This is a genomic window from Vibrio sp. KUL80 (genome assembly GCF_059725495.1).
The window spans coordinates 1,095,757-1,153,427 of record NZ_AP045842.1 but is presented as its reverse complement, the minus strand read 5'-3'; the positions used below and the strand labels follow the sequence as shown (position 1 = coordinate 1,153,427).

The window sequence follows — 57,671 nt, the reverse complement described above, 5'->3', positions numbered from 1 at the left end:
ACTACCATGAATTATCAGCAGTTGACCGAGGGCAGAAGATACCAGATTTCTGCTCTTTTGGAACGGGGAATTTCAGTTTCTGAAATAGCTAAAACAGTTCAGTGCCACCGCTCAACGGTTTATCGAGAGCTTAAAAGAGGTCGTAAAAGCAACCATTACTGTCCAAGCACGGCACAGATGCTGTCCATTACGAGACGAAGAGCTGCGCTTAAATACCGAATACCAAAGGAGCGTGTTGACTTTATTCGTCTTCTTCTAGAGGCGGATTGGAGTCCAGAGCAGATTTCGAGTGTATTGACGAAAGCTGGCGCAGCAGTCAGCCATGAGTGGATTTATCGTTTTGTTGCTAGCGACAAGCGCTCAGGCGGTAAATTATATCGTCACTTGAGACAAGGCCATAAGCGGTATCGTCGTGGTAAAAAAGAGAAAGCTCCAGCGATTAAGAATGCCGTTTCAATTGATGACAGACCAAGCATTGTTGACAGCAGAGAGCGGTTTGGTGACTGGGAAATTGACACTGTTCTCGGGAAGCATGGCACAGGCGCAATGGTGACTATTTTAGAGCGCAAAACACGGTTTTACTTGGTAAAGAAAGTACCATCTAAGTCAGCCGATGATGTTACCCAGGCCACAATAGATCTACTGATGCCTTACAAGGAGCATGTGCATACTATCACCGCAGATAACGGGCGAGAGTTCGCTGGTCATGAAGCCATCGCGAAAGCGCTCAAGGCAGATGTGTACTTTGCTCACCCCTACAGCTCTTGGGAGCGAGGTGCTAATGAAAATGCGAACGGCCTTCTAAGGCAATATGTGAAGAAAGGAACCGACCTATCGACGGTGACAGACAGTGATATAGAGTTCGCCCTATCGCGGATAAATTATCGACCAAGAAAGTGTCTAGGCTTCAAACAGCCAGCCATAATATTTAACAAAATGGCTTTGGCTGCTTGATATTGGAGAGTGTCGCACTTCGCCGTTGAATTCGGGCTTAACACCAATAAAATTGGGCACTTATGCAATCAGACACAAACTCCAATTAAACGCTAAGTCTTATATTTAGAGTTATTCACCTATAAATTATGCCGCTGTGGCCTAGTGACAAAGTGACATGCATTCTTCATCATATCCATATTCAAACGCTTGTTTGAATTCCATGACTTAAATCAACAACTGAACAGGTAACTCGATATTAGAGACGCGTTGTTCATCAAAAAGACGTTTAAAAGGAAGGTAACCATGCAAAATCAAGCCGCTCTAGAAGCAGTGAATGCTCAACTACAATCTGTTCTTAACCCATTTGCTAACTTCAGCCAATTGGTTGCAAAGAATGTAGAAACACTTTCAAAAATGCAGATCGAAACTCTAACTGCATACAGCGAGTTGACTAACGAGAACCTACAAAGCCTAGTCGCAATCAAGCAGCCACAAGATCTTATGAACCACGGCAGCAAGCAACTAGAGATCATTACTAAAGTAAGCCAGCGTCTACTAGAAGACGGTCAAAAGCTAAGCCAAATTGGTAATGAGTTTAAAGCTGCAGTAGACGAGATCTCTGCAAGCTCTATCACGCCAAACAAGTAACCTTGGCTCCCCCCTTTTGATATGGGCGTACCACTTCACTGACCATGAGTTTAACGCTTGGTTTGATGAACATGAGTCGCCCTATTTTTTTAGCAATAAAGGATGAGAAGATGGACAAAAAGCCCCCATTCCAAGATGTCATCGATAGTTACTTTCAAGCCACCCAAGGATGGTTTGGCGCGTTTCAAAAGCCTACTCAATCCACCATCTTCAAATCTCAAGTGGAAGACTGGAGTCAGCTTGCTCAATCGGTCGCGAGTAACCCAACCAGTATTTTAGAGCAGAAAATGACTTGGTGGAATCAGCAGATCAACCTATTTAATGACTGCATCTTATCGACCAGTGAGCAAACTCAAAAAGAAACGGACCCACGCTTTAGGGATGAAAGTTGGTCGGAAAATCCTTTCTATAGCTACATCAAAGAGAGCTATAAATTAGTGTGTAAGTCTGTGTTAGATACCATCAGCAACACACAAGATATCGAGCCTGAGGCGAAAGAGCGCCTTGAGTTCTTTGCTCGCCAATTTCTAAACGCCATGTCTCCGAGCAACTTTATTACGACCAATCCAGAAGTCATGAAACTGACGCTCGAGTCCAACGGTGAGAACCTAGTAAAGGGTCTCAACCAACTACAAAAGGACATGAGCAAGAGTGTCGACATGCTCAATATCCGCATGACCGACAGCGAAGCCTTTGTCGTCGGTGAGAACATTGCTGCCACAGAAGGCAAAGTCGTATTTAAGAACCACCTGTTTGAGCTAATCCAGTATCAGGCGACAACAGAAGAAGTGTACAAGCGACCGATGATGCTAGTACCGCCATTCGTAAACAAGTACTACATCATGGACTTGAATCAGCGTAAGTCGTTCGTGAAGTGGCTCGTCGATCAAGGGCACTCGGTATTTATGATCTCTTGGATTAACCCAGATGAGTCTTATCGAGATACCGATTTCGGTGACTATGTGATCGACGGCATTATTCCTGCGCTTGATGCCATTGAGGCGCAAACTGGAGAGCGTGAGGTAAACGGTCTCGGGTATTGCATTGGCGGCACCTTACTAACGGCTGCGATGGCATACCTTGCAGGTAAACGCCGTAAACAACGCATTAAATCGGCAACTCTTTTGACAACGATTCTCGACTTCCAACAACCAGGTGAACTCGGCATCTTTATCAATGATCCAATGATTTCGGCGATTGAAGCTCAAAACAATCACCAAGGTTATATGGACGGGCGTCAGATGGCAGTTTCATTTAGCTTGCTTCGCGAGAACAGCCTGTACTGGAACTACTACATCACCAATTATCTAAAAGGTGAAAAACCTGTCGCGTTTGACTTGCTGCATTGGAACAGCGACAACATTAACGTACCCGCTAGCTGCCACAATCAGATGCTTCGCCAGTTCTATCTCGAGAACAAGCTTAGCCAGCCAAACGGTATTGAGATCGATGGCGTCGGTATCGACCTCTCTAAAGTCAAATCGCCGACTTTCTTCCTATCGGCTATCGAAGATCATATCGCGCTCTGGAAAGGTACCTTCAAAGGCACAGACCTACTTAGCGGTCAAAACACCTTTGTGTTAGCAGAAAGTGGTCACATTGCTGGCCCAATGAATCATGCAGATTCGACAAAATATGGTTATTGGACCAACGACAAGGTCGATACAGATGCAGATACTTGGCTCAACACAGCGGACAAGCACACTGGCTCTTGGTGGGGACACTGGCAAGAGTGGCTAGATGCGCGCAACTTCTCCCAAAAAATTGAAGCTCGCGTACTCGAAGGTGAACTCGATGCCCCAGGAAACTATGTAAAACAACGAATTGAAGACGTACTAGCGAAACAAGAGGAGAACAGCTATGTCGCTTGAAGTAGGACAACATGCGAGTCTAAGCAAGACACTCGATAAAGTGGCGGTAGAGCAGTTTGCCTCACTAGCAGAAGACTATAACCCTGTGCACTTAGATGAAAATTTTGCAGCGATGACACCCTTTGAGGTGCCTATTGTGCATGGCATGCTAGGCGCTAGCCTTGTGTCCGGTCTCTTGGCGTCCAAAATCCCTGGACCTGGTGCCATTTACCTTGGACAGACTTTGCAATTTACGTGTCCAATCCGTGTTGGTGAGACGGTAACAGCTCGTGTGGAAGTAACAGAAGTCAGAGAAGACAAGCCTATCGCTAAGCTGTTGACTCAAGTACTTAATGAGCAAGGTAAAGTAGCTATCAAGGGCGAAGCGACGGTTATGCTGCAAGGCTAACCCTTCGTTTTCAGACCGTACTTTTCATCAAAAAAGGCAGCTTTCGCTGCCTTTTTTCGTGTCACAACAACCATAGCGCGCAACATATATCACCCATTTTCAACACAAAAACAAATAAATCATTCAACATTTGAATTATTTGTAGACACATCACTCTGTCTTGATAAGATACCGAACGCAAACACACTTTCTTACATAATAACCGTACTGCCAGATTGGAATCTTAAATAAACCATTACTCCAAAGGTAAGTTCGGAATCAATACAGGGATATAAAAATGCAAAGTTCTAGCATGCTGGCCCGTTATGCCAATGGCAATCTGGTTCTCCAGATCCTCGCGGGTATCGTTTTTGGTGTTATCCTCGCTGTCGCTTCTCCTTCAACGGCTCAAAGCTTTGGAATGCTTGGTAGCTTGTTTGTTGGAGCACTTAAAGCTGTCGCTCCAATTTTAGTCTTCATTCTTGTTGCAGCTTCTATTGCGAATCAGAAGAAAAACCAAACGACCCATATGCGCCCGATCGTGGTGCTTTACCTAATCGGCACTTTCTCTGCGGCACTGACTGCGGTTTTACTTAGTTTCCTATTCCCAACTGAGCTGACCTTGGTTGCCGGTGCGGAAGGAGCAACGCCACCACAAGGTATTGCTGAAGTTCTACACACACTGCTGTTCAAACTTGTCGACAACCCAGTTAGCGCGCTCATGAACGCTAACTACATCGGTATTTTGGCGTGGGCGATTGGTCTTGGTTTAGCTCTACATCATGCTTCAGACACGACCAAAGCGGTATTTGAAGATCTAAGCCACGGCGTGTCACAAATCGTGCGTTTCATCATTCGTCTAGCGCCATTTGGTATCTTTGGTCTTGTGGCGAACACCTTCGCAACAACTGGTTTTTCTGCGCTTGCTGGGTACGCACAATTGCTGTTCGTTCTGCTGCTTGCTATGGCCATCATTGCGCTGGTTGTAAACCCAATCATTGTCTACGTGAAGACCAAAGAAAACCCTTACCCATTGGTATTCCAATGCCTACGTGAAAGTGGTGTGACAGCATTCTTCACACGCTCTAGTGCGGCTAACATTCCAGTGAACATGACGCTTTGTGAGAAGCTGGATCTGGATGAAGATACTTATTCTGTGTCTATCCCTCTTGGTGCAACCATCAATATGGCGGGCGCCGCGATCACTATTACAGTGCTGACATTAGCGGCTGTGCATACCATGGGCATCGAAATCGACATCTTTACTGCACTGCTACTAAGTATTGTTGCTGCGGTATCAGCTTGTGGTGCGTCGGGCGTTGCTGGCGGTTCGCTACTGCTTATCCCGCTTGCTTGTGGCCTATTTGGTATCTCAAACGATGTGGCGATGCAGGTTGTTGCGGTTGGCTTTATTATCGGCGTGATTCAAGATTCAGCTGAGACAGCGCTTAATAGCTCAACAGATGTGGTGTTTACCGCCGCCGTTTGTAAGGCTGAGCAGAACAAGCTTGGTTAATAAACACTAGCATCCATAAATTCAAAGGGCTGTGTCATCGACACAGCCCTTTTTCTATTTAGACATTTCACCTCGGTGGCTACGGATCAATCTTGATTACATTCATTGTATCGAGCTGGTTGAGTAACTCGGTCTGATGGTTGCCAGGGTCACTTATTACACTAGCGTCCGAGATTCCAAGTTCATTCCAGCCGATACCCTCTAGAGTGATGTCCGTTTGCTCGCCATTGTTGGTGACACTGATCACCGTTGTGGCAGTGTCCGTTGCATCGGCAGGGTCATCCGTCACCGAAACCGTGATATTACCCAATAAGTCTCCGATATTGTCGTGTGCTGGCAACAGATCAGAAATGTCCAAGATATCGCTGCCAACGCTAAAGTCGGTGACTGTCTGCTCTGCCGGATCGGCAGTTGTCCCTGCTGCATCTTCGGTAAACAAGAATAAATCGTGACCATCGCCTCCGGTTAGGATGTCGTTACCACCGCCACCAAACAAGATATCGCTGTCATCGGTACCCACGATCGTTTCCGTGGTCGCAGAATCTGTACCCACTTTGATCTGATCTGGAAGCGTCAACTGCTCAGACTGGTATAGCGCAACCAACAGTTCTGTCGGGGTGAAATCACTGACCTCGCTTGGCGTTACGCCAAGTAAGGTATGAAGTGCAATACCTTCGAGGACGATAGATTGAACCACAACACCGTTGTCTGAAATCTCAAATACAGTATTGCCACCTTGCTCAGACACACTAAGTTGGTCGGTCAACAACTGATCGTCTTTAAACGCCACTGCCGTTAAATCGACGACATCGTGCTTGATGTTTGGATCACTGCTCGTAAAGTCACGTACATCAAAGTCTTTAATGGTGTCTGTGCCTGCTAAGTTTGCCGTTTCCCAACGGAAGGTATCTTGCGAATCAGTATCGCTGCTGATACCGCCACCAACAGGAATAGTATTGCCAAACATCCACTCGTCATCTGATGTCGCAACTAAAATATCATCAAGTGCACTGTCACCTCGCAATCCCTGATTACCTGTCACTGTGATGGTGATAGGTTGCTCCACTTCACCAAATCCGTCATTAGCAAGGATCGTAAATGTGTCGGTATCGGTTTCACCTGCAGCTAACGCATTGCTACTGCCCGCTAGGAGTACATAAGCCCAAACACCAGACGCGATATTGAAGGTGAACGTGCCGTAGGTTCCTGTCACCGAGTACACATCACCCACTAAGCTTCCACCACGAACGGAGCGCGTCGCCGTATTGTCTACATCGGCAACAGTCACAGTTCCAGTGACGGCATCGGTTACGCCCTCTTGCACACCTTCCGCTACGTCGCCCGTGATAGTCGGTGCATCATTAGTACCCTCTATCGTGATAGTGACGGTTGAAGTGGTGCCATCAATAGACTGCACATTAAAGGTCTCGGCAACTTCTTCACCCTCTGCGAGAGAGTTAAGCGCATCGTTCGCGACAAAGCTCCAGTTACCCTCGGCAGTAATAGAGAAGGTGCCATAGGTGCCATCTGTATCTGTTTGAGCAATGAAGGTGTCATCATCATTATCGACATCAACAGACTTGAGCGTCCCTCCCGTAGTTAACGCGGCGTTCGTCTCTTGCAGACTTACATCCGCAGAATCCACCGTTGCTGCATCATTTGTACCAGTGATGCCTATCGTCACTTGCGACTTAGTACCATCGACAGAAAAGACATCGAATGACTCCTCAACACGCTGTCCATCAGCCAGATTGTCATAAGCGCTATTCGCTTCAAATGTCCATACGCCTGACGCACTCAATGTAAAGGTACCTAGAGTGCCCGTTGTGCTTGCCTGAGCGACAAACACATTATCTAGATTGTCTGGATCGCTCGCGGTTAAGGTGCCACCAGTGGTGAGTACGCTATTGCTTTCTGTCAGCTCTACAGCTGCAGCACTGATGGTTGCAGCGTCATTGGTACCGTTAATTTGTACCGTAACCGTTGATGGTGTGCCATCTACGGACGTAACATCGAAGGTTTCACTGACGCTTTCTCCAACATTTAGATAATCGAACGATTGGTTGGCGATAAAGGTCCAAACACCATCGGCAGCTATCGAGAAACTTCCGTATGTGCCCGTCTCGCTTGAAGGGGTAAACGCATTATTTGGGCTATCAATATCAGTCGACGTTAAGCTATCCGTTATCGTCAGCGCAGCATCGGTTTCATCGGTGATCACGGAGCCAACGCTCACTTGCGCAGCGTCGTTGGTGCCCTCAATTTTTACCGTTACGGACGTTGGAGTGCCGTCAATGGTCGTCACTTGGAACGTCTCAGAGACACTTTGACCTACATTGAGGTAGTCATAAGACTCACTAGCGGTGAAAGTCCACTTACCATCAGATTCGATACTGAACGTACCGTAAGTGCCTTGAACATCGTTTTGAACCGTAAAGGTATCATCAAGGTTATCCACGTCTGTGGAGTCAAGGTTGCCAGTAATTTCTAGTGCAGCATCGGTCTCATCACGAGTTTGAGAATCCGAGCTTACGATCGCCGCATCGTTTCTACCTTGGACAGTTACATCGATAGTTTGGGTTATCGCATCCCCTTGAGATACGCCGCCGACCAGGCTCTCAATGTAGAGATCAAAACTCTCGTTTACTGGACCATCGTTAAGTGAATCTGCTTTGTTTTGGTCAATGACATATTCCCATTTAACCGTATCAGCGGTATCCCCAGCAATCAGCTTCAATGTTCCGTATGTACCAACGACTTCAGTAACCATTCCTGAATCACTTAAGCTAAAGCTGTGTGTATCGCTTTGGTCAACATCGGAAATCTTCACCTCGCCCGTAGCCGTTCCTGACTCCGCACCTGTTGGGTCCTCATAAACCGTTCCTGTTGCAACGGTCTCGCCAGCGACGACTTGCGGTGCATCATTAGTACCCGTTACTTGGAACTCGACCGTAATGGTATCTGAAGCGCCATGTTCATCAGTGACCTTAACCTCATAAGTTAGCGGTGCCGGCAACGTCTCCCCTTCAGAGAGGTACTCGAAATCACCGGTGAGTTCGAACGTCCATGCACCTGTTGTCGGGTCGACAGTTAGCTCACCTCTTGGGTCTCCCGATACGACTTCCCACTCATGATCATCCGCGATATTGACCGTATCAACATCGCCATCATCGAATGTTCCCGACAGCTGCGTATTGGTGTTCTCGGTCGCCATTTGCTGACCAATATCAACAATTTGAGGGGCATCATTGGTACCAACGATAGTGATAGAGATTAGGTGCTCATTAGATTCATTAGTCGCGACAACACCAGAGTCATCGGTAGCCACCACACTCACTTGGATAGTCTTAGTTTGACCTTTCGCCAGCGCATTTATCTCAGCATTGTTTGGATCTACTTCAAACGTCCAATTACCATTATTATCAATAGTGAAGTTGCCGAGATCAGAGTCTTGCTTGACCGAGAATGAATGGCTATCACCCACATCAATATCGGCGACCGTCACTTTTCCACTTGCGGTACTGCCCAAACTGTCACTCACTGAACCGGTCACAGCACCAGAGAGCGTTGGTCTGTCGTTAGAGCCAGTTACCGTTACTTCAACCGTCTGGGTTACTTCCCCACCAAAATTGTCAGTCGCTCGAATCGTAAACTCTTCAGTGACAGAGACACCTTCCCCTAATGCCTGAACATGAGCAGCATCATTATAAAGCTCGTAGCTCCAAGTATTTGTATCTGGGTCGACAACAAATTGACCATAGGTACCATTCAAATTAGCAGCCGTTAGAGTCACAGTATCGTTGGTATCAAGATCATCGAGAACAATATCTTTAGTGACAGATACTACGCCCGAACCACCTAAATCATCTTCGGTGACTGCGCCATCAACTGTCGACATCGTTGGTGGTTGGTTCTCGCCTTGAATGTTGATCGTAAGGGTTTGCGTGTCCGTTAAACCGCTAGGATCGGTCACCGTCACTTCCCAGCTTTGCGCAATAGATTCGTTGGCAGCAAGAGCAATGATGTCACTGTTATTAGGGTCTACCACATAAGACCATGAACCATCGCTGTTAAAGGTGAGGGTGCCATAATCCGTATTGACGTTGCCGTTTGGCGTTGCCGACCAAGTATGTAATCCTTGGTCTTGAGTATCGACATCCGAGACCGTTAACTGACCAGAAATCGTCTGGTCTGGGTCGTCTGCAACGATGGTTTCTTCAACGTTTGCTTGCAGAGTCGGTGCGTCATTCTGACCATTGACGTTGACCACAATTTCTAGGGTTTGAGGGAGACCGTTCTCATCAACAATAGTTTTACCATACTGGTCAACCGCATAAACCTCGAACACATCCTGACGTGTTTCACCCTCTTGGAGCGACTGAACAGCTTGGCTATCGTTGTCGAGCGTAAAGACCCAAGAACCGTCTTGATTAACTACGATGCTTCCGTATGTACCGCTGCCGTCAATCAATGTCCAAGTAATTTGGTCTCCTAGCTCTATACTAGGATCAAGTTCCAGTGGACCTCCCGCATCCGCGGACGTAATGACAATGGCTGAGTCGCCAGTACCAGTCTCATTCGAGTCATCGTTGTCTTCATTTGCCGTAACGGTTTCAACGATGATCTTTTCGTCTACAACAACATCTTCTGCAGAGCCAACAATTTTAACCTTAACTTCGCGTCTGTCCGAGGCGGTACTAAGATCCTCGTTAGGATCGGTATCAGTCACAGTAACAAAGAAGGTATCAAAGACTTCCTCGCCTGCTGGCAGTTCTACAGTAGGGTCCAGTACATAGGTCCATTCACCCGTTTCGGAATCAACGGTTAACGTACCGTAGTTGCCTTGTCCGTTCTCAACAGCCCACTCGTGGGTGTCAACCAGATCTGCGTCATCAACACCTAAAACACCTGAGATCGAGTCTGTTACGTCCTCAAGTGCTTCACCCAAGAGAATCGTATCGTTTTGCGGGCTAGTCGTATCTGAGCCGTAAGTGATTTCCGGCTTATCCGCTGTACCATTGATAGTGACATCAACATTAATGTAAAACGGTCCAAGAATAATACGCCAGTTCTCAGTTGCGGTTTCTCCCGCATCCAATCCTTGCACAAGCGGTGAGTCATTATCTAACTCATACTGCCAATTACCATCTGGTGTTCTGACGAGTTCTCCGTAGAGACCACCATTAATCGGCACGAAGCGGGCTGCTGCTGGGACATCAAAAATATATGAATCTCCATCTACAAGCTGGCCATCCTCTGTCACCTCTAACTGAGAAATATCCACGGGAATGATTCCGCCGCCACCAGAACCGTCTCCTGGGTCCTGTTGACCAATTACATCAATCACAACCTCTTGACGATTGGATACGCCTCCGTCGTTATCTGTGGCAACAACGTAAAATGTTTCCTGAACAGTTTCGCCAGAAATCAAGGCTTGTGTCGCAGGCAAGGAGTTATCGATGACATAGGTCCATTTACCATTGTTGTCGACCGTTAACGTACCGTATGTACCCACTCCAGACGTCTCGATAGACCAGCCACTGATTGAGCTGTCGTTGTCAACATCGGTTGCGACCAGTTGACCGTCTGTGCGCGTTAAGTCGACACCAAACACGTCCGCGGTACCATCTTCCACTACCGTGCCCGTTGACTCACCCGTTATGACGGGAGCATCATTACGCCCTTCAATCGAGATGGTGATATCCTGGGTAATGGTTGCCCCATTTTGATCCTGAGCGATGACAGTAAAGACCTCTTGCTTCACCTCATCCTCATTCAATGATTGCATCACATCGTTTTTCGGGGTGAATTGCCAATTACCATCTTTGTCGATTGATAGATCGCCATAAAGCCCGGTATAGACATTCTCGGTTTGACCATCTGTGATAACAAACTCAGCAAAGTCGTCATTATCGACATCTGTCAGTATCGCGCGTCCCGTGATAGGAGTGAGGTCATCAGATGAGTCATCAGTACCGTTGTCCTCAACGTAATTGCCAGAAATATCACCACTTACGGTTGGGGCATCGTTTTGACCTTCAATTCGAATCGTTACGAGCTCGGTGGACGTTGCGCCATGGCTATCCGTCACTGTCACCTCAAAGGTGTCCGTCAATCGCTCCCCTGGCTTTAATGCTTTAATGTCATCGAGCTTGTCAGTTTGATCATAGGTAAACGTCCATCGACCATCGGATGACAGTATTAATGATCCATAGTCACCACGACCACCATTGGAATCTGAGATCTCCCACTGATGGGTGTCATCAGCATCAACGTCACCCGGATTCAATTGACCTGTAGCCGTGTAATTACCCGCTTCAATCGTATCTTCTGAGATAGTGCGTGTCTGGGCACCGCGAATATTTGGTGCATCATTTTCACCAATAATCTCGATGTTGATATCTTGAATCGATTCATGGCCAAATTTATCAAGCACTCGAATACGAACGGTGTCATCTAGCGTGTCGCCTTTATCCAAGGAATCAACCGCATTCAGGTTATTGTTGAGTACGTACTGCCAGGTACCTGTTGACTCATCGATGCTAAAGGTACCGTATTGTCCTTCATCTAGAACGCTCCAAGAGACAACTTCACTCAGATCGGGGTCACCTGCACCAATCACATTATTATCAAGGTCGTTTTGGGTTGGCACCCCTGCGATAATAGTACCTGAGAGCACATCACCATCTTCGATGACATTGTATTCTGGCTTAACAGCAATTTCGGGATCAGTGTTAGTACCTGCAACCGTAACCGTGACAGTGATCGTGTCCGTTAATCCACCTTCATCGGTAACGACAATATCGAAGGTATCGGTGCGAGACTCTCCTGGCGGGATCTGGCGCGTTGCATCCCAGTCACTTTGCAACTGATACGTCCATTTACCGTTGTCATCAACCGACATATAACCGTATGTGCCCGTTGCTTGTCCGGTACCAGAATCCTCATTCTCAACCGCCCAGGTATGAGAGTCGGTTGTATCGACATCACTTACCGACAAATCACCCGTGGCTGTTGAACGACCCGTAGACGCTTCAATCACGCTGCCCGTCGTCTCACCTTTAACCTCTGGTGCATCATTAGTGCCTTTGATTGTCACGGTAATCGTTTGAGTAGCGGTGTTATCGCTAGACCCCGAATCATCTTTCACTGTGACCGTGAAAGTGTCTGTGAGCGTCTCGGCGTCGATGCCTTTAAGCCCTTGTACAGTTGGATTGCTGTTGTTGAGGGTATACACCCACTCACCAGTTTGTGGATCTATGGATATGCTGCCGTACTGACCTTTGGTTGAATTGATGAACCAGGTATGGTCATCACCAATATCGACATCTCCGTCTGTCAAAGTACCGGTAGCAGTAATTGGATTGGCCATGTCATTATCAGGATGGACATCTTCTGTCACTTCGCCACTCAATGTGCCGCCAATCACTGGGCGATCATTGTCACCATTGACGGTAATCGTGATCGTTTTTGTGCTCACGGCATTGTATTTATCAGTCACGCTTACTGAGAAGGTTTCTGTCACGACACTATCGTGCGCTAATCCATCCACCGATGCCTTTTGACCATCGCTCACACCAAGCGTATACAACCACTCACCCGTCGCCGGGTCTAATGCCAATGTACCGTAAGTGCCCACCCCAGCATTTGAATCATTGATTACCCATGACTCTGTCTCATTTTCATCGGGATCTTGGGTACTAAGATCAGCGCCAACAGTTTGTCCATAACCATCAACCTCATATAAGACACCCGTTCTAGTGCCTCCGATATCCGGCGCATCATTGGTGCCGATGACATCAATGCGAACCTCAAACACTTTAGTTGCAGTGCCATCTGTGACTTCGACTTCAAAGATCTTTTCGCCACCAGTTTGTCCTGCTTCGTACCTTACTCCCTGCTCTAGGTGGTCAGACAGAGATTGGTCTAGGGTGTACGTCCATTTACCGTTTTGGTCAATCGATAGTGAACCAAGGTTACCTTGAGGATCGACGACTCTGTATTGGAAAGTATCATTAATATCAATGTCGTCGACATCAATGACACCGCTTTCTGTCACATCTAGATCTTCGACTAGAGTTGCACTGTCATCACCGCTGAGCACCAATGCATCGTTGGTGCCAGTCACATCTATGGTGACATTTTGAGTACGCGTTCCGCCATTCCCGTCGTCAACCTGAACCGTAAACGTCTCTGTGACTAGTTGATCTTGACTTAGAGAATCCGCTTTAGCGTTATCTAACGTATATTCCCAAGTGCCTGTTGTCGCATTAATCGTAAACGAACCATATTGCCCTTCAGAGGAACCTACAACAGACCAAGTATGCACATCAGTGACGTCTACATCTCTAGGATTAAGATCCCCTGTTGCAGTCACAGTGCTGTCATCACCCTCTGCATTTTCAGTCACATCTCCCGTTCTATCACCTCGGATTCGAGGTCTATCATTAGTACCTGTAATCGTGATAGTGATGGTTTCAAACGAAGTGCCGTCGATAGAGTAAACTCTAAATGACTCTTGCATCGTTTCATCAAGACCCAGCTGCTGAATTGCGCGTTCGCGCGTATTCACTTCGTAGTCCCAATCACCTTGAGCATTAATAGTAAGGGTTCCAAGCGGCGAGCCTTGAGGTTCAACCGTTGTGTTAAATACGCTTTCTCCCGTATCGACGTCATCAACGCGAAGTGAGCCTTCACTTTTTATGTATCGTACGCCATCTTCTCGAATCACATTTCTGTCTTCGATAACATCACCGGTATTAGTACCGGATATAGTCGGCTGGTCATTGGTACCGTTAATCGTGACCGTTAATGTCTGGCTTATGTAGGCGTCTCGGTCATCAATAATAAATGCATCAATATCAACGGTTGTAGATTCACCTTCACGTAATGCTTGGGTCGCTGGTTTGGTATTATCTAGAGCAAACGTCCAACTGCCATCGGCATTGATGTTGAATGTGCCGTAATCGTTTTCAACGCTGGTACTCGTGTTGTCAGAATCAAACGCAAAGTTGAGATCGGCGTTATCCGCTAAATCGTAATCCGCGGCATTGATTTGACCTTCAGCTAATTGATCACCGGCTTCATTTAAGCCCGATTCTGTCACCGAATCAGTGAAGATACCGCCTGTTGTCAGGTACGGTTTATCGTTGGTGCCTTCCACCGTGATAGTCACGGTTTGTGTCGCGGTGACGTTTTGATCGTCAGTCACCACCACATCGAAGGTCACGGTTGCGCTCTCACCCTCTTCCAGAGCTTGCGTTGCTGCTGCGCCGTTATCCAGCTCAAATGTCCACAGACCGTTTTGGTCGATGGATACCGTGCCGTAAGGGTTCGAGTCATTTTCAATGCTGTAATCGAGCACGTCGCCTTCAGCTAGGTCAACATCGCTCGCGAAGATTTGACCGTCGATAGTAGGCGTACCTGCAACGGTATCACCAGCGTCCTCGTGCCCCGCTTCAACTACGGTACCGGTAATTTCACTGGTATCAGCAATCACCGGGGCATCATTGGTGCCGTTGATGGTCACGGTCAGGTTTTGACTGATGTACGCGTCGCGGTCATCGATGATGTAGGCGTTGATATCGACGGTAACGGATTCACCCGCTTCCAGCGCTTGTGTGGCGGGTTTGGTGTTATCCAGCGTGAACGTCCAGCTGCCATCGGCATTGATGTTGAACGTACCGTAGTCGTTCTCAACGCTGGTCGTCGTGTTACTTGAGTCAAACGCGAAGCTCAGTGGCTGACCATCCGCTAGGTCGTAGTCTGCCGCATTAATTTGACCTTCCGCTAATTGGTCGCCGGTTTCATTGAAACCAGCCTCGGTCACTGAGTCAGCGAAGATGCCGCCTGTCGTCAGGTACGGTTTATCATTGGTGCCTTCCACCGTGATAGTCACGGTTTGTGTCGCGGTGACGTTTTGATCGTCAGTCACCACCACATCGAAGGTCACGGTTGCGCTCTCACCTTCTTCCAGAGCTTGCGTGGCTGCTGCGCCGTTATCCAGCTCAAATGTCCACAGACCGTTTTGGTCGATGGATACCGTGCCGTATGGGTTCGAGTCGTTTTCGATGCTGTAATCGAGGACGTCACCTTCGGCTAGGTCGACGTCGCTTGCGAAGATTTGACCATCGATAGTCGGCGTACCTGCAACGGTATCGCCCGCGTCTTCATGACCTGCTTCAGTGACCGTGCCCACTATCTCACTGGTATCGGCAATCACAGGCGCATCGTTGGTGCCGTTGATGGTCACGGTCAGGTTTTGACTGATGTACGCGTCGCGGTCATCGATGATGTAGGCGTTGATATCGACGGTAACGGATTCACCCGCTTCCAGCGCTTGTGTGGCGGGTTTGGTGTTATCCAGCGTGAACGTCCAGCTGCCATCGGCATTGATGTTGAACGTACCGTAGTCGTTCTCAACGCTGGTCGTCGTGTTACTTGAGTCAAACGCGAAGCTCAGTGGCTGACCATCCGCTAGGTCGTAGTCTGCCGCATTAATTTGACCTTCCGCTAATTGGTCGCCGGTTTCATTGAAACCAGCCTCGGTCACTGAGTCAGCGAAGATGCCGCCTGTCGTCAGGTACGGTTTATCATTGGTGCCTTCTACCGTGATGGTCACGGCTTGCGTGGCTGTCACGTTTTGATCGTCGGTCACCACCACATCGAAGGTCACCGTTGCGCTCTCGCCCTCTTCTAGCGCTTGTGTGGCTGCAGCGCCGTTATCCAGCTCAAACGTCCACAACCCGTTTTGGTTAATGGATACCGTGCCGTATGGGTTCGAGTCGTTTTCGATGCTGTAATCCAGCACGTCGCCTTCAGCTAGGTCAACATCGCTCGCAAAAATCTGACCATCGATAGTAGGCGTACCCGCAACGGTATCGCCAGCGTCTTCATGGCCCGCTTCAACCACAGTGCCTGTGATTTCACTGGTGTTTGCAATCACTGGGGCATCGTTGGTGCCGTTAATAGTAACGGTCAGGTTTTGACTGATATACGCATCGCGGTCATCGATGATGTAGGCATTGATGTCCACGGTGACGGACTCACCCGCTTCGAGCGCTTGCGTGGCGGGTTTGGTGTTATCGAGCGTAAAGGTCCATCTACCATCGGCGTTGATGTTGAACGTACCGTAAGCGTTCTCAACACTGGTCGTCGTGTTGCTTGAGTCAAATGCGAAGCTCAGTTGCTGACCATCCGCTAGGTCGTAATCCGCGGCGTTGATTTGACCTTCAGCCAACTGGTCGCCCGCTTCATTGAAGCCAGATTCGGTCACGGAGTCAGTAAAAATACCGCCTGTTGTCAGGTACGGTTTATCGTTGGTGCCTTCCACTGTGATGGTCACTGTTTGTGTCGCGGTGACGTTTTGATCGTCAGTCACGACCACATCGAAGGTCACCGTCGCGCTCTCGCCCTCTTCCAATGCTTGCGTGGCTGCTGCGCCGTTATCCAGCTCAAATGTCCACAGACCGTTTTGGTCGATGGATACCGTGCCGTATGGGTTCGAGTCGTTTTCGATGCTGTAATCGAGGACGTCACCTTCGGCTAGGTCGACGTCGCTTGCGAAGATTTGACCATCGATAGTCGGCGTACCTGCAACGGTATCGCCCGCGTCTTCATGACCTGCTTCAGTGACCGTGCCCACTATCTCACTGGTATCGGCAATCACAGGCGCATCGTTGGTGCCGTTGATGGTCACGGTCAGGTTTTGACTGATGTACGCGTCGCGGTCATCGATGATGTAGGCGTTGATATCGACGGTAACGGATTCACCCGCTTCCAGCGCTTGTGTGGCGGGTTTGGTGTTATCCAGCGTGAACGTCCAGCTGCCATCGGCATTGATGTTGAACGTACCGTAGTCGTTCTCAACGCTGGTCGTCGTGTTACTTGAGTCAAACGCGAAGCTCAGTGGCTGACCATCCGCTAGGTCGTAGTCTGCCGCATTAATTTGACCTTCCGCTAATTGGTCGCCGGTTTCATTGAAACCAGCCTCGGTCACTGAGTCAGCGAAGATGCCGCCTGTCGTCAGGTACGGTTTATCATTGGTGCCTTCTACCGTGATGGTCACGGCTTGCGTGGCTGTCACGTTTTGATCGTCGGTCACCACCACATCGAAGGTCACTGTCGCGCTCTCGCCCTCTTCCAGTGCTTGCGTCGCCGCAGCGCCGTTATCCAGCTCAAACGTCCAAAGACCGTTTTGGTTAATGGATACCGTGCCGTATGGGTTCGAGTCGTTTTCAATGCTGTAATCCAGCACGTCGCCTTCAGCTAGGTCAACATCGCTCGCGAAGATTTGACCGTCGATAGTAGGCGTACCTGCAACGGTATCACCAGCGTCTTCATGGCCCGCTTCAACCACAGTGCCTGTGATTTCACTGGTGTTTGCAATCACTGGGGCATCGTTGGTGCCGTTGATGGTCACGGTCAGGTTTTGACTGATGTACGCGTCGCGGTCATCGATGATGTAGGCGTTGATATCGACGGTAACGGATTCACCCGCTTCCAGCGCTTGTGTGGCGGGTTTGGTGTTATCCAGCGTGAACGTCCAGCTGCCATCGGCATTGATGTTGAACGTACCGTAGTCGTTCTCAACGCTGGTCGTCGTGTTACTTGAGTCAAACGCGAAGCTCAGTGGCTGACCATCCGCTAGGTCGTAGTCTGCCGCATTAATTTGACCTTCCGCTAATTGGTCGCCGGTTTCATTGAAACCAGCCTCGGTCACTGAGTCAGCGAAGATGCCGCCTGTCGTCAGGTACGGTTTATCATTGGTGCCTTCCACCGTGATGGTCACGGTTTGCGTGGCTGTCACGTTTTGATCGTCAGTCACGACCACATCGAAGGTCACTGTCGCGCTCTCGCCCTCTTCCAGTGCTTGCGTCGCCGCAGCGCCGTTATCCAGCTCAAACGTCCAAAGACCGTTTTGGTTAATGGATACCGTGCCGTATGGGTTCGAGTCGTTTTCAATGCTGTAATCGAGGACGTCACCTTCGGCTAGGTCGACGTCGCTTGCGAAGATTTGACCATCGATAGTCGGCGTACCTGCAACGGTATCGCCCGCGTCTTCATGACCTGCTTCAGTGACCGTGCCCACTATCTCACTGGTATCGGCAATCACAGGCGCATCGTTGGTGCCGTTGATGGTCACGGTCAGGTTTTGACTGATGTACGCGTCGCGGTCATCGATGATGTAGGCGTTGATATCGACGGTAACGGATTCACCCGCTTCCAGCGCTTGTGTGGCGGGTTTGGTGTTATCCAGCGTGAACGTCCAGCTGCCATCGGCATTGATGTTGAACGTACCGTAGTCGTTCTCAACGCTGGTCGTCGTGTTACTTGAGTCAAACGCGAAGCTCAGTGGCTGACCATCCGCTAGGTCGTAGTCTGCCGCATTAATTTGACCTTCCGCTAATTGGTCGCCGGTTTCATTGAAACCAGCCTCGGTCACTGAGTCAGCGAAGATGCCGCCTGTCGTCAGGTACGGTTTATCATTGGTGCCTTCCACCGTGATAGTCACGGTTTGTGTCGCGGTGACGTTTTGATCGTCAGTCACCACCACATCGAAGGTCACGGTTGCGCTCTCACCTTCTTCCAGAGCTTGCGTGGCTGCTGCGCCGTTATCCAGCTCAAATGTCCACAGACCGTTTTGGTCGATGGATACCGTGCCGTATGGGTTCGAGTCGTTTTCGATGCTGTAATCGAGGACGTCACCTTCGGCTAGGTCGACGTCGCTTGCGAAGATTTGACCATCGATAGTCGGCGTACCTGCAGCGGTATCGCCCGCGTCTTCATGACCTGCTTCAGTGACCGTGCCCACTATCTCACTGGTATCGGCAATCACAGGCGCATCGTTGGTGCCGTTGATGGTCACGGTCAGGTTTTGACTGATGTACGCGTCGCGGTCATCGATGATGTAGGCGTTGATATCGACGGTAACGGATTCACCCGCTTCCAGCGCTTGTGTGGCGGGTTTGGTGTTATCCAGCGTGAACGTCCAGCTGCCATCGGCATTGATGTTGAACGTACCGTAGTCGTTCTCAACGCTGGTCGTCGTGTTACTTGAGTCAAACGCGAAGCTCAGTGGCTGACCATCCGCTAGGTCGTAGTCTGCCGCATTAATTTGACCTTCCGCTAATTGGTCGCCGGTTTCATTGAAACCAGCCTCGGTCACTGAGTCAGCGAAGATGCCGCCTGTCGTCAGGTACGGTTTATCATTGGTGCCTTCTACCGTGATGGTCACGGCTTGCGTGGCTGTCACGTTTTGATCGTCGGTCACCACCACATCGAAGGTCACTGTCGCGCTCTCGCCCTCTTCCAGTGCTTGCGTCGCCGCAGCGCCGTTATCCAGCTCAAACGTCCAAAGACCGTTTTGGTTAATGGATACCGTGCCGTATGGGTTCGAGTCGTTTTCAATGCTGTAATCCAGCACGTCGCCTTCAGCTAGGTCAACATCGCTCGCGAAGATTTGACCGTCGATAGTAGGCGTACCTGCAACGGTATCACCAGCGTCTTCATGGCCCGCTTCAACCACAGTGCCTGTGATTTCACTGGTGTTTGCAATCACTGGGGCATCGTTGGTGCCGTTGATGGTCACGGTCAGGTTTTGACTGATGTACGCGTCGCGGTCATCGATGATGTAGGCGTTGATATCGACGGTAACGGATTCACCCGCTTCCAGCGCTTGTGTGGCGGGTTTGGTGTTATCCAGCGTGAACGTCCAGCTGCCATCGGCATTGATGTTGAACGTACCGTAGTCGTTCTCAACGCTGGTCGTCGTGTTACTTGAGTCAAACGCGAAGCTCAGTGGCTGACCATCCGCTAGGTCGTAGTCTGCCGCATTAATTTGACCTTCCGCTAATTGGTCGCCGGTTTCATTGAAACCAGCCTCGGTCACTGAGTCAGCGAAGATGCCGCCTGTCGTCAGGTACGGTTTATCATTGGTGCCTTCTACCGTGATGGTCACGGCTTGCGTGGCTGTCACGTTTTGATCGTCGGTCACCACCACATCGAAGGTCACTGTCGCGCTCTCGCCCTCTTCCAGTGCTTGCGTCGCCGCAGCGCCGTTATCCAGCTCAAACGTCCAAAGACCGTTTTGGTTAATGGATACCGTGCCGTATGGGTTCGAGTCGTTTTCAATGCTGTAATCCAGCACGTCGCCTTCAGCTAGGTCAACATCGCTCGCGAAGATTTGACCGTCGATAGTAGGCGTACCTGCAACGGTATCACCAGCGTCTTCATGGCCCGCTTCAACCACAGTGCCTGTGATTTCACTGGTGTTTGCAATCACTGGGGCATCGTTGGTGCCGTTGATGGTCACGGTCAGGTTTTGACTGATGTACGCGTCGCGGTCATCGATGATGTAGGCATTGATGTCCACGGTGACGGACTCACCCGCTTCGAGCGCTTGCGTGGCGGGTTTGGTGTTATCGAGCGTAAAGGTCCATCTACCATCGGCGTTGATGTTGAACGTACCGTAAGCGTTCTCAACACTGGTCGTCGTGTTACTTGAGTCAAACGCGAAGCTCAGTGGCTGACCATCCGCTAGGTCGTAGTCTGCCGCATTAATTTGACCTTCCGCTAATTGGTCGCCGGTTTCATTGAAACCCGATTCCGTGACCGAGTCACTAAAGATACCGCCCATGGTGAGGTACGGTTTATCATTGGTGCCTTCCACCGTGATGGTCACGGTTTGCGTGGCTGTCACGTTTTGATCGTCAGTCACGACCACATCGAAGGTCACGGTTGCGCTCTCACCTTCTTCCAGAGCTTGCGTGGCTGCTGCGCCGTTATCCAGCTCAAATGTCCACAGACCGTTTTGGTCGATGGATACCGTGCCGTATGGGTTCGAGTCGTTTTCGATGCTGTAATCGAGGACGTCACCTTCGGCTAGGTCGACGTCGCTTGCGAAGATTTGACCATCGATAGTCGGCGTACCTGCAACGGTATCGCCCGCGTCTTCATGACCTGCTTCAGTGACCGTGCCCACTATCTCACTGGTATCGGCAATCACAGGCGCATCGTTGGTGCCGTTGATGGTCACGGTCAGGTTTTGACTGATGTACGCGTCGCGGTCATCGATGATGTAGGCGTTGATATCAACGGTAACGGATTCACCCGCTTCCAGCGCTTGTGTGGCGGGTTTGGTGTTATCCAGCGTGAACGTCCAGCTGCCATCGGCATTGATGTTGAACGTACCGTAGTCGTTCTCAACGCTGGTCGTCGTGTTACTTGAGTCAAACGCGAAGCTCAGTGGCTGACCATCCGCTAGGTCGTAGTCTGCCGCATTAATTTGACCTTCCGCTAATTGGTCGCCGGTTTCATTGAAACCAGCCTCGGTCACTGAGTCAGCGAAGATGCCGCCTGTCGTCAGGTACGGTTTATCATTGGTGCCTTCTACCGTGATGGTCACGGCTTGCGTGGCTGTCACGTTTTGATCGTCGGTCACCACCACATCGAAGGTCACTGTCGCGCTCTCGCCCTCTTCCAGTGCTTGCGTCGCCGCAGCGCCGTTATCCAGCTCAAACGTCCAAAGACCGTTTTGGTTAATGGATACCGTGCCGTATGGGTTCGAGTCGTTTTCAATGCTGTAATCCAGCACGTCGCCTTCAGCTAGGTCAACATCGCTCGCGAAGATTTGACCGTCGATAGTAGGCGTACCTGCAACGGTATCACCAGCGTCTTCATGGCCCGCTTCAACCACAGTGCCTGTGATTTCACTGGTGTTTGCAATCACTGGGGCATCGTTGGTGCCGTTGATGGTCACGGTCAGGTTTTGACTGATGTACGCGTCGCGGTCATCGATGATGTAGGCGTTGATATCGACGGTAACGGATTCACCCGCTTCCAGCGCTTGTGTGGCGGGTTTGGTGTTATCGAGCGTGAAGCTCCAGCTACCATCAGCATTGATGTTGAACGTACCGTAAGCGTTCTCAACGCTGGTCGTGGTGTTGCCAGAATCAAACGCGAAGCTCAGTTGCTGACCATCGGCTAAATCGTAATCCGCGGCATTGATTTGACCTTCGGCTAATTGCTCTCCCGCTTCATTAAAACCGGCTTCCGTTACTGAGTCAGTGAAGATGCCGCCGGTTGTCAGGTACGGTTTATCGTTGGTGCCCTGCACCGTGATGGTCACGGTTTGTGTCGCGGTGACGTTTTGATCGTCAGTCACCACCACATCGAAGGTGACCGTTGCACTCTCGCCCTCTTCCAGCGCTTGCGTTGCGGCAGCGCCGTTATCCAGCTCAAATGTCCACAGACCGTTTTGGTCAATGGATACGCTGCCGTATGGGTTCGCGTCGTTTTCAATGCTGTAATCCAGCACGTCGCCTTCAGCTAGGTCAACATCGCTCGCGAAGATTTGACCGTCGATAGTAGGCGTACCTGCAACGGTATCACCAGCGTCTTCATGGCCCGCTTCAACCACAGTGCCTGTGATTTCACTGGTGTTTGCAATCACTGGGGCATCGTTGGTGCCGTTGATGGTCACGGTCAGGTTTTGACTGATGTACGCGTCGCGGTCATCGATGATGTAGGCATTGATGTCCACGGTGACGGACTCACCCGCTTCGAGCGCTTGCGTGGCGGGTTTGGTGTTATCGAGCGTAAAGGTCCATCTACCATCGGCGTTGATGTTGAACGTACCGTAAGCGTTCTCAACACTGGTCGTCGTGTTACTTGAGTCAAACGCGAAGCTCAGTGGCTGACCATCCGCTAGGTCGTAGTCTGCCGCATTAATTTGACCTTCCGCTAATTGGTCGCCGGTTTCATTGAAACCCGATTCCGTGACCGAGTCACTAAAGATACCGCCCATGGTGAGGTACGGTTTATCATTGGTGCCTTCCACCGTGATGGTCACGGTTTGCGTGGCTGTCACGTTTTGATCGTCAGTCACGACCACATCGAAGGTCACGGTTGCGCTCTCACCTTCTTCCAGAGCTTGCGTGGCTGCTGCGCCGTTATCCAGCTCAAATGTCCACAGACCGTTTTGGTCGATGGATACCGTGCCGTATGGGTTCGAGTCGTTTTCGATGCTGTAATCGAGGACGTCACCTTCGGCTAGGTCGACGTCGCTTGCGAAGATTTGACCATCGATAGTCGGCGTACCTGCAACGGTATCGCCCGCGTCTTCATGACCTGCTTCAGTGACCGTGCCCACTATCTCACTGGTATCGGCAATCACAGGCGCATCGTTGGTGCCGTTGATGGTCACGGTCAGGTTTTGACTGATGTACGCGTCGCGGTCATCGATGATGTAGGCGTTGATATCAACGGTAACGGATTCACCCGCTTCCAGCGCTTGTGTGGCGGGTTTGGTGTTATCCAGCGTGAACGTCCAGCTGCCATCGGCATTGATGTTGAACGTACCGTAGTCGTTCTCAACGCTGGTCGTCGTGTTACTTGAGTCAAACGCGAAGCTCAGTGGCTGACCATCCGCTAGGTCGTAGTCTGCCGCATTAATTTGACCTTCCGCTAATTGGTCGCCGGTTTCATTGAAACCAGCCTCGGTCACTGAGTCAGCGAAGATGCCGCCTGTCGTCAGGTACGGTTTATCATTGGTGCCTTCTACCGTGATGGTCACGGCTTGCGTGGCTGTCACGTTTTGATCGTCGGTCACCACCACATCGAAGGTCACTGTCGCGCTCTCGCCCTCTTCCAGTGCTTGCGTCGCCGCAGCGCCGTTATCCAGCTCAAACGTCCAAAGACCGTTTTGGTTAATGGATACCGTGCCGTATGGGTTCGAGTCGTTTTCAATGCTGTAATCCAGCACGTCGCCTTCAGCTAGGTCAACATCGCTCGCGAAGATTTGACCGTCGATAGTAGGCGTACCTGCAACGGTATCACCAGCGTCTTCATGGCCCGCTTCAACCACAGTGCCTGTGATTTCACTGGTGTTTGCAATCACTGGGGCATCGTTGGTGCCGTTGATGGTCACGGTCAGGTTTTGACTGATGTACGCGTCGCGGTCATCGATGATGTAGGCGTTGATATCGACGGTAACGGATTCACCCGCTTCCAGCGCTTGTGTGGCGGGTTTGGTGTTATCGAGCGTGAAGCTCCAGCTACCATCAGCATTGATGTTGAACGTACCGTAAGCGTTCTCAACGCTGGTCGTGGTGTTGCCAGAATCAAACGCGAAGCTCAGTTGCTGACCATCGGCTAAATCGTAATCCGCGGCATTGATTTGACCTTCGGCTAATTGCTCTCCCGCTTCATTAAAACCGGCTTCCGTTACTGAGTCAGTGAAGATGCCGCCGGTTGTCAGGTACGGTTTATCGTTGGTGCCCTGCACCGTGATGGTCACGGTTTGTGTCGCGGTGACGTTTTGATCGTCAGTCACCACCACATCGAAGGTGACCGTTGCACTCTCGCCCTCTTCCAGCGCTTGCGTTGCGGCAGCGCCGTTATCCAGCTCAAATGTCCACAGACCGTTTTGGTCAATGGATACGCTGCCGTATGGGTTCGCGTCGTTTTCGATACTGTAATCAAGCACGTCACCCTCAACAAGGTCGACATCACTTGCGAAGATTTGGCCGTCGATAGTCGGCGTACCTGCAACGGTATCGCCCGCGTCTTCATGACCCGCTTCAATCACTGTGCCGGTAATTTCACTGGTGTTCGCAATCACAGGCGCATCGTTGGTGCCGTTGATGGTCACAGTCAGGTTTTGACTGATGTACGCATCGCGGTCATCGATGATGTAGGCGTTGATGTCGACGGTGACGGATTCACCCGCTTCCAGCGCTTGCGTGGCTGGCTTGGTGTTATCGAGCGTGAAGGTCCAACTGCCATCAGCGTTTATGTTAAACGTCCCGTACGCGTTCTCAACGCTGGTCGTGGTGTTGCCAGAATCAAACGCGAAGCTCAGTTGCTGACCATCGGCTAAATCGTAATCCGCGGCATTGATTTGACCTTCGGCTAATTGCTCTCCCGCTTCATTAAAACCAGCTTCCGTTACTGAGTCAGTGAAGATACCGCCTGTTGTCAGGTACGGTTTATCGTTGGTGCCTTCCACCGTGATGGTCACGGTTTGGGTGGCCGTCACGTTTTGATCGTCGGTCACCACCACATCGAAGGTGACCGTCGCGCTCTCGCCCTCTTCCAGTGCTTGCGTCGCCGCCGAAGTGTTATCCAGCTCAAACGTCCACAGACCGTTTTGATCGATAGATACACTACCGTAAGGGTTCGCATCGTTTTCGATGCTGTAATCGAGCACGTCCCCATCGGCGAGGTCGACATCGCTCGCAAAAATCTGACCATCGATAATTGGCGTACCTGCAACGGTATCGCCCGCGTCTTCATGACCCGCTTCAACCACAGTACCGGTAATTTCACTGTTATTGGCGATCACAGGGGCATCGTTGGTGCCGTTGATGGTGACGGTCAGGTTTTGACTGATGTATGCATCGCGGTCATCGATGATGTAGGCGTTGATGTCGACGGTGACTGACTCGCCCGCTTCCAGCGCTTGTGTGGCGGGTTTGGTGTTATCGAGCGTAAAGGTCCAGCTGCCATCGGCATTGATGTTGAACGTACCGTAAGCGTTCTCAACGCTGGTCATGGTATTACCGGAATCAAACGCGAAGCTCAGGTCAGCGTTATCCGCTAAATCGTAATCTGCCGCATTGATTTGACCTTCAGCTAATTGCTCGCCGGTTTCATTGAAACCAGCCTCGGTCACTGAGTCAGCGAAGATGCCGCCTGTTGTCAGGTACGGTTTATCGTTGGTGCCTTCCACCGTGATGGTCACGGTTTGGGTGGCCGTCACGTTTTGATCGTCGGTCACCACCACATCGAAGGTGACCTCTACACTATCGCCCTCTTCCAGTGCTTGCGTCGCCGCCGAAGTGTTATCCAGCTCAAACGTCCACAGACCGTTTTGATCGATAGATACACTACCGTAAGGGTTCGAGTCGTTTACAACGCTGTAATCGAGGACGTCACCTGCAGCTAGGTCGACATCGCTCGCGAAAATCTGACCATCGATAGTAGGCGTGCCTGCAACGGTATCGCCCGCGTCCTCATGGCCCGCTTCAACCACGGTGCCGGTGATTTCACTGGTATTAGCAATCACTGGCGCATCGTTGGTGCCGTTGATGGTCACGGTCAGGTTTTGACTGATGTAGGCGTCACGGTCATCGATGATGTAGGCGTTGATATCGACGGTGACAGACTCGCCAGCTTCCAACGCTTGCGTCGCTGGTTTGGTGTTATCAAGCGTAAAGGTCCAGCTACCATCAGCGTTGATGTTAAATGTACCGTAAGCGTTCTCAACGCTGGTCGTGGTGTTGCTTGAGTCAAACGCAAAGTTTAGGTCGGCGTTATCCGCTAAATCGTAATCCGCCGCATTGATTTGACCTTCGGCTAATTGGTCTCCGGCTTGATTGAAACCAGATTCTGTTACGGAGTCGGTAAAGATGCCGCCTGTTGTCAGGTACGGTTTATCGTTGGTGCCTTCCACTGTGATGGTGACGGTTTGCATCGCCGTCACGTTTTGATCGTCGGTCACCACCACATCGAAGGTGACCGTCGCGCTCTCGCCCTCTTCCAATGCTTGCGTTGCCTCAGCGCCGTTATCCAGCTCAAATGTCCACAGACCGTTTTGATTGATGGATACACTACCGTAAGGGTTCGAGTCGTTTACAACGCTGTAATCGAGGACGTCACCTTCAGCTAGGTCGACATCGCTCGCGAAGATCTGACCATCGATGGTAGGCGTGCCTGCAACGGTATCGCCCGCGTCCTCATGGCCCGCTTCAACCACGGTGCCGGTGATTTCACTGGTATTAGCAATCACTGGCGCATCATTGGTGCCGTTGATGGTCACAGTCAGGTTTTGACTGATGTACGCGTCGCGGTCATCGATGATGTAGGCATTGATGTCGACGGTGACAGATTCACCCGCTTCCAGCGCTTGCGTGGCGGGTTTGGTGTTATCGAGTGTAAAGGTCCAGCTGCCATCGGCGTTGATGTTGAACGTACCGTAAGCGTTCTCAACGCTGGTCGAAGTGTTGCTAGAATCAAATGCAAAACTCAGCGCGCCGTTATCCGCTAAATCGTAATCCGCGGCGTTGATTTGACCCTCAGCCAACTGGTCACCCGCTTCATTGAAACCTGCTTCTGTTACTGAATCAGTGAAGATGCCGCCTGTTGTCAGGTACGGTTTATCGTTGGTGCCTTGCACTGTGATGGTGACGGTTTGTGTCGCGGTGACGTTTTGATCGTCAGTCACCACCACATCGAAGGTCACCTCAACGCTGTCACCCTCTTCCAGTGCTTGCGTCGCCGCCGAAGTGTTATCCAGCTCAAACGTCCACAGACCGTTTTGATCGATAGACACACTACCGTAAGGGTTCGAGTCGTTTACAACGCTGTAATCGAGGACGTCACCTGCAGCTAAGTCGACATCGCTCGCGAAAATCTGACCATCGATAGTAGGCGTGCCTGCAACGGTATCGCCCGCGTCTTCATGGCCCGCTTCCACCACGGTGCCGGTGATTTCACTAGTATTAGCAATGACTGGCGCATCGTTGGTGCCGTTAATGGTCACAGTCAGGTTTTGACTGATGTATGCGTCGCGGTCATCGATGATGTAGGCGTTGATATCGACGGTAACGGATTCACCCGCTTCCAGCGCTTGCGTGGCGGGTTTGGTGTTATCGAGCGTGAAGGTCCAACTGCCATCGGCATTGATGTTGAACGTACCGTAAGCGTTCTCAACGCTGGTCGAAGTGTTGCTGGAATCAAATGCAAAACTCAGCGCGCCGTTATCCGCTAAATCGTAATCCGCGGCGTTGATTTGACCCTCAGCCAACTGGTCACCCGCTTCATTGAAACCTGCTTCTGTTACTGAATCAGTGAAGATGCCGCCTGTTGTCAGGTACGGTTTATCGTTGGTGCCTTCCACCGTGATAGTCACGGTTTGCGTCGCCGTCACGTTTTGATCGTCGGTCACCACCACATCGAAGGTGACCGTCGCGCTCTCGCCCTCTTCCAATGCTTGCGTCGCCGCAGCGCCGTTATCCAGCTCAAATGTCCACAACCCGTTTTGGTCAATGGATACGCTGCCGTATGGGTTCGCGTCGTTTTCGATACTGTAATCAAGCACGTCACCCTCAGCAAGGTCGACATCACTTGCGAAGATTTGGCCGTCGATAGTCGGCGTACCTGCAACGGTATCGCCCGCGTCTTCATGACCCGCTTCAATCACTGTGCCGGTAATTTCACTGGTGTTCGCAATCACAGGCGCATCGTTGGTGCCGTTGATGGTCACAGTCAGGTTTTGACTGATGTACGCATCGCGGTCATCGATGATGTAGGCGTTGATATCGACGGTGACAGATTCACCGGCTTCGAGCGCTTGTGTGGCTGGTTTGGTGTTATCTAATGTGAAGGTCCAACTGCCATCGGCGTTGATGTTGAACGTACCGTAGTCGTTCTCGACGCTGGTCGTAGTGTTGCCGGAATCAAACGCGAAGCTCAGGTCAGCGTTATCCGCTAAATCGTAATCTGCCGCATTGATTTGACCTTCAGCTAATTGGGCTCCCGCTTCATTGAAACCAGATTCGGTCACGGAGTCAGTGAAAATACCGCCTGTTGTCAGGTACGGTTTATCGTTGGTGCCTTCCACCGTGATGGTCACGGTTTGCGTCGCGGTGACGTTTTGATCGTCGGTCACAACCACATCGAAGGTAACTGTCGCGCTCTCGCCCTCTTCCAATGCTTGTGTTGCCGCAGCGCCGTTATCCAGCTCAAATGTCCACAGACCGTTTTGGTCGATAGATACGCTGCCATAAGGGTTCGCATCGTTTTCAATGCTGTAATCCAGCACGTCGCCCTCGGCCAGGTCAACATCGCTCGCGAAAATCTGACCATCAATAGTCGGCGTGCCCGCAACCGTATCGCCCGCGTCTTCATGGCCCGCTTCAACCACTGTGCCGGAAATTTCACTGGTATTAGCAATCACAGGGGCATCGTTGGTACCGTTGATGGTCACGGTCAGGTTTTGACTGATGTACGCGTCGCGGTCATCGATGATGTAGGCATTGATGTCGACGGTGACGGATTCACCGGCTTCGAGCGCTTGCGTCGCTGGTTTGGTGTTATCCAGCGTGAACGTCCAGCTGCCATCGGCATTGATGTTGAACGTACCGTAGTCGTTCTCAACGCTGGTCGCCGTGTTACTTGAGTCAAACGCAAAGCTCAGCGCTGCGTTATCCGCTAAATCGTAATCCGCGGCATTAATTTGACCTTCGGCTAACTGATCCCCAGACTCGCTATGTCCTATTTCCCTGACAGAATCTACAACCGTACTTCCCTCGGTTAAGTAAGGTTTGTCATTGGTTCCTTGGATAGTAATGGTCACTTCTTTCGTTGAAGATAAGTTCTTATCATCCTTGACCACAACGTCAAACGTGACCGTCGCAGTTTCGCCTTCTTCTAGCTTTTGAGTCGCATCAGCGTCATTATCAAGCTCGAACGTCCAGAGTCCATTTTGATCAATGGAAACAGAGCCGTAAGGGTTCGAATCATTCGCTACACTGAAGTCCAACACTTCACCGTCAGCAAGATCGACATCACTCGTCACTAACTGTCCACTAATCGCAGAAGTACCATCTACTACAGCTCCAGCATCTAAATGTCCAGCTTCAACAACCGTGCCAGCTAATTCACTACTATCGGCAATAACAGGAGCGTCGTTGGTACCGTTTATCGTGATTACAATATCAAACGACGTGCCATCGGCAGATAGCACGGTGAAGGTTTCAGTCGCCGTATCTCCAGTCGACAAGTACTCTACTGCCGAATTCGCAATGTCATAGGTCCAAGAGCCATCTTCAAGTAACGTGAGTGTGCCTACTGCGCCATTTTCGCCACCAGCTAGCGTGCTGGCCGAGGTAAACGTTGTGGGATCAGTCTGGAACACTTCCTCATCAGCACCATCAACATCATCAATGGTAAGCTTCCCGCTATCTGACAAGGTGGTAAGCGTATCGTCTTCTGTGACTGTACCTTCGTCATCAGAACCCGTAACTAAAACAGGAACATCGTTCGTCCCTACGATATCCACCGTTATGGTGTGCTCGGTGCCATCTACTGTTTTGACCGTAAAGGTTTGCTTGACGGTTTCTCCAGCACCTAAAGCTTGAACTTGAGCATCCTCGTTGGGAATCGTGAAGACCCAATTGCCCACTTCGTCAATCGTCAGTTCTCCATTGGTAAAGTTTCCATCACCAACAACAACCTCGGATTGAAACTTAGACTCACCATCATCTACATCACTGACGGTAAGCGTATCCCCCACAGTTAACTGATTAGTATCAGCGTCAATATCATCGATATTATCTTCTGTTAACTGACCAAAAGATGTACCCACAATAGATGGCGCATCGTTAGTACCCACAATGGTAATGGTGAGTGTTTCGGTGTTTTCAGCACCAAACTCATCCCGAACAATAACCTGATAAGTTATATCTACTGTGTCACCGGCGTTGAGAGCTTGCGTTGTGGCTGAGTTATTATCCAGCTCAAATGTCCACTCACCATTTGGCTTTAGAACAAATTGACCATAGTCACTGGCACCGTCCTCAACATAGAATGTTAGCGTTGCATCCGCATCCACGTCCTCACCGACGAGTGTTCCTGACGCTGAAGGAGTACCGTCAACATTTTCTCCCGACTCCACGACGGCGCCTGCTAAATCACTAGACGAGGCGATCGTTGGCTGATCATTGGTACCGAAGATTTCAATGGTAATTGGCTGGATGACGAAAGCACCTGTTTCGTCTGCAACTTTCACATTAAAAACAGCTTCGACGGTTTGTCCCTCTTTAAGCGATTGAGATTCCGTCGAAGTGTTGTCCAACGTAAAGCGCCAAACACCAGTAGACTCCTCAACGGCAAACGTTCCATAAGGGCTGGTATCTGATGTCGTAAAGCTTAACGTTCCGTCGCTATCTGAAGCCCTAATGATTCCCGTGTCGGTATCTTTACCAGGAACCACCGTGCCGTCATCTCGATTACCTGCCTCACTCACAGCACCAGTCGTACCGCGCGGGTCTTTAATCTCAGGCGTGTCGTTAGTACCAATTATCGTAATCGACACAACCTCTTCGCTTTTGGCTCCAAACTCGTCCGTCACTGATACCGTGTAGTTAATAGTCTTGGATTCACCATCGGCAAGCGCTTGAGTCACGGGAGCGTCGTTGTCTAAGTCAAACTGCCACTTGCCGTTCTCATCGATAGAGAAAGAGCCGTACTCAGTTTGCGCAGACTCTACTTGGAAGGTCAGACTGGCGTCATCGTCGACATCGGTAACAGACAAAGTACCTAAAGCGATGTTGTCACTGCCAATACCGTCACCTTGCTCTGTAACGGTTCCGGCCGCATCACCACCAGCGTCAAACGTGGGTAGATCGTTAGTACCATTTATCGTCAACGTTAACGTCTCTGTTACCACCGCACCTTTATCATCAGTAACCGTGACCTCGAACGACGTTTCAACTGACTCTCCCTCTTTCAGGCTTTGCGTTGCTGAAGAGCGGTTATCGAGAGTGAAGACCCATTCACCTGTTTGTGGGTCGACACTCAATTGTCCGTATTCATTGGTATCCGACTGAACGCCGTAAGTAAGAACTGAGTCCGTATCATTGTCTTGAGCGACAATTGTGCCTGTCGCAGTATTTACGCCCTCTACAACTTGACCATCATCTAGATTCCCCGCCTCAACTAGGGTTCCATCGCCTACATCGTCGATAACTGGAATATCATTAACAGGGTTGATGGTAAGGAGAACACCACCTTCTTGAACCGAGTTTTCCTGTCCCTGTCCATCATCAGCAGAATAGGTGAACTGACCTGCATCATCGCCGAGAGTGTATTCTTCAGGGCCATCGAACTGCAGGCTTTCAAACTCTTGTTGCGTAAGAGTTTGACCAAGGGTAACGGGCGTACCGTCTGCAAGAGTAATTTGTCCTAGGACTGGGAGTTCTGTAATGGTGACAATAACCGAGTTACCGTCGGCATCACTGGGAAAGGTTAGTCCTAGTTCACCGTCGGTTGACTCCTCATCAAAAGTACGGGCATCAAAGATCGTAACTGGTGCAGAGTTAATGAAGATATCAACGAGCGTATTTGTCTGGGTTGGTGAGAGCGCCTGTCTATCGAGACCGATAGTTTCAAAAAGCGTTGCCGCTAAAATTTGTACCTGAGTTGCTTCTACCGTCGCTGCATCGGTGATACTTGAGCTCAACTCACCGCCAGCAGCGGTAGCCTGGTCTTCATTTTGAGTCGGGTCTTCACCTGCCTCAATCTGAGCAATGATGTCAGCTGCGTCTTGGTCATCACCGAACGCTAGGGACAAGCTTGAATCGTCGCCGCTTTGTTCGCCGAAGTTTTGTGCAAACAAAGCTTCTCTAAGCTCTACATCTGGAACTAAGTTATCGGGTGATAGCTCCACATCTCCGGGACGGGCTTCAATACCTTCTGGCAATAAAACTATTTTTCCATTCTTATCAAGAACTAACGTACCCGATAATTCTACCAGCCCCAATAATGCAGCAACATTCATGGCGAACTCCTCAACAACCGTCGCTTTTGGACTCAAGCAATACGTAACTAATCACTACAGCAACTTATTGTTTAATCGAAATTTTCGTTTAATTTTAGTGTAGGACTGTTAAATCACATTTCTAATTTATATACATCATTTCTTAACAAAAAAACTCAGATATATAAACACTTAGCCACCAGAGATTGCGCTAATTCTCAAAAAAGAAATACGTACTTCTCTGGCGGTACTCATGGGCTGAAAGAGTCTGTGACGGGAGCGTTTATATCAACGCAGGATAGGTAATGGTTTGTCTAATTGCGTCAAAGTGTGTCAAGGAGGTCAGGGTTCACACCAAAGCCGGTTTTATGTTCTTCTATGACGACTTCGCTGCGAGTCTGAATAACTCCCGGAAGCGTGCCGAGTTTGGTTGACATAAAGGATTGATAAGACTTCATGTCTTTGGTGCGAACCTTGATCATGGTGTCAAAGTCACCTGACAAGGAATAGCACTCTTCTATTTCCGGCATAAGCTCAACAGCTTTAGCGAACTTTTCAAAAATGGAGAAACTCGTCTGATCCAGACGGATATGAATAAAGACCTGAACATCCAAGTTCAACTTTTCTGGGTTGAGCTCAGCATGGTAACCAAGGATGAATCCCTCTTTCTCAAGCCGTTTAACGCGATCAGAACATGGAGACGTCGTAAGGTTGACGAGTTTGGCCAACTCGACAATGGGCATACGACCTTTACGGCTGAGTATTCGAAGGATTTCCAAATCGATTTTATCTAAAGCAAGCGAAGCCATTGATTTAACTCAAGTGAATTGGAGATTTCACGATTGTAAATCAAAGGTTATGCCTGTAAATAGACGTGAGATCACAAAGTTGTGACAAATTCCACTAATCGATAACAGTTTACAGTGTGAATCTAAGCCAGATTCGTTTGACCAGTGATAACTGGTTTTACAGACTCTTGATTCTGAGTATTGCAAACTCGGCAATACAGTTGGCGTTCTAACTTGTAGTAACCACTACCGTTAACCAGTTGAGACATAAGCATTTGGAAGCTTTGAAGCGCGGATGAACTGTCGTTATGACTGCGGCGCATGACTGCTTTATGGGCGGTATCTTTCTTGCACGCTGCGCAGTAGTTAGTCGGCATGTGAGGTGTCTCCATTTGCATCTGATCGTTTCGTGACCATATTGTGTTGAAAGTGGGTCGAATTACAAAACGATCATGCCAAAAAATGTGGTTGGTATTCCAAAATAACGTCATTATTTTGCGAAAATTTGATCAAGATTTCGAAATTAACTTACAAATAACTCGGTAAAGACGATGAATACGGAACTCGTCCGCAAAAATCACAAAAATGGCGTCAAAATGCGAGAAGCGGGTTCAAAATTCACATCCTTGTAACGCAAAAAAGCCTGCAATTAATGCAGGCTTTTCGTCATATCCACTGTAATTTCAGTTATTTCGCAGGTTTTACCTTAAAGAAAATAGCGAACAATACAGGAACAACGATGAGTGTTAGTACTGTTGCAAAGCCAAGACCTGCCATGATCGTGATCGCCATTGATCCAAAGAACGCATCAAACACCAATGGAATCATACCCAAGATGGTAGTCAGGGCTGCCATACTCACTGGGCGCACACGACTCACCGCGCTATCGACAATGGCTAGATACGGGTCTTTACCACTTTCTAACTCAAGGTTGATCTGATCCATCAATACAATCCCGTTTTTCAGAATCATACCGCTCAAGCTCAATAGTCCGAGCAACGCCGTGAAACTAAATGGCATGTTTGATAATAAGAGACCAAATGCAACACCGATAATAGACAGTGGTACAGTTAACCAGATCACCAACGGCTTTTTGAACGAGTTGAACAGCAACATAGTGATGATAAACATCAATAGGTAGCCCATAGGCAACGATTTAAACATCGCTTCTTGTGCATCTTTAGACGACTCATACTCGCCGCCCCATTCGATCGTGTAGCCAGCAGGTAAAGGCAGTGATTCTACCTGTGGCTTAACACGAGCGAACAAACTCGCTGCTGTCTCATCTCCAAGTACATCATGGTCAGCCAACACCGTTAACGTACGTTTTCTGTCACGACGCTGAATGATTGGCTCTTGCCACTCAAGCGTCACATCATCAATCACCTGCTCTACCGGGACATACGTCTGCAGCATTGGACTCCAGATAGAGATGTTCTGCAGTGATGCGTAATCGACACGCTCAGCTTCCGTTAGGCGAGTAACGATAGGTAGCATTTGTGTGCCATCGCGGAACACGCCAATCGTGTTACCACCAAAGGCTAATTGTAGTGTGCTCGACAGATCTTCTTTAGAAATGCCTAAGCGACGTGCCTTCGACTCATTGAACTGAGGAACCAGCTGTTTCGTACGTTCACGCCAGTCGTGGCGAACGTTTCGTGAACCCGGATCTGCGAGCAAAATGTCTTCTACTTGAACCGCGATATCACGCAGTACTTGCGGATCAGGTCCCACAATACGCGCTTCTATCTTAGACGCAGGTGACGGACCAAACTCCATTAGCCTCAGCTGGAATGTTGGCGCAGCAAATTCATGGGCAAGTTCCGAATCCAGCTTGTGCAGCAGCTCAAACATGTTGTCTCGGCTCGTAGTACGAACCTGCAACTGCGCGTAGCCCTCGTAGCTTTTCTCTGGCTGATAAGTCAACATGAAGCGTTGCAAGCCCTGACCTACTGAGGTCGATACAAACTCCACATCGCCTTGCGACTGAATGTACTCTTCAACTTTCTCAGTTTGTTTCAAGGTCTGACGGATATCCGTACCCTCAGGCATCCACATATCCACGAAGAACATTGGCGTATTCGATGGTGGGAAGAACGACTGCTTCACCAAACCAAATGCCATCACAGCCGAGACCAGCAGCGCAATCATACCCGCGACCGTCAACCAGCGAAGCTTAAGAGCCAACTCCAGCGACCAGCGGAACACCGTAAACAGCACGCCTTTATATGGGTCTGCATTGTCTGCTTGTTCATTCTTGTTCGACTCTTTAAGCAGCATGTCTGCAAGGAACGGAGTCAGTGTCAGCGCCGTAATCCAACTTAGGAACAGCGAGTAACAAAGTACCCAGAATAGTGAGCCCATAAACTCACCCGTCGCATCTTGCGAAAGACCGATAGGTGCAAATGCCGTAATCGCGATCACTGTTGCGCCGAGTAATGGCCACTGAGTCTGTTTAGCAATACTCATCGCTGCCTGCTTCTTGGTTTGACCTTGTTTTAGTCCAACCAAAATACCTTCAACAATGACGATGGCATTGTCCACCAGCATACCCAGAGCAATGATTAGCGCGCCCAAGGAAATACGATGAAGCTCGATGTTGTTGATACTCATCATGATGAAGGTACCAAACACGGTAAGTAGCAATACTGCACCAATAATGATGCCACTGCGCATACCCATGGTGAACAGCAGCACCACGATAACGATGCCCACCGCTTGAGCCAGACTCACAACAAAGTCTTGAACCGACTTATCAACTTCTGCAGACTGGTTATAAAAGTAATCAAGATGAATACCTGCTGGCTTGATGCTTTCTAGAGCTTGAAGCTCGGCATCAAGGGCTTTACCTACCTCAACCACGTTCACGCCAGAGCCAAACGAAATCGCCAGGTTAATGGCAGGCTTACCATTAAAGGTAATTACATTCGATGGCTTCTCTTGAATGCCCTTAGAGATGTCAGCCACGTCTTTTAGACGAATCAAGTTACCTGTGTCACGACCATGAATGATCAGGTTTTCCAATGACTCAACAGAGTCCAAGCTGCCATTAGGACGAATTGCTAAACTCTCGCCGTTGATCATGATTTCACCCGCAGATTGGACGCTGTTTTGTTGGTTCAACAGTCCCATCACGGTGTTCATGTCTAGGTTAAGGGCAGAAAGGCGCTCCAATGATAGCTCGACAAATAGCATCTCTTGTTGATTACCAGAAATATCGACTTTACCAACGCCATCGACCAACTCTAGCTCTCGGCTAAGGTAATCCGCGTAGCGCTTGAGCTCGACATAGTCATAGCCATCGCCCGTTACCATGATCATCACCCCAAACACATCACCAAAATCATCGATGATCTGAATTGAGTTAACGCCAGCAGGCAAATTTGGACGCAAATCATTGATCTTACGACGCATTTCATCCCAAATTTGCGGAAGCTCGTCCGGGCCATAATCCATCTCCATACTCACCATGATCTGAGAAAGACCGGCAGAGGAGGTGGATTTGATGTTGTCGATATAAGGAAGCTTGCGGATCTCTTTTTCTAGCGGATACGTGAGTTCTTCTTCAACCTCAGTTGACGTCGCCCCCGAATAGGTAGAGATAACCATGGCATCTTTGATGGTAAACGCAGGGTCTTCTAAACGCCCTAAGTCGTTAAACGATTGAATACCACCGATTGCTAAGATAACTAGAAACAGCCAGCTTATGACGCGGTTTTTAATTGAATACTCGGTAAGACTCATTATTTATTGTTCTCCATGAGCGCTACTGCTTCACCGTCTCTCAGTTTTCTTAAACTAGAGCTAATCAAAATGTCACCTTGGCTCACGCCAGAGTCGACAATCACACCGAAGCTGTTGACTTGATCAACGCGCACTGGCGTTTTTGTAGCTACGCCTTCTAGATGTTTCCACACAAAAAATTCGCTCGGCTGGTCGCCTGCCTCTAGCACTGTCATTGGCAATTGGTAACCTTGAATTGTGCTTAGTCCGGCAGCCACCATATCAACGTGCACAGACACGCTCGTACCCGGCAAGATTTTGGCATCTGGCTGAGGCATCTGAAGCCAAAGCTCGTAGGCACGGCTCACTGCATCGGGCTCGCTAGAGTGCTCTAGATACTCCATGGTGTAGCTTTTATCCTGACCAGAGAAGAAAGCTCTTGGCTCATAAGCATCTCGCTGTGCTTGTGGCGTAATAGAGGCCAGAATATGGTCGGAGAGGCTGATCTTCACATAGACCTTGTCATCTTGATAAATCGAGACCACAGTTTCACCTGGACCAACATTCTCAAAACGCTCTTTGTCCACTTCCGCGACGACGCCAGCAAATGGCGCTTTCAAACTGGTATACTGAATCTGATGCTGAATATTCTGATATTGCGCTTTGGTAAGCTGTCGGTTAGAGGTCAGCTCATCTAGCTCAGAGCTCGAGATCATTTCGCGAGAGTAAAGCTCTGCGCCACGACGTAACTGCTTAGTCGCCAACTCATACTGAGCTAGTGCATCACGATATTGCTGCTGGAGCTTTTTGTCGTCGAGCTTAGCGACCACTTGACCCTTCTTCACTGATTGTCCCGGCTTCACAAGGAGATGAGCAATCTCACCCTGAATTCGAAATGACAGGTTTGTTTGCTCTGCAGTCACCACCTGACCACGAAACTCGCGATACTGCTGCTCAACAGGCTTAGACACTTCAATAGTCTCAACCATCAAAGGTGCTCGTTCACGTACGGTGATATCCGAATAGCAGCCCTGAAGCGTGAGAGCTGCCAGTCCGATTGCAATAATTGACTTTTTCACTAGATACCGCCCTCACGAGTCCATAGTTTTACGCGTTGTCCTTCCACTAGATTGGCAGCGCCTGCAACCACAATTTGGTCGCCTTGCTGAAGTCCCGCGGTTACCGCACCAACCTCGTTGGTAGAGAGTTGGACTTGATGAATTTGCTCCGTTTCTGGATCAAAGCGCCATACTTTTCCGCTGCTGTCTTGTTGGCTAATCCAAGCGCTTGCAGGTAGTGAGAACGCTCGCTCTTTGGCTTCACTTTGAATATGCACTTGTCCTGACATGCCAGACAGCACATTGATGTTTGCAGGCTTAGCAATGGTTACCGCAGCGGCATAGCTGTTGGTATCAAGATCAGGCTGCATCGCAATTTCGCGAAAACGCGCTTCGATTCGCTGGTTGCGATGGCTATCTAAAGTCACAAAGAAATGCTGGTCTTTTAACTGCTCAAGGGTCATCGCCTTCACCTCTGTCACTGGAATCGTGAAGGTAACATCCAAATCTTGGCTGCTAATAAGGTTCAAAATAGGCTGCTTCGCACCAACAACTTCAAAAGGCTTTTGATACGTCAGCGATACCACACCATCAAATGGCGCGATAATTTGGGTATAACCTAGGTCAGCTTTGGCTTGGGCAAGGGATGCCTCAGCGGCTTTAAACTGAGTTTCGTTGCGGTCAAACTCATCGGCACTGATCAGCTTCTTGGCAAAAAGCTGCTTAGCGCGTTTAAGTTGAGATTCCGCCAAATCAAACTCAGCCTGTCTTGCATCCAGCGCGACTTGGTAATCGGTAGGATCAAGCGTTGCCAAAATCTCACCTTTATTAATCGCCTCACCCATCTTTACGTCTATGGATGAAATTTGCCCTGCTACTTGAAAAGAGAGTTGCGCACGGTCTGTTGCATCAACCTGCGCTAGGTAGCTGTTTACAGGAGCAAAATTGAGTTCTGGGACCTCCACCACTTTAACAGGCTTAATCACAGGCTCATTGATTTCTGATTGTGCTTGGTTGCACCCAGACAGACCAATGGCTGCCAAAACGGGGAGCACCAGCATGCTGGTTTTTTTGAATAGACGATGGGTTTTCATAATATTCATCCCAAATTATATTTTACGGGTGTGCAGTAAATTACTTTACAGTTGTGCAGTATATGTATAATTTGAAGGAGATCAATAATTATTGCACATGCGTGCAGTATAATTTTTTCGATGACATTCATCGCTTTTGGTTATAAGAGCCTAAAACGCGTTGATTCTGTGAACTTTCTGCTTTTTGCATCAGCTTTGACGCACATCTTGTCGATAGATATGCAATTGCAGTACCCTATATAGGATTGATTAATTAAAAAGGTATCGAGTGGAGAAGAAGAAAGGTCGTCGCAGCGCCATGGCGGCAGAAGAGACGAAAAACCTGATCATGACGGTCGCCGCAGAAATGTTCTGCGAACTTGGGTATGAGCGAGTTTCTATTCGTAATATCAGTGAACGCGCTGGCGTGTCGCACAGCTTGATCCGTCACCACTTTGGTAGCAAAGAACAAATCTGGTACGGCATCAGTGACCACATGCATGCTTACATGCAGAAGTACATTTTGAATCTACTCGAGCAACTCCCAGAAAATACACCCGCTAACATCAAGCTATACCGATTTGCCTGTGAAATGCTAGCCAACCTAATGGTGGTGCGTCAGCCAATTCAGCTCATCGCAGACGCTATGCGTCAAGAAAATGAATTTTTCGACTATTTCATTGATAGTAAAGGTGAAATTGAGTGCATTGTGATGGCATTAGTCGACCAATATAACCAAGACCGCAGCGATGGCGAACATTTTGAAATGCGCGAGCTTAAATGGCAGATGATGCTATACGCCTATGGTTCTGCCTGCATGATGCCAATGCTTAAAGAGACCTGGTCCGAAGAAGCAACGGAAGAGGATGAATGCCTGCTCAAACATTGGCAACTATTCGAACAGTTGACAGCACATATGCTTCAAGTAGAAGCAAAAGACCGCTTAACACCAACTAAGATAACAGACCTTATTTATCACGTTGAATGCGATTGGGGCGAATGCCCGATGTAAGCAAGTTTCATAAAAAAAGCCCCATTTATGGGGCTTTTACGTTAGAGGCGCGGGGGGCACCTTTAGGAGCTCGTTGACAGCATAGAGTGTAGAGTTTACTAATTACGCCGCAGCCAATTGAACTTTTTCTACACGCATTTTCTTCAAGCTAATGCAAACCAAAGCAGTCACAACAGTACCAGCAGCCATACAAACTAGAGCAAGCAGTGGTTTGTTCATCGCACCTAGTAAAGCAACAACTGGACCGCCATGGGCTACGCTATTCGTGATGCCGAATGAGAACGCCATCACTGCTGCAACCATCGAGCCGATTACGTTAGCAGGGATGACCGACATTGGATCTTGCGCTGCGAACGGTATCGCACCTTCCGAAATACCGACTAGGCCCATCGCACCTGCAGCTTTACCCGCCTCAAGTTCTGACTCTTCGAATAGGTTGAACTTACGACCAAGTACTGTTGCTAGTCCCATACCTAACGGTGCTACTGGGATAGCACACGCCATCGCACCCATGAACTGTGTCTGACCACTGGCAATCATGCCAACTGAGAATAGAAACGCTACCTTGTTAAATGGACCACCCATATCAAAGCCAGCCATACCGCCGAGTACGATACCCAGCAAAATAACACTGCCAGTACTCATGCTAATTAGCATCGCATTCAGACTGTCCATTAGGCTCGCAATCGGTGCGCCAATAACAAAGATAAACAGCGCAGAGATAAACAGTGAACCCGTAATTGGCGCAATCATAATAGGCACCAAAGGCTGGATAAACTTGTGGTAATTACGCGTCGTTACCCATTTGACGAAGTAACCGACCAACAAACCCGCGACGATAGCACCGATAAAGCCAGTGCCTGCTTCAGCACCATAAAATGAGCCGTTGTTTGCAATCCAACCGCCAATCAAACCAGGAGCCAAACCAGGGCGGTCAGCAATCGCATAGGCAATATAACCAGCAAGGATAGGAATCATCAGCGTAAAGGCGACAACACCAACATCGAGCACCTTATTCCACATGCTGCCATCAGGAATGGCCATACCCGCTTCTGTAGGTTGACCACCAATCGCCAATGCTAAAGCAATCAGCAAACCACCGGTCACAACGAACGGAATCATATGCGATACACCGTTCATCAGATAACGATAAAGATCAGAACGCTTTGACGAGTTATCAACAGACTTAGCAGCTGTCGCATCGGCAACAAAAACCGGAGCGTTTAGCGATTTTTCTATCAGACCTTTTGCATCGCTAATCGGCGCTTTAACACCAGCCTCAATGAGTTTTTTACCAGCGAATCGATTCATATCAACTTGTTTATCTGAAGCGACAACTATCGCATCCGCTCTAGCAATTTCTTCGGCAGTCGGGGCATTTTTAACACCGATAGAGCCATTGGTTTCGACCTTAATTTGGTAACCAAGCTCTGCTGCCCCTTTTTCAAGCGCTTCAGCAGCAAGATAGGTGTGCGCAACCCCTGTTGGGCATCCGGTAACACCAATCAAAAAGCCTTTGTTAGCTTCAGGCAGATCGTTGTTAGATTCTGATTTTGCGAGTAATAATTCGAGAGCTTGCTGCTCAGATTGAGCGTTAAGGAAGTTTTCAATAAACCCTTCTTCAATCAATTTCGAAGAAAGCTCAGCAAGTACTTCGATATGATGCTCTGAGCCGCCGTCAGGGGAGGCGATCATAAAAAACAGTTTCGATAGTTGACCATCTTCCGCACCATAATCGATACCAGTCTTACTGACACCGATAGCTACCGCTGGCTCACTAACCGCTTTACTCTTCGCATGGGGCAGAGCGACGCCATCCTCAAAACCGGTATTGCCGATTTCTTCTCGTGCATAGATGTCTGCTAAGAACTGGGGTTTGTCACTGATTCTACCTTGCTCTGCTAGAAGCTCTGCCATCTCGGAGAAAACTTCATCCTTGCTGGTCGCTTTTAGATCTAGGCAGATCAGTTTTTCATTGATGAGATCCGTAATCATAATGATTGTCCTATTTAACCTTGTGTCGGGAGGTTGGACTACAAGATTCTCTTTCCCAGTTTTTATTACCGTGCATGTCACCGGCGCTAGAGTCGAGAAGTGATGTAGTCACTCGATAGGATAATTATCCGTAGATTTGGCAATATTTTTTAGTGCACCAAGAAGGCTTTTACTGGATTATTGTAACCATACTATTTTAGTGTGAACTAGCTCAATATAAACAACTAGTCCATCGGCTTAAAATAAATGACAATATATTAATATTTTACAATAACTTATATTGATTCGTGTTTGAGACAAGAATCGAGAGACATTTTCTTGTCATACCTTTCTAGAGCTTTGTAACCTACTCTAGAGTGAGAATAAGCATGACGTGAATCACGATTTTTTCTGTTTTTGCTCTCGTTTACTGGAGAAACTGTCGCCATGTTCCACCACCTAATTGAAACCCTGATCTCTGAAAGAGAGCATTTCAACCGCATCTGGTTTGCGGCCGATCAGTTAACGCCCCCCGCATTTAGCTATCAGGTCAACTTCCCACGCTTAGAGTTGGTTATTAGTGGTGAATATGAAAATGAACTCGAAGACCCTGAACAAGGCATTTCAACCATTAAGGTGCTTTCTGGTGATGCGCTCTATATCCCACCCAACTGTTGGAACAAACCCAACTGGCAAGGGGATTGTTCAGTGCTGAGTTTGCTGTTTGGCAAACGTCAAATGGGTTTTAGTTTAGTAAGTAAGCGTGAGGGAGAAAAAGGGTTCTATGATATCCAAAAACACAGTATCCAGACCCGTACCGGGCATGCTATCGACCATATTTTAGAGGCATTGAACGCGATTGCTCGCGAGCCCCAAAAGTCACCAATGGATGAACATCTACTGATGGCGCTGCTTTCCTATAGCCAATCTATGGTGTCCGAACCCTCGGACAACCTGAAAAGTGGTGACCTCTATCAAGGTATCTGCATCTACATTCAAGAGAACTTTCATCGGACTATCACGAGAAGCAGTATTGCCCGCCGTTTTCACATCAGCCCCAACCACCTTTCACGGCTGTTTAGGCAGCATGGACATATGACTTTGGCTGATTACATTACTTGGGTACGAATGGAGCGCGCGAAGTTCATGCTCAAAAAATACGATTTTAAGCTTCAAGAAGTCGCCACCCGATGTGGCTATCAAGACGTAAACTATTTCTTCAGGGTATTTAAATCTCGCTCAGGGCAGACCCCAAGTGAGTATCGCCAATCACTGTGAAGATTGGGCGCGTTGCCCCTTTACAAGTTGATGGGTGAGAATGGCTCTTATCGCTTCTGGCTCACGACTTGTGGTCAAGAGATGGCAGAACTCCTCATCCAGAAGAGACTTGGTTAAATGGGTAAAACTAACCAATAAGGGTCGGGTAGGAGGAGATGGCAAAATTAGTGAAATGACCAGCGATACTGGCCCAAGTTTCGATGATTGCCAGTCCATAGGCTCTGCCGACTTAATCACGACCAACGTCGCCCTCTCAATCAATGGAGTGATGATATGTGGCAGTGCAATCTTTTTTCCTGTGGCAGTTGATGAGTGCAATTCGCGGTTAAGAAAATCTTGTTCCAGCTTAGCACTATGTTCTTGACTTGCTAGGCTGGCAATCGTTGCAAGTACTTGCGCTTTGTCGGAGTCCTCGACGCGAGCAAAGTGATAATCAAGCTCGAAGGGTAACTGAAAGGTGCTAAGCGCTTTGAGAAGCGACAGGTTTGCTCGCTTGTTAGAGCGGTGCGCCGTGTTGACCAACATAAAGTGTTCAGCGACAAAGTCCATCAACACCATGCAGGCAAGCTCGGCGTCAGAGCCTTCTATGTGAAGTTGGCACAGATCATCTTGTTTTCCTGCGAGCGCAAAGACTTTAAGCGCGTGTTCAATGTTGGCACTGTCCCAGCACGTCAAGTTGTGCAATATCACCACAGAACGAAACATACCGCTCAAGGTTTTCAATCGATTAACCTTCCAACCCGAAAAACCATCCTCAGGCAGAACGAATGTAATTCGACGCTCTATCATGCTCTAACGACTAACCAATTCAACGCAGCGCTGAAGTACAGATTCGACATCAGTAAGGACCTCTTCGATCGTTACACAATGTATTTTGCTACCCGTGAAGCGCGCTCGATGCTCCACTTCAATGTCAGAGGCAATCAATACCAAGTCTGCATTAGCAATATCTTGGGTACTCAGTTGGCTCTCTATTCCCATTGCGCCCTGAGTTTCCACTTTAACGCCTATGCCCTGTTTTTGAGCAGCCTTACGAATGGCGTCTGCTGCCATATAGGTATGAGCGATGCCTGTCGGGCATGCGGTTACCGCAACAACCTTCATTGTTTTGTCTCTGTTTGATAAACCACAATTCATTGAGATTTAGATTACTAAGTTGTTGATTGAAGGTACACAATCAAGATCAAAAACTGTGTGATCAACGATGACCGTTCTGTATCTAGAGAGTCAAACACCAAGGTTACTAAAAGTATACTAATTGCAATTGGTTTTTAGGTTACCGTAAGATACCACTCAAGCGCTCGGAGTGATTCCTAGCCAACGTGAAACTAAGAGGTCATTAAACCATGAGCAACGTACTTATTATCAACGCACACCAACCTTATCCATTTTCAGAAGGCAAATTGAACGCGACACTCGTCGACAAAGCCGTGACACTTTTGCAGAGCAAGGGTCACCAGACTCGCGTGGTCACTATGCAAGAAACCATTGATGTCCCTGCTGAACTTGAAAACTTCAAATGGGCAGATCGAGTGATTATTCAATCACCAGTGAACTGGATGACCGTGCCTTGGAGTTTTAAAAAGTATATGGATGAAGTGTTCACCGCAGGTATGGGTGGTGACCTTTGCTTATTTGATGGTCGCACCGAAGCAGAACCGAAAAAGAACTACGGTACAGGCGGTGTTCTGAAAGACTCTAAGTACATGCTATCGCTTACCTTCAATGCTCCAGAAGAGTCATTCAATGACGATTCTGAGTATCTATTCCAAGGTAAAAGCGTCGACGATTTGATGTTCCACATGCACGCTAACTTCCGTTTCTTTGGCATGCAAGCGCTACCAACGTTTGCGGCGTATGATGTGATGAAAAATGCAGATATCGACAATGATTTCGCTCGATTTGAAGCGCACCTGAATCAGCACTTCTAACGATATCAAGCTTAAAGCACATTATTACTATGGCGGTTCAAACGGCCGCCACAGTTGATGAATCATCTGAATCTAACGTTGTGTAAGCGTCGCAGACGGATTCTCACCAAACAGCTTTTTATAGTTACTGGCGAAGAGTCCTAAGTGATAGAAGCCATGATTGAACGCGATCTCATAAACGGAGTGCTCGCCGTCACTAGTAAGCAAAGCCCTGCGAGCTTGGTTCAACCTCACTCGCAGGAGAAACTGGTGGGGTGACATGCCACAGCAAGAGTGAAACGTGTTTTGTAACGTTCTGCGACTCACATGTACGGCACTGCAAAGCTCGCTGATGGTTATTGGATGAGACCAATCACTACTCTCTAATGTTTGCTTTACCCGCTTCATGACTTTGGCACGTTGAAACAAAGGCTCCATTGAATCTTTGCTACCGTGAGACGAGCAAAGGACATCGGCTACAAAGTCCAAAAGTAGTGATTCATGAGTATGGTAAGACCAACCTACCGGTTGATTCGATAGCAATATCGAGAGGTAAGCTTTAAGTTGATGAGCATGAGATGTCGATACTACTTGGCTGAGCGTTACCAAACTCTCTGTCTCGACATCCAAGTGGTCGAGAATAGAACCCAAGGCTTGCTCGTCCAGCACCACGCCGTAAATCGAGAAATCTTCCGGCGTCACTAGCTCAAAGTCCAGTCCACCCGCGCGAAGCAACATATCGTCAGCGTCTTGCTGGTGATGATTCAGATACAGAGACTTATCAGTCGCACTTAACCCCAGCCACAGCCCGCCTTTAGTGACTTGGCAATCCTGCCTTAAACCTCGATTGCTCTCTTCACGAAACACATGAACCTTAGAAAAGCGTCGCTCGACAATACGACCATGATACGCACCATCCGTGATCTGATCATAGGCTTGGGCCCAATTGAACAATTCGTCTGCTTGTTGGTTTGCATCATTTGAGGGACGAATGCACAACTCTGGCGCAAACTTGCAAATGTCATCCATCACGACTACTCCTTCCAAAGGGATTCTTGGTGCCCAACCATGGCGCAAAATCTATTTAACCCATTGTTTAATAAAAAATTTAATGATTGCCATTTTTTGATATACATCTGGAACGCTATTCGCAAACTCACCCATTAGCTGCGAGACACGCTTATTGATAAAGGCAGCAAGAATCGAACCAATAAAGGAGTCGTCATGACAGCGAAGCACCATCGACAACCCTATCGTCGACAGCAAGGAAACCATGTATTTACGTTTAGTTCGCTTGCAGAACTGATGGCGAAAGCCACCCCTGAACGATCTGGAGATGCCTTAGCTGGAGTATGTGCAGAGTCTGCAGCAGAGCGCGTAGTGGCGCAGATGACGCTTGCAGATTTACCGCTCAAAACGTTTCTCAATGACGTCGTGATCCCTTACGAGAGTGATGAGATTACCCGACTGATCATCGATAGCCATGACAAACAAGCCTTCTCACTCATCGAGCACCTCACGGTAGGTGATTTTAGAAACTGGTTACTTAGTGATCAGGCTGACTCGGAAACACTGGCGCAAATAAGATCAGGGCTTACGCCAGAAATGGTAGCGGCGGTGAGCAAAATCATGCGCAATCAAGATCTCATCCTAGTCGCTAAGAAGTGTCAGGTTGTGACTGCTTTTCGAAATACGATTGGACTGCCGAGACGCCTTTCCACTCGTCTGCAGCCCAACCATCCAACTGATTCGCTCAATGGCATTGCCGCAAGTATTTTCGATGGCCTGATGTACGGGAATGGAGACGCCGTCATTGGCATCAATCCGGCAACGGATAACGTTCCTCAAGCGATAAAGCTGATGCAGCTTATGGATGAGGTCATCCAGCAATATCAGATACCAACTCAGTCCTGCGTTTTAACTCATGTCACTAATACCATTGAAGCCATTGAGCTAGGAGCGCCCGTCGATTTGGTGTTTCAGTCGATTGGTGGGACGCAAGGCACCAATGACACGTTTGGCATCAATCTTTCTATTTTGGAAGAAGCACAGCAGGCAGCGCTGTCGCTCAATCGCGGTACGGTGGGTAACAACGTCATGTACTTCGAAACGGGTCAGGGCACCGCACTGTCTGCTAACGCTTTTCACGGCGTTGATCAGCAAACTTGTGAAGCAAGAGCCTATGCGGTAGCACGCCAGTTTGACCCATTGTTGGTCAACACCGTTGTGGGCTTTATCGGCCCAGAATATCTGTTTGATGGTAAACAAATTATTAGGGCGGGACTGGAAGATCATTTCTGCGGGAAATTGCTGGGCTTACCGATGGGCTGTGACATTTGCTACACCAACCATGCCTACGCCGATCAAAATGACATGGACAATCTACTCACTTTACTCGGTGTCGCTGAGTGCTCCTTCATTATGGGGATCCCAGGCTCTGACGACATCATGCTTAACTATCAAACCACCTCATTTCACGATGCACTCTACGCTCGAAAGGTGCTTGGCTTACGACCTGCCCCCGAGTTCGAGAAGTGGCTGGTAGATACCCAGATTTTTAACGATGTCGATAAAGTGCGTCTAAACGACCAACTTGCCACCCCATTCTCTAATGCCATCAAACAGGTTAGCTAAGGAAAGTGACATGACAAAGGTAGTCAACATTAACAAAGCGTCAAACTCTGTGGTGACCAGCCCTTGGCAGAAACTGCGTAGCTTGACCTCAGCACGAATCGCACTGGGCAGAACTGGCAACAGCATCCCGACCGACGCACTGTTGTCGTTTCAGCTTGATCACGCCCAAGCGATGGATGCAGTACACTGCGCGCTAGATACTCAAGCCTTAAAATTCGAGCTTGAGCAGTTACCAATACTTCAGTCCATCGCGTCAGGAGAAATTCAAGCTGTCGAAAGCAAAATAACCGATCGCTTAATGTACCTTCAAAGACCCGATTTAGGGCGTCAGCTCAGTGACGCATCTTGGGCAAAACTGAAAAAACAGGCGTCCACATCTCAATCCCAACCCGACCTCGCTATCGTCATCGCCGACGGATTGTCATCAACGGCAATACAGAATCACGCCGCTCCCTTTTTAGAGCGACTTCTTCGAAAACTAGACGAAAGCAAATCATGGCACTTAGCTCCCATTATCATTGTCAAGCAAGGGAGAGTCGCTATTGCCGATGATGTCGCTGAATGCTTTAACGCTCGTATGGCGCTTATTTTGATAGGTGAAAGACCCGGATTATCTTCACCAGATAGCATGGGATTGTACCTGACGTGGGGCGCAAAACGAGGCGCCAAAGACTCTGAGAGAAACTGTATCTCAAATATTAGGCCTGAAGGCTTGAGTTACGACGACGCCTGTCAGCGAACGCTATACCTGCTCGAAGAAGCGAGGCGACTACATCTATCTGGTGTCGATCTCAAAGACCGCTCTGAGATTGACGACAACAGCAGTTCAACACTCAACCAAACCAACTCTAACAATTTTCTTATCAACCGTTTGTAGAGGGATCTACTATGACCAAACATCAAGAATACTTGTCGAAAAGACAGTTAAAAAGAGGCACCGCAGGGTGGATTTTACTTGCAGGCCTCGGAGTCTCTTATGTCATTTCTGGCGACTTCGCTGGCTGGAATTTTGGCATCGCACAAGCCGGCTGGGCAGGGTTTCTGATTGCTGCCATCGCCATGGCCGTCATGTACTTGACTTTAGTGCTCTCACTCGCCGAGATGTCCGCTGCCATTCCTGCCGCTGGCGGGGGGTACAGTTTTGCTAGGCAAGCTATGGGGCCAACTGGCGGTTTTGTCACTGGGCTGGCGGTACTCATCGAGTATGCGCTAGCTCCGGCGGCCATCGTCATCTTCATTGGCTCTGCGGTGAATGAGTTAATAGGCATCGATGGGCCCGTCGTTTATGCGCTATTTTATGCGGCATTTATTGGTATTCACCTATTTGGTGTCGGTGAGGCGCTCAAGGTTATGATGGTGATTAGCGGTCTAGCCGTTCTCGCTATCATACTGACCGCAGTTGCACTCATTGGTCACTTTGATGCCAGTAACCTGTTTGACATCGCACCTGCCACTGCAGCAGCGACAGAACTCCTACCTTTTGGTTGGTATGGTGTTTGGGCTGCACTGCCCTTTGCGATGTGGCTGTTCTTAGCCGTTGAAGGGGTGCCTCTCGCCGCAGAAGAAGCTAAAAATCCAGCGAAAGACGTACCAAAAGGTATTATTGGCGCGATGGTATTCTTACTCGTCACTGCCGCACTCGTTGTCTTTCTACTTGCAGGCGCTGCGGGTTCAGAGCTGATTGGCGCAAGTGCTGTACCTCTGGTCGATGCGTTAAAAGTGACGAACAACCCTACGATTGCGACCTTAGTGAACATGCTTGGACTTGCTGGCCTTATCGCCTCATTCTTCTCGATTGTTTACGGCTATAGCCGCTTGGTTTTTGCACTATCCAGAGCTGGGTATCTGCCGAAAAGCTTATCTTTAACGAGCAAGAACAAAGTGCCATCTCGCGCTCTGATTGTTCCAGGCATCTTTGGATTTGCTGTGTCTCTTACTGGCGAGGGAGACTTGATTTTGGCCATGGCTGTTGTTGGCGCAACAGTGTCCTATGCCTTGATGTCGCTTAGCCACATCTTACTGAGAGTGAAGCAACCAGACCTTGAGCGTCCGTATCGTACGCCGGGCGGGGTTGTTACCTCTGGGATCTCACTCATCTTATCGCTAGTCGCACTTACCGGTGTGTATGCGTTTGACCCATCGGCGTTCTATATGACATTTGGACTGTTTGTCATTGGTGGGGTTTACTATGGCCTTTATAGCCGCAACAACTTAGTTGCATCTAGTGCAGAAGAAGAGTTTGCAATGTTGTCCGTCGCAGAGCAGGAACTCAATGCTGATGTAGGTTAATGTCAACAAGGGTCAGACATTGCGTTCGCAATGCCTGACCCTCTCTATTCATTTGAACGGCTATTTATCAAGCAACTCTTGTAACACCTGCTTATAAACATCAACCGGCTGAGCACCCGTCAATGCACTCTCTCGGTTGAACACCACCGTTGGGACAGAGCTAATACCCGCTCGCTTCCACATATCTTCTGCTTGTTGAACTTGCAGACGTGCTTCTGGGTTGTCGAGAAGTTGTAGTGCCTCTTGGCTGTTTAGTCCAACTGCTTGTAGCTCAGTAGCTAATACTTCGCGGTTACTAATATCTTTCCCCTCACCAAAGAACGCACTGAAAAGTCTCAGTTTTAGCTCAGTTTGTTTACCTTGTGATTTAGCGTACTCAAGCAAGATGTGCGACTCGAACGTATTAAGCATTTTCATATCGTCGTCGTACTGGAATCGGAAGCCCAGCTCTGCGCCTAAGTTCGTCAGGTTTTCACGCGCACGAATACTATCTTCTTTTGTCGTGCCATATTTCTCTGCCAAGTGCTCACGAAGATTTTGACCTTCCAACGGCATATGAGGATTGAGCTCAAACGGCTGCCACTCAAGATCGATACGATCCTCGGCACCCAGTTCGCGTATCGCCTGCTCTAGTCGCTTGTAACCTATGATGCACCATGGACACACAACATCCGATACGACATCCAGTTTGATTTTTTGGCTCATAATGACTTTCTCTTTGTTGATACTTTCTTATATTGAAATTCTTTCTTTTATTGAATTTCTAGTGACTAGGTATATTATGGTGACCTATATTTCTGTTTCAACCAGTTACCATTTGGTGACCTAGGAGCTTTATCGTGGAAAGCCAAATCAAGATTGATAGTCGCGGGCGTAAGTCGGTAGAAAACGTCTGCTCAGAGCCCTGTGCGATCGAGAAAGGCATGCGCCTGATAGGTGGTAAGTGGAAGGGCTCCATTATCTATCATCTCAAAGATGGTCCGGTGCGTTTTAATGATCTAACGCGCCTGCTAGGCGGCGCTAGTAAAAAAATGGTCGACCAGAGACTGAAAGAGCTTGAGCTGGAAGGCATGGTGGAGCGCAAGGTTATCAGTGATAGGCCGATTGCCGTCAGTTATGAGCTTACCGAATTTGGTCAAAGTGCGCTGAAGATACTCGACGATCTGCGTATTTGGTCAGAGACGTATGATATCCAACTTCGTGCCTAAGCCTGATAGATCAAGAAGAGGGAGCCTAGCGGCTCCCTCTTCATATCAAACAACGCATACTATAGCTGTGGCTCGACAATGACGAACTGACTGGTGCCTGCAATAGGGGCATACCAGTCTCCACCATCGACATAAAAGGTCGCGCCGTCAACGGTAACCGTCGTTGCATTCTCTGGCACTAATTGGACGACTTTACCCTGCATTCCCGTTACCGTTGACTGACTCTCACTATTCACACCAGCTTGAATCTGAGGTTGCGCAGAAACGGGTGGCTGTTCTACATAAATGTAGGTGTCATTACTACGCTTGTAATAAGCGTTGTCTATTACCGCATAGCTAATTCCAGCAATCAAAACAAACGTTGCGCCTTTAGGAAGTTTTCTATAGTGAAAACTGCGGTGCACTGGCGCTTTTTGAACTGGCTTAAACGCGGACTTCACCACCACTGGCTTCACTTTCGACGGTGGGACAGGGATCTGCTTGGCAGCGGCTGGAGCAACCAACGCGGCAAGTAAAGTGCCAATAATCGTTCGTTTGATGTTAAGTTTACGAATCATGCATCTCTCCAATTTGTCCTTTGCAACAACTAAAATTTCAGTTGGCAAGTCACGTGTAGGGATTGGAAAGATACGCGGTAATTTTGCAGGAAAGTTGAAGAAATTGTGGAGATGAAGAAAGTGGTGCAATCAAATGTCGCACCACGTTTGAAATGAGCTTAGTAATCTAGCGTTCCACGAATTGGATAGTTGTTATTTGGATCGCGAATCCAAGCAAGACCGCGGGATAGCGCGCCTAATTCCGGTCTTACAAACGGGTTGTTTGAGATATCGACAACATGAAGATTGCCATGCTCATTCACCACAAACAGCCCTGGTTCAGCGAAATTATGGTCTGTCTCCTTCTCAGAACGCGGCAAAGAGATATACACGCCAAGCTGCTTCATCTGTGCTTCCGTCAAACCGTAAGCCAATGGAAAGCTGACATCTAACTGCTCTAAATGCTTTTCTAACTGCGCTTTAGAATCACCAGATACCGCTAGTATATCCACACCTGCATCAGCAAATGCTTGCTTGTAAGACTCAAGTTCGTTCAGGTATTTGGTGCAAAGTGGGCAGTGCTTACCACGATACACAAACACCGCCTGCCATGTTAAACCGTTTTTGGGCTCACCAAGTGTGACTGATGAACCATCCAATAACGTTACTTGTAGTGATGGAAACGCATCGCCCGCTTTTAGTTTTACCGATGTAGACATACTCACTCCTTCATTCACGTTCTCATAGGTTGCCATTGATTGTGGGTCGAGATCCCCATACTTTCAAGTAGTTAACTTTTGGTAACCTGGTCAGATCCTATATTTGCAATATTTGTAAAAATCATTTGTTACAATTACTATTTTTCGCAATCCAACTTTCTTCAATAATGCGCCCAACAAAACGAAGGCAGTCACTAATAAGAGCGGCTGCGCATTACTGGAGACATCACATGCCTATTGCACTTTTTGCACTTACACTCAGTGCCTTTGCCATTGGTACCACTGAGTTCGTCATCGTTGGATTAATACCAACTATGGCTACCGATCTTGGCGTTTCACTTCCTTCTGCCGGGCTACTGGTTAGCTTATACGCGCTTGGGGTAGCGGTTGGCGCACCTGTACTGACCGCGCTAACAGGAAACTGGAAACGCAAATACGTTCTACTCTCTGTTATGAGTTTGTTTGTCGCGGGAAATCTTTTGGCTTGGCAAGCACCTGGCTATAACACTCTTGTCCTTGCGCGCATCCTGACAGGTCTTGCTCACGGGGTATTCTTCTCCATTGGCTCGACCATTGCGACAGGCTTGGTTTCTAAAGAGAAAGCCGCGAGCGCTATCGCCATTATGTTTACTGGTCTGACTGTTGCTCTAGTGACAGGTGTTCCGCTTGGCACTTACATCGGACAAACTTTCGGCTGGCAAACCACGTTCTTGGTTGTTGCGGTACTTGGATTAATCGCCCTAATTGGCAGCGCTTTCCTTGTTCCAAATAACCTAAAACAGCCACCAGCGGCAAAACTATCAGCACAAATGAAAGTACTCGCGCAGCCTCGCCTGCTTCTGGTGTACGCGATTACTGCACTGGGCTATGGTGGTACGTTTACCGCGTTTACTTACCTTGCACCGATCCTAGAGCAAGTGTCAGGTTTTGATTCAAGTGCCGTCGGCTTGATCATGTTGGTCTATGGGGTTTCTGTTGCTATCGGTAATATCTGGGGTGGGAAAATGGCAGACTCTATGGGTCCAATTAAAGCCCTAACCATTATCTTCGCGGGTCTTGCTGGCATTCTACTGGTGTTCAACTTCACGGCAGTAAATCCGATTGCAGCCGTCATCACTATCTTGGTATGGGGTGCATTTGCCTTCGGTAACGTCCCAGGTTTGCAAGTTTATGTAGTGAAGCTAGCAGAGAAGTATGCGCCTGATGGGGTTGACGTTGCCTCAGGCTTAAACATCGCGGCCTTTAACGTTGGTATCGCATTAGGTTCATGGGGTGGCGGTCATATCGTCGCTGAAGCGGGGCTCATGCATACCCCTTGGGTTGGAGCGGTAATCGTCATAGTTGCACTGTTACTAACACGCCTCAGTGGTGCTCTTGATAAAAAACAAAGCGCAATCCCAAGCGTGGCATAGTTCAAACCAAAAGGGCTCATTCTATGTGGGCCCTTGTCATTTATGTATTTTTCAAAATAGACTCTTACAACCTATCATCATTTGGCTGTATTCATAGTAAACGAATACAGCCAGCCAACAATCAGTCCCCACAAAGTCGCATTAATTCCCAAAATCGTCACACCCGATAGCGTCACCACCAGAACCAACAGAGCTGGCTCCCTGTAATCTGGCGAATCAAACGCACTTTGCAGACACATCATCAGGGTTCCAAGCAGCGCAAAGCCAGCAAGCATATGGGTGATTTCCTTTGGAAAGGCTAAAAACATCGACACCACGACGGAAGCTAATAGCCCAGCAATGAGATAAAACACCCCTGCCCAAATCACGGCTTTGTAACGCTTGCTCTTGTCCGTGTCTACATCGTCATTCATACAAATCGCCGCCGATATCGCCGCTAAATTGACACTAAAGCCGCCAAAGGGTGCGGATAGCACGTTTGCAAGACCCGTCCCCACGAGTACAGGCTTCACGGGTGTCTCATATTGATAGCTTTTCATCATCGCTACACCCGGAAGGTTTTGAGACAACATGGTTACAATATAAAGCGGCAAAGAAATATTGAGCATTGCTGACCAATCAAACATGGGCGTAACCCAGCTCGCTTGGGCAATCGAGAGCTCTGGGTTTGAGAACAACTCACCATCAGCAGAAAACGCCAAAGCGCATCCAACAACAAGCAGCAGCAACATCGTGTACTTGGGCACAAACCGCTTGCTGATGATAAAAGTGAGAAACATCCATACAAACGCATTAGGTGTCGTCATGGCGGGCTCAAATGCACGAACGCAGAATGGCAATAAAATCGCACCTAACATCGCGGTTGCAAGAGGGGTTGGAATACGTTGCAACGCTCGAGCAAGCGGAGAGACAAGGCCAGTGATAACAATCATTAGACCAGAAACAACAAAGGCACCTATCAAAGCAGGCATGTCATATTCCGTTGCTGAACTTACCAGTATCGCAGCACCCGGCGTCGACCAAGCAGTCAAAATTGGCATTTTGTAATACCATGAGAAACCTATCGACGTGACTCCCATCGTTACACCAAGCGCGAGCAACCAACTCTCTATTTGCGCGGGTGACGCCCCTGCTGCCGTCGCTGCTTGCAATATGATCACCACCGAACTGGTATAACCGACGAGCACAGCAGTAAAGCCCGCGGTTATGTGGTGCAACGTGGAAATATTTTGGCTCATTGTCATCCCTTTCTGTATAGTAACTCCATCTGTGCGCAATAACGCACAAAACAAAGATAGCACTGTGCGTTATAACGCACAACAGGAACAGAGCCAATGCAAGACTCCAAATTTAGGTCTGAGATCGCCCAGCATCTAAAATCAGAGCGAAAGAAGAAGAAATTAAGCCTAGATGCGACATCCAAACTCACAGGCGTGTCCAAAGCCATGCTTGGACAAATAGAGCGAGAAGAATCGAGCCCGACGATCGCAACTTTGTGGAAGATCGCCAGCGGACTTCAGACCTCATTCTCGGCGTTTTTTGCCAACGAACCAAGCTTGCAAACTCCCGAGCGGCTTTTTCCTGACGATCCTAGAATGAAGGTAAAACCGTTATTTCCTTTTCAAGAAGACACTGGTATCGAGGTCTTTGAGATCACGTTGTCAGGACATCATCAGCAAATGTCTAGTCCACACAGCGTGGGAGTGATTGAGCATGTGCATGTGATAAGTGGCCAAGTGCAGATATTCTTTGACCAAGAGTGGCACTTACTAAAGGCCGGTGAAAGCTTGCGTTTTTACAGTGACCAACCGCATGGCTATGAAGCGGTATCAGAACACGCGGTATTCCACAATATCGTGAGTTACCCTAGATAATAAAGGCAGTCATAGTACTGCCTACTCATACTGAGCAATACTGTCATCAATGCTACCTATAGAGTACAGCACCAACTCCTCCGGATTTTCCCCTTCGCCTAACGCGTGTACATCCTCACCCTCAGCAATGAGCTGTTTGATGATGGCTAACCCTCTCTCCTGCGGCACTTGAATGATGATAGGCATCTCAGAGGCAGACACACCGTACTTAGTGGCAATAAGCAGCTCTTTTACCCGCTCTTTCTCGCTTTTTTCCATAAAATTCAATCCTGTTGAATACGCTGTCTAAAAAACTTCACTACGATTTATTTTAGCTCGTCGGCCAAGCTTCACCCATTCTTCTAATCATTTCTAATTTCGTTCGAATTGCCCTCGAATTCTGATCTGAATTACCTTGCTTCCAAAGTGCTCTAGGTGCCTCAGCAAAAGGCTAATCGAAAATTATTTTGGGAACATGGTTATGAAGAAAACAATACTCGTCTCTATTTTGGCAGCGAGCTCTCTAAACGCGAATGCTGTGACATTCAAAGGACCTGATCTTGACTATATCGCCGCCGCCGAAACATACGGCATTACGGGCGAGACATGGGAAACGCCCGAGTTTATCGCCTCAGCAATGCCACACGTCTACAAGTTCACCCACAGCTACACCTTACACAAAGGTGACTATGTCCTAGAGCTTCCTCAGGGTAAGCCTATCGATCTCACCCACGTTATGGTGCCTGATTATGACGGTGAAATGTCCGCCAAAGACTTCATGCTTAACCGCATGCAAAACCACAACGCCGTTATTCTCAAAGACGGCAAGCTTGTTCATGAGCATTTTGGTAATGGTATGACGGAGTTTTCTCCTCATTTGGATATGTCTGTCTCTAAGTCGTTCACGGCCATGGCGGCTGCCATTGCGGTTGGAAGAGGTCAATTGAGTTGGGACGACTTCGCGGTGAAGTATGTTCCAGAGCTTCAGGGCTCCGCTTTTGAAACCGCAACCGTTCAAGAAGTGTCAGACATGCGTACAGCCGTCGTCCTCGCACCGGGTACGAAAGAGAAGTACTGGGATGTTCGCCTATCTAACGCACAGGGTTATTACGGTGAAGAGGCTGCTGAGCCATACCCAAATGGTACCTTAGACTTCTTCCCGCTGATTAAAACGCGCCAAGCCTATGCCATGGGTGAGAAGTACGACTATCAAGATGTGAACTCAGAGCTCCTTGGTCTCATTGTCGATCGTGCTACTGGTCAATCCTTTACCAACATCCTCGAGCAAGACCTGCTACAAAAAGTTGGGGTCGCCGCCGATGCTC

General features: G+C 48.8%; 30 protein-coding genes (1 of these 30 running past the window's edge). 15 read left to right on the top strand and 15 right to left on the bottom strand.

Going from position 1 to position 57,671, the window contains the following annotated elements; translation table 11 throughout:
* Nucleotides 1-6: 6 nt before the first annotated feature.
* The 5 genes from AC6I8U_RS21590 (at nucleotide 7) to sstT (ending at nucleotide 5,338) form a co-directional block, all read left to right on the top strand.
* Nucleotides 7-954 (top strand): IS30 family transposase, encoded by a 948-nt coding sequence (locus AC6I8U_RS21590; protein WP_498018479.1) that lies wholly within the window; start codon nucleotides 7-9, stop codon nucleotides 952-954.
* A gap of 285 nt (nucleotides 955-1,239) precedes the next feature.
* Nucleotides 1,240-1,584: a phasin family protein gene (locus AC6I8U_RS21585; RefSeq protein WP_042469627.1), complete on the top strand. Its 345-nt coding sequence runs from the start codon at nucleotides 1,240-1,242 to the stop codon at nucleotides 1,582-1,584.
* Between the two features lie 110 nt (nucleotides 1,585-1,694).
* On the top strand, nucleotides 1,695-3,455 hold the full coding sequence (gene phaC / locus AC6I8U_RS21580; protein WP_498018478.1) for a class I poly(R)-hydroxyalkanoic acid synthase: 1,761 nt from the start codon (nucleotides 1,695-1,697) through the stop codon (nucleotides 3,453-3,455).
* Complete coding sequence (locus AC6I8U_RS21575; RefSeq protein ID WP_498018477.1) at nucleotides 3,445-3,843, top strand: MaoC family dehydratase; 399 nt, start codon at nucleotides 3,445-3,447, stop codon at nucleotides 3,841-3,843. Before phaC ends, AC6I8U_RS21575 begins: the two co-directional genes overlap by 11 nt.
* A 277-nt stretch (nucleotides 3,844-4,120) precedes the next feature.
* Nucleotides 4,121-5,338, top strand: a complete 1,218-nt coding sequence (gene sstT, locus AC6I8U_RS21570; protein WP_128650358.1) for a serine/threonine transporter SstT — start codon at nucleotides 4,121-4,123, stop codon at nucleotides 5,336-5,338.
* A gap of 79 nt (nucleotides 5,339-5,417) precedes the next feature.
* Here sstT and AC6I8U_RS21565 read toward each other — a convergent pair whose 3' ends face one another.
* The 6 genes from AC6I8U_RS21565 to AC6I8U_RS21540 form a co-directional block, all read right to left on the bottom strand.
* Nucleotides 5,418-32,900 carry a VCBS domain-containing protein gene (locus AC6I8U_RS21565; protein WP_498018476.1) on the bottom strand — a complete coding sequence of 9,161 codons (27,483 nt, stop codon included), beginning with the start codon at nucleotides 32,898-32,900 and terminating at the stop codon, nucleotides 5,418-5,420.
* 302 nt (nucleotides 32,901-33,202) lie between these two features.
* The gene (locus tag AC6I8U_RS21560) at nucleotides 33,203-33,688 is read right to left on the bottom strand and encodes an Lrp/AsnC family transcriptional regulator (RefSeq protein ID WP_128649976.1); all 486 of its coding nucleotides are present in this window, start codon (nucleotides 33,686-33,688) and stop codon (nucleotides 33,203-33,205) included.
* A gap of 122 nt (nucleotides 33,689-33,810) precedes the next feature.
* Entirely contained in the window at nucleotides 33,811-34,044 is a 234-nt protein-coding gene (locus AC6I8U_RS21555; protein WP_042475162.1) for a hypothetical protein, read from the bottom strand.
* A 310-nt stretch (nucleotides 34,045-34,354) separates the two neighbouring features.
* Nucleotides 34,355-37,411, bottom strand: coding sequence for an efflux RND transporter permease subunit (locus AC6I8U_RS21550; RefSeq protein ID WP_498018475.1), 3,057 nt, complete (start codon nucleotides 37,409-37,411; stop codon nucleotides 34,355-34,357).
* Complete coding sequence (locus AC6I8U_RS21545; protein ID WP_498018474.1) at nucleotides 37,411-38,469, bottom strand: efflux RND transporter periplasmic adaptor subunit; 1,059 nt, start codon at nucleotides 38,467-38,469, stop codon at nucleotides 37,411-37,413. Before AC6I8U_RS21545 ends, AC6I8U_RS21550 begins: the two co-directional genes overlap by 1 nt.
* Nucleotides 38,469-39,542, bottom strand: a complete 1,074-nt coding sequence (locus tag AC6I8U_RS21540) for an efflux RND transporter periplasmic adaptor subunit (RefSeq protein WP_498018473.1) — start codon at nucleotides 39,540-39,542, stop codon at nucleotides 38,469-38,471. Before AC6I8U_RS21540 ends, AC6I8U_RS21545 begins: the two co-directional genes overlap by 1 nt.
* Before the next feature lie 268 nt (nucleotides 39,543-39,810).
* Here AC6I8U_RS21540 and AC6I8U_RS21535 point away from each other — a divergent pair, with 268 nt between their 5' ends.
* Nucleotides 39,811-40,533, top strand: coding sequence for a TetR/AcrR family transcriptional regulator (locus AC6I8U_RS21535; RefSeq protein ID WP_498018472.1), 723 nt, complete (start codon nucleotides 39,811-39,813; stop codon nucleotides 40,531-40,533).
* A gap of 102 nt (nucleotides 40,534-40,635) precedes the next feature.
* Here the strand turns inward: AC6I8U_RS21535 and AC6I8U_RS21530 are convergent, their stop codons facing one another.
* The gene (locus AC6I8U_RS21530) at nucleotides 40,636-42,528 is read right to left on the bottom strand and encodes a PTS fructose transporter subunit IIABC (protein ID WP_498018471.1); all 1,893 of its coding nucleotides are present in this window, start codon (nucleotides 42,526-42,528) and stop codon (nucleotides 40,636-40,638) included.
* A 426-nt stretch (nucleotides 42,529-42,954) separates the two neighbouring features.
* On the opposite strand from AC6I8U_RS21530, the gene AC6I8U_RS21525 reads away from it, so the two are divergent.
* Nucleotides 42,955-43,785: a helix-turn-helix transcriptional regulator gene (locus AC6I8U_RS21525; protein ID WP_498018470.1), complete on the top strand. Its 831-nt coding sequence runs from the start codon at nucleotides 42,955-42,957 to the stop codon at nucleotides 43,783-43,785.
* Here the strand turns inward: AC6I8U_RS21525 and AC6I8U_RS21520 are convergent.
* Both AC6I8U_RS21520 and AC6I8U_RS21515 read right to left on the bottom strand, forming a co-directional pair.
* Complete coding sequence (locus AC6I8U_RS21520) at nucleotides 43,777-44,574, bottom strand: PTS sugar transporter subunit IIA (RefSeq protein ID WP_498018469.1); 798 nt, start codon at nucleotides 44,572-44,574, stop codon at nucleotides 43,777-43,779. The genes AC6I8U_RS21525 and AC6I8U_RS21520 overlap by 9 nt on opposite strands.
* Nucleotides 44,575-44,577: 3 nt before the next feature.
* Nucleotides 44,578-44,889 carry a PTS fructose transporter subunit IIB gene (locus AC6I8U_RS21515; RefSeq protein WP_128649979.1) on the bottom strand — a complete coding sequence of 104 codons (312 nt, stop codon included), beginning with the start codon at nucleotides 44,887-44,889 and terminating at the stop codon, nucleotides 44,578-44,580.
* Between the two features lie 242 nt (nucleotides 44,890-45,131).
* Between AC6I8U_RS21515 and AC6I8U_RS21510 the strand changes: the two genes are divergently transcribed.
* Nucleotides 45,132-45,716 (top strand): NAD(P)H-dependent oxidoreductase, encoded by a 585-nt coding sequence (locus tag AC6I8U_RS21510; protein WP_498018468.1) that lies wholly within the window; start codon nucleotides 45,132-45,134, stop codon nucleotides 45,714-45,716.
* 72 nt (nucleotides 45,717-45,788) lie between these two features.
* On the opposite strand, the gene AC6I8U_RS21505 is transcribed toward AC6I8U_RS21510, so the two are convergent.
* Entirely contained in the window at nucleotides 45,789-46,724 is a 936-nt protein-coding gene (locus tag AC6I8U_RS21505; protein WP_498018467.1) for a helix-turn-helix domain-containing protein, read from the bottom strand.
* 195 nt (nucleotides 46,725-46,919) lie between these two features.
* Here AC6I8U_RS21505 and AC6I8U_RS21500 point away from each other — a divergent pair, with 195 nt between their 5' ends.
* From AC6I8U_RS21500 to eat, 3 genes are read left to right on the top strand one after another with little or no spacing between them, the layout of a single operon-like run.
* A complete protein-coding gene (locus AC6I8U_RS21500; RefSeq protein ID WP_498018466.1) occupies nucleotides 46,920-48,329 on the top strand; it encodes an ethanolamine ammonia-lyase subunit EutB in 1,410 nt (469 codons plus the stop codon).
* Nucleotides 48,330-48,339: 10 nt separating this feature from the next.
* Nucleotides 48,340-49,206, top strand: a complete 867-nt coding sequence (gene eutC, locus AC6I8U_RS21495; RefSeq protein WP_498018465.1) for an ethanolamine ammonia-lyase subunit EutC — start codon at nucleotides 48,340-48,342, stop codon at nucleotides 49,204-49,206.
* Nucleotides 49,207-49,217: 11 nt separating this feature from the next.
* Nucleotides 49,218-50,618, top strand: coding sequence for an ethanolamine permease (eat, locus tag AC6I8U_RS21490; protein ID WP_498018464.1), 1,401 nt, complete (start codon nucleotides 49,218-49,220; stop codon nucleotides 50,616-50,618).
* Nucleotides 50,619-50,678: 60 nt separating this feature from the next.
* Here eat and AC6I8U_RS21485 read toward each other — a convergent pair whose 3' ends face one another.
* Entirely contained in the window at nucleotides 50,679-51,323 is a 645-nt protein-coding gene (locus AC6I8U_RS21485; RefSeq protein WP_498018463.1) for a DsbA family oxidoreductase, read from the bottom strand.
* Nucleotides 51,324-51,457: 134 nt separating this feature from the next.
* Between AC6I8U_RS21485 and AC6I8U_RS21480 the strand changes: the two genes are divergently transcribed.
* Entirely contained in the window at nucleotides 51,458-51,826 is a 369-nt protein-coding gene (locus AC6I8U_RS21480) for a winged helix-turn-helix transcriptional regulator (protein WP_498018462.1), read from the top strand.
* A gap of 59 nt (nucleotides 51,827-51,885) precedes the next feature.
* On the opposite strand, the gene AC6I8U_RS21475 is transcribed toward AC6I8U_RS21480, so the two are convergent.
* Nucleotides 51,886-52,383, bottom strand: a complete 498-nt coding sequence (locus AC6I8U_RS21475) for a DUF6515 family protein (RefSeq protein WP_498018461.1) — start codon at nucleotides 52,381-52,383, stop codon at nucleotides 51,886-51,888.
* A 158-nt stretch (nucleotides 52,384-52,541) separates the two neighbouring features.
* Nucleotides 52,542-53,081, bottom strand: coding sequence for a peroxiredoxin family protein (locus AC6I8U_RS21470; RefSeq protein WP_498018460.1), 540 nt, complete (start codon nucleotides 53,079-53,081; stop codon nucleotides 52,542-52,544).
* A 230-nt stretch (nucleotides 53,082-53,311) separates the two neighbouring features.
* Between AC6I8U_RS21470 and AC6I8U_RS21465 the strand changes: the two genes are divergently transcribed.
* Complete coding sequence (locus AC6I8U_RS21465) at nucleotides 53,312-54,493, top strand: MFS transporter (RefSeq protein ID WP_498018459.1); 1,182 nt, start codon at nucleotides 53,312-53,314, stop codon at nucleotides 54,491-54,493.
* Between the two features lie 77 nt (nucleotides 54,494-54,570).
* Here AC6I8U_RS21465 and AC6I8U_RS21460 read toward each other — a convergent pair whose 3' ends face one another.
* The gene (locus tag AC6I8U_RS21460) at nucleotides 54,571-55,731 is read right to left on the bottom strand and encodes a benzoate/H(+) symporter BenE family transporter (protein ID WP_498018458.1); all 1,161 of its coding nucleotides are present in this window, start codon (nucleotides 55,729-55,731) and stop codon (nucleotides 54,571-54,573) included.
* A 96-nt stretch (nucleotides 55,732-55,827) separates the two neighbouring features.
* Here AC6I8U_RS21460 and AC6I8U_RS21455 point away from each other — a divergent pair, with 96 nt between their 5' ends.
* Complete coding sequence (locus AC6I8U_RS21455) at nucleotides 55,828-56,367, top strand: helix-turn-helix domain-containing protein (protein ID WP_498018457.1); 540 nt, start codon at nucleotides 55,828-55,830, stop codon at nucleotides 56,365-56,367.
* A gap of 21 nt (nucleotides 56,368-56,388) precedes the next feature.
* Here AC6I8U_RS21455 and AC6I8U_RS21450 read toward each other — a convergent pair whose 3' ends face one another.
* Nucleotides 56,389-56,625 (bottom strand): hypothetical protein, encoded by a 237-nt coding sequence (locus tag AC6I8U_RS21450; protein WP_234497674.1) that lies wholly within the window; start codon nucleotides 56,623-56,625, stop codon nucleotides 56,389-56,391.
* A 202-nt stretch (nucleotides 56,626-56,827) separates the two neighbouring features.
* On the opposite strand from AC6I8U_RS21450, the gene AC6I8U_RS21445 reads away from it, so the two are divergent.
* Nucleotides 56,828-57,671: the 5' portion of a serine hydrolase domain-containing protein gene (locus AC6I8U_RS21445; protein ID WP_498018456.1), read on the top strand. Its footprint extends 434 nt past the window's final position; 844 of the gene's 1,278 nt are visible here — the first part of the coding sequence; its start codon is at nucleotides 56,828-56,830; its stop codon lies beyond the right edge, outside the window.

Coding starts and splice junctions, on each gene's coding strand:
- AC6I8U_RS21515 (WP_128649979.1), bottom strand. CDS start 44,889: ATGAAGGTTGTTGCGGTAACCGCATGCCCGACAGGCATCGCTCATACC.
- AC6I8U_RS21500 (WP_498018466.1), top strand. CDS start 46,920: ATGACAGCGAAGCACCATCGACAACCCTATCGTCGACAGCAAGGAAAC.
- AC6I8U_RS21450 (WP_234497674.1), bottom strand. CDS start 56,625: ATGGAAAAAAGCGAGAAAGAGCGGGTAAAAGAGCTGCTTATTGCCACT.
- AC6I8U_RS21520 (WP_498018469.1), bottom strand. CDS start 44,574: ATGATAGAGCGTCGAATTACATTCGTTCTGCCTGAGGATGGTTTTTCG.
- AC6I8U_RS21550 (WP_498018475.1), bottom strand. CDS start 37,411: ATGAGTCTTACCGAGTATTCAATTAAAAACCGCGTCATAAGCTGGCTG.
- AC6I8U_RS21555 (WP_042475162.1), bottom strand. CDS start 34,044: ATGCCGACTAACTACTGCGCAGCGTGCAAGAAAGATACCGCCCATAAA.
- eat (WP_498018464.1), top strand. CDS start 49,218: ATGACCAAACATCAAGAATACTTGTCGAAAAGACAGTTAAAAAGAGGC.
- AC6I8U_RS21465 (WP_498018459.1), top strand. CDS start 53,312: ATGCCTATTGCACTTTTTGCACTTACACTCAGTGCCTTTGCCATTGGT.
- AC6I8U_RS21540 (WP_498018473.1), bottom strand. CDS start 39,542: ATGAAAACCCATCGTCTATTCAAAAAAACCAGCATGCTGGTGCTCCCC.
- AC6I8U_RS21485 (WP_498018463.1), bottom strand. CDS start 51,323: ATGAGCCAAAAAATCAAACTGGATGTCGTATCGGATGTTGTGTGTCCA.
- eutC (WP_498018465.1), top strand. CDS start 48,340: ATGACAAAGGTAGTCAACATTAACAAAGCGTCAAACTCTGTGGTGACC.
- AC6I8U_RS21590 (WP_498018479.1), top strand. CDS start 7: ATGAATTATCAGCAGTTGACCGAGGGCAGAAGATACCAGATTTCTGCT.
- AC6I8U_RS21575 (WP_498018477.1), top strand. CDS start 3,445: ATGTCGCTTGAAGTAGGACAACATGCGAGTCTAAGCAAGACACTCGAT.
- AC6I8U_RS21470 (WP_498018460.1), bottom strand. CDS start 53,081: ATGTCTACATCGGTAAAACTAAAAGCGGGCGATGCGTTTCCATCACTA.
- AC6I8U_RS21560 (WP_128649976.1), bottom strand. CDS start 33,688: ATGGCTTCGCTTGCTTTAGATAAAATCGATTTGGAAATCCTTCGAATA.
- sstT (WP_128650358.1), top strand. CDS start 4,121: ATGCAAAGTTCTAGCATGCTGGCCCGTTATGCCAATGGCAATCTGGTT.
- phaC (WP_498018478.1), top strand. CDS start 1,695: ATGGACAAAAAGCCCCCATTCCAAGATGTCATCGATAGTTACTTTCAA.
- AC6I8U_RS21505 (WP_498018467.1), bottom strand. CDS start 46,724: ATGGATGACATTTGCAAGTTTGCGCCAGAGTTGTGCATTCGTCCCTCA.
- AC6I8U_RS21530 (WP_498018471.1), bottom strand. CDS start 42,528: ATGATTACGGATCTCATCAATGAAAAACTGATCTGCCTAGATCTAAAA.
- AC6I8U_RS21585 (WP_042469627.1), top strand. CDS start 1,240: ATGCAAAATCAAGCCGCTCTAGAAGCAGTGAATGCTCAACTACAATCT.
- AC6I8U_RS21525 (WP_498018470.1), top strand. CDS start 42,955: ATGTTCCACCACCTAATTGAAACCCTGATCTCTGAAAGAGAGCATTTC.
- AC6I8U_RS21460 (WP_498018458.1), bottom strand. CDS start 55,731: ATGAGCCAAAATATTTCCACGTTGCACCACATAACCGCGGGCTTTACT.
- AC6I8U_RS21455 (WP_498018457.1), top strand. CDS start 55,828: ATGCAAGACTCCAAATTTAGGTCTGAGATCGCCCAGCATCTAAAATCA.
- AC6I8U_RS21565 (WP_498018476.1), bottom strand. CDS start 32,900: ATGAATGTTGCTGCATTATTGGGGCTGGTAGAATTATCGGGTACGTTA.
- AC6I8U_RS21475 (WP_498018461.1), bottom strand. CDS start 52,383: ATGATTCGTAAACTTAACATCAAACGAACGATTATTGGCACTTTACTT.
- AC6I8U_RS21510 (WP_498018468.1), top strand. CDS start 45,132: ATGAGCAACGTACTTATTATCAACGCACACCAACCTTATCCATTTTCA.